Origin of the sequence: Streptomyces sp. NPDC088762, from assembly GCF_044750905.1 — a bacterium.
GTDB lineage: Bacteria > Actinomycetota > Actinomycetes > Streptomycetales > Streptomycetaceae > Streptomyces.
The window spans coordinates 1-56,145 of record NZ_JBIVKT010000012.1; the positions used below are offsets into that span (position 1 = coordinate 1).

At 71.4% G+C, this 56,145-nt stretch carries 49 protein-coding genes, 1 tRNA gene and 1 pseudogene (1 of these 51 only partly in view); 24 read left to right on the forward strand and 27 right to left on the reverse strand.

Annotated elements, in window-relative coordinates; translation table 11 throughout:
- Positions 1–535: 535 nt before the first annotated feature.
- A complete protein-coding gene (locus tag ACIP5M_RS24660; RefSeq protein ID WP_008743912.1) occupies positions 536–739 on the forward strand; it encodes a cold-shock protein in 204 nt (67 codons plus the stop codon).
- A 121-nt stretch (positions 740–860) separates the two neighbouring features.
- Positions 861–2,552, forward strand: coding sequence for a DEAD/DEAH box helicase (locus tag ACIP5M_RS24665; protein WP_401200663.1), 1,692 nt, complete (start codon positions 861–863; stop codon positions 2,550–2,552).
- Positions 2,553–2,647: 95 nt separating this feature from the next.
- On the opposite strand, the gene ACIP5M_RS24670 is transcribed toward ACIP5M_RS24665, so the two are convergent.
- Genes ACIP5M_RS24670 through ACIP5M_RS24690 form a run of 5 tightly spaced genes read right to left on the reverse strand, consistent with a single transcriptional unit; the run spans position 2,648 to position 7,065 of the window.
- Entirely contained in the window at positions 2,648–3,580 is a 933-nt protein-coding gene (locus tag ACIP5M_RS24670; protein WP_401200665.1) for a tyrosine-protein phosphatase, read from the reverse strand.
- Positions 3,581–3,610: 30 nt separating this feature from the next.
- A complete protein-coding gene (locus ACIP5M_RS24675) occupies positions 3,611–4,684 on the reverse strand; it encodes an NAD(P)H-dependent flavin oxidoreductase (protein WP_401201142.1) in 1,074 nt (357 codons plus the stop codon).
- Positions 4,685–4,697: 13 nt separating this feature from the next.
- Positions 4,698–5,426: a CoA-transferase subunit beta gene (locus ACIP5M_RS24680; protein ID WP_401200667.1), complete on the reverse strand. Its 729-nt coding sequence runs from the start codon at positions 5,424–5,426 to the stop codon at positions 4,698–4,700.
- On the reverse strand, positions 5,423–6,274 hold the full coding sequence (locus ACIP5M_RS24685; protein ID WP_401200670.1) for a CoA transferase subunit A: 852 nt from the start codon (positions 6,272–6,274) through the stop codon (positions 5,423–5,425). The genes ACIP5M_RS24680 and ACIP5M_RS24685 overlap by 4 nt, the downstream gene beginning before the upstream one ends.
- Positions 6,271–7,065, reverse strand: coding sequence for an enoyl-CoA hydratase family protein (locus tag ACIP5M_RS24690; RefSeq protein WP_401200673.1), 795 nt, complete (start codon positions 7,063–7,065; stop codon positions 6,271–6,273). Before ACIP5M_RS24690 ends, ACIP5M_RS24685 begins: the two co-directional genes overlap by 4 nt.
- Before the next feature lie 56 nt (positions 7,066–7,121).
- On the opposite strand from ACIP5M_RS24690, the gene ACIP5M_RS24695 reads away from it, so the two are divergent.
- Both ACIP5M_RS24695 and ACIP5M_RS24700 read left to right on the forward strand, forming a co-directional pair.
- The gene (locus ACIP5M_RS24695) at positions 7,122–7,910 is read left to right on the forward strand and encodes an SDR family oxidoreductase (RefSeq protein WP_401200675.1); all 789 of its coding nucleotides are present in this window, start codon (positions 7,122–7,124) and stop codon (positions 7,908–7,910) included.
- 1 nt (position 7,911) lies between these two features.
- Positions 7,912–8,823, forward strand: coding sequence for an SDR family oxidoreductase (locus tag ACIP5M_RS24700; RefSeq protein ID WP_401200677.1), 912 nt, complete (start codon positions 7,912–7,914; stop codon positions 8,821–8,823).
- A 67-nt stretch (positions 8,824–8,890) separates the two neighbouring features.
- Here the strand turns inward: ACIP5M_RS24700 and ACIP5M_RS24705 are convergent, their stop codons facing one another.
- Together ACIP5M_RS24705 and ACIP5M_RS24710 are read right to left on the reverse strand one after the other, a co-directional pair.
- Positions 8,891–10,852, reverse strand: a complete 1,962-nt coding sequence (locus ACIP5M_RS24705; protein WP_401200680.1) for a hypothetical protein — start codon at positions 10,850–10,852, stop codon at positions 8,891–8,893.
- A gap of 231 nt (positions 10,853–11,083) precedes the next feature.
- On the reverse strand, positions 11,084–11,545 hold the full coding sequence (locus ACIP5M_RS24710; RefSeq protein WP_401200682.1) for a MarR family winged helix-turn-helix transcriptional regulator: 462 nt from the start codon (positions 11,543–11,545) through the stop codon (positions 11,084–11,086).
- Positions 11,546–11,738: 193 nt separating this feature from the next.
- Between ACIP5M_RS24710 and ACIP5M_RS24715 the strand changes: the two genes are divergently transcribed.
- Positions 11,739–11,936 carry a 2Fe-2S iron-sulfur cluster-binding protein gene (locus tag ACIP5M_RS24715; RefSeq protein ID WP_401201145.1) on the forward strand — a complete coding sequence of 66 codons (198 nt, stop codon included), beginning with the start codon at positions 11,739–11,741 and terminating at the stop codon, positions 11,934–11,936.
- Positions 11,937–11,965: 29 nt separating this feature from the next.
- Positions 11,966–13,228, forward strand: coding sequence for a Gfo/Idh/MocA family protein (locus ACIP5M_RS24720; RefSeq protein WP_401200684.1), 1,263 nt, complete (start codon positions 11,966–11,968; stop codon positions 13,226–13,228).
- On the opposite strand, the gene ACIP5M_RS24725 is transcribed toward ACIP5M_RS24720, so the two are convergent.
- Both ACIP5M_RS24725 and ACIP5M_RS24730 read right to left on the reverse strand, forming a co-directional pair.
- Entirely contained in the window at positions 13,225–13,593 is a 369-nt protein-coding gene (locus tag ACIP5M_RS24725) for a DUF4180 domain-containing protein (protein ID WP_401200687.1), read from the reverse strand. The genes ACIP5M_RS24720 and ACIP5M_RS24725 overlap by 4 nt on opposite strands.
- Before the next feature lie 64 nt (positions 13,594–13,657).
- Positions 13,658–13,951 carry an IclR family transcriptional regulator C-terminal domain-containing protein gene (locus ACIP5M_RS24730; protein WP_401201147.1) on the reverse strand — a complete coding sequence of 98 codons (294 nt, stop codon included), beginning with the start codon at positions 13,949–13,951 and terminating at the stop codon, positions 13,658–13,660.
- 25 nt (positions 13,952–13,976) lie between these two features.
- On the opposite strand from ACIP5M_RS24730, the pseudogene ACIP5M_RS24735 reads away from it, so the two are divergent.
- Both ACIP5M_RS24735 and ACIP5M_RS24740 read left to right on the forward strand, forming a co-directional pair.
- Positions 13,977–14,281: pseudogene (locus tag ACIP5M_RS24735) on the forward strand (FAD-binding protein); the annotation flags it as partial.
- A 75-nt stretch (positions 14,282–14,356) separates the two neighbouring features.
- Positions 14,357–14,626, forward strand: a complete 270-nt coding sequence (locus tag ACIP5M_RS24740) for a hypothetical protein (protein WP_401200690.1) — start codon at positions 14,357–14,359, stop codon at positions 14,624–14,626.
- Positions 14,627–14,651: 25 nt separating this feature from the next.
- On the opposite strand, the gene ACIP5M_RS24745 is transcribed toward ACIP5M_RS24740, so the two are convergent.
- Positions 14,652–15,302: an HAD family acid phosphatase gene (locus ACIP5M_RS24745; RefSeq protein ID WP_401200693.1), complete on the reverse strand. Its 651-nt coding sequence runs from the start codon at positions 15,300–15,302 to the stop codon at positions 14,652–14,654.
- 133 nt (positions 15,303–15,435) lie between these two features.
- Positions 15,436–16,326 (reverse strand): hypothetical protein, encoded by an 891-nt coding sequence (locus tag ACIP5M_RS24750; RefSeq protein WP_401200696.1) that lies wholly within the window; start codon positions 16,324–16,326, stop codon positions 15,436–15,438.
- Between the two features lie 163 nt (positions 16,327–16,489).
- Here ACIP5M_RS24750 and ACIP5M_RS24755 point away from each other — a divergent pair, with 163 nt between their 5' ends.
- The 7 genes from ACIP5M_RS24755 to ACIP5M_RS24785 all read left to right on the forward strand — a co-directional run bounded on the left by ACIP5M_RS24755 (position 16,490) and on the right by ACIP5M_RS24785 (position 28,422).
- On the forward strand, positions 16,490–17,245 hold the full coding sequence (locus ACIP5M_RS24755) for a serine protease (protein ID WP_401201150.1): 756 nt from the start codon (positions 16,490–16,492) through the stop codon (positions 17,243–17,245).
- A gap of 247 nt (positions 17,246–17,492) precedes the next feature.
- Positions 17,493–18,140 carry a response regulator gene (locus tag ACIP5M_RS24760; RefSeq protein ID WP_401200699.1) on the forward strand — a complete coding sequence of 216 codons (648 nt, stop codon included), beginning with the start codon at positions 17,493–17,495 and terminating at the stop codon, positions 18,138–18,140.
- 319 nt (positions 18,141–18,459) lie between these two features.
- Entirely contained in the window at positions 18,460–19,626 is a 1,167-nt protein-coding gene (locus ACIP5M_RS24765) for a sensor histidine kinase (RefSeq protein WP_401200702.1), read from the forward strand.
- Positions 19,627–20,694: 1,068 nt separating this feature from the next.
- Positions 20,695–21,015, forward strand: coding sequence for a chorismate mutase (locus ACIP5M_RS24770; protein ID WP_215019815.1), 321 nt, complete (start codon positions 20,695–20,697; stop codon positions 21,013–21,015).
- A 201-nt stretch (positions 21,016–21,216) separates the two neighbouring features.
- Positions 21,217–23,724, forward strand: a complete 2,508-nt coding sequence (pepN, locus tag ACIP5M_RS24775; RefSeq protein WP_401200704.1) for an aminopeptidase N — start codon at positions 21,217–21,219, stop codon at positions 23,722–23,724.
- Between the two features lie 1,921 nt (positions 23,725–25,645).
- Complete coding sequence (locus ACIP5M_RS24780) at positions 25,646–27,016, forward strand: pyridoxal phosphate-dependent decarboxylase family protein (RefSeq protein WP_401200706.1); 1,371 nt, start codon at positions 25,646–25,648, stop codon at positions 27,014–27,016.
- On the forward strand, positions 27,013–28,422 hold the full coding sequence (locus tag ACIP5M_RS24785) for a lysine N(6)-hydroxylase/L-ornithine N(5)-oxygenase family protein (RefSeq protein WP_401200708.1): 1,410 nt from the start codon (positions 27,013–27,015) through the stop codon (positions 28,420–28,422). Before ACIP5M_RS24780 ends, ACIP5M_RS24785 begins: the two co-directional genes overlap by 4 nt.
- A 90-nt stretch (positions 28,423–28,512) precedes the next feature.
- On the opposite strand, the gene ACIP5M_RS24790 is transcribed toward ACIP5M_RS24785, so the two are convergent.
- Positions 28,513–30,309 carry a bifunctional metallophosphatase/5'-nucleotidase gene (locus ACIP5M_RS24790; protein ID WP_401200711.1) on the reverse strand — a complete coding sequence of 599 codons (1,797 nt, stop codon included), beginning with the start codon at positions 30,307–30,309 and terminating at the stop codon, positions 28,513–28,515.
- Positions 30,310–30,437: 128 nt separating this feature from the next.
- Between ACIP5M_RS24790 and ACIP5M_RS24795 the strand changes: the two genes are divergently transcribed.
- Together ACIP5M_RS24795 and pyk are read left to right on the forward strand one after the other, a co-directional pair.
- Positions 30,438–31,139, forward strand: coding sequence for an SIMPL domain-containing protein (locus tag ACIP5M_RS24795; RefSeq protein WP_401200713.1), 702 nt, complete (start codon positions 30,438–30,440; stop codon positions 31,137–31,139).
- 146 nt (positions 31,140–31,285) lie between these two features.
- Entirely contained in the window at positions 31,286–32,713 is a 1,428-nt protein-coding gene (gene pyk, locus ACIP5M_RS24800) for a pyruvate kinase (RefSeq protein ID WP_401200716.1), read from the forward strand.
- Between the two features lie 6 nt (positions 32,714–32,719).
- Here the strand turns inward: pyk and ACIP5M_RS24805 are convergent, their stop codons facing one another.
- Positions 32,720–33,292, reverse strand: coding sequence for an RBBP9/YdeN family alpha/beta hydrolase (locus ACIP5M_RS24805; RefSeq protein WP_401200718.1), 573 nt, complete (start codon positions 33,290–33,292; stop codon positions 32,720–32,722).
- Between the two features lie 77 nt (positions 33,293–33,369).
- Between ACIP5M_RS24805 and ACIP5M_RS24810 the strand changes: the two genes are divergently transcribed.
- Entirely contained in the window at positions 33,370–33,978 is a 609-nt protein-coding gene (locus ACIP5M_RS24810) for a TetR/AcrR family transcriptional regulator (RefSeq protein ID WP_401200721.1), read from the forward strand.
- Positions 33,979–33,986: 8 nt separating this feature from the next.
- On the opposite strand, the gene ACIP5M_RS24815 is transcribed toward ACIP5M_RS24810, so the two are convergent.
- Complete coding sequence (locus ACIP5M_RS24815) at positions 33,987–34,238, reverse strand: EF-hand domain-containing protein (protein WP_401200724.1); 252 nt, start codon at positions 34,236–34,238, stop codon at positions 33,987–33,989.
- A 138-nt stretch (positions 34,239–34,376) separates the two neighbouring features.
- Between ACIP5M_RS24815 and ACIP5M_RS24820 the strand changes: the two genes are divergently transcribed.
- Positions 34,377–35,414 carry a hypothetical protein gene (locus ACIP5M_RS24820; RefSeq protein ID WP_401200726.1) on the forward strand — a complete coding sequence of 346 codons (1,038 nt, stop codon included), beginning with the start codon at positions 34,377–34,379 and terminating at the stop codon, positions 35,412–35,414.
- 36 nt (positions 35,415–35,450) lie between these two features.
- On the opposite strand, the gene ACIP5M_RS24825 is transcribed toward ACIP5M_RS24820, so the two are convergent.
- The 3 genes from ACIP5M_RS24825 to ACIP5M_RS24835 form a co-directional block, all read right to left on the reverse strand.
- Positions 35,451–36,320, reverse strand: a complete 870-nt coding sequence (locus ACIP5M_RS24825; protein WP_401200729.1) for a MerR family transcriptional regulator — start codon at positions 36,318–36,320, stop codon at positions 35,451–35,453.
- Between the two features lie 57 nt (positions 36,321–36,377).
- Positions 36,378–37,103, reverse strand: coding sequence for a helix-turn-helix domain-containing protein (locus ACIP5M_RS24830; protein ID WP_401201153.1), 726 nt, complete (start codon positions 37,101–37,103; stop codon positions 36,378–36,380).
- A gap of 151 nt (positions 37,104–37,254) precedes the next feature.
- Positions 37,255–37,327 (reverse strand) — tRNA-Leu (locus ACIP5M_RS24835).
- 100 nt (positions 37,328–37,427) lie between these two features.
- On the opposite strand from ACIP5M_RS24835, the gene ACIP5M_RS24840 reads away from it, so the two are divergent.
- Entirely contained in the window at positions 37,428–38,087 is a 660-nt protein-coding gene (locus ACIP5M_RS24840) for an ANTAR domain-containing response regulator (RefSeq protein WP_401200731.1), read from the forward strand.
- Between the two features lie 70 nt (positions 38,088–38,157).
- On the opposite strand, the gene ACIP5M_RS24845 is transcribed toward ACIP5M_RS24840, so the two are convergent.
- The 8 genes from ACIP5M_RS24845 to ACIP5M_RS24880 form a co-directional block, all read right to left on the reverse strand.
- Positions 38,158–38,874: an ABC transporter ATP-binding protein gene (locus tag ACIP5M_RS24845; protein ID WP_401200734.1), complete on the reverse strand. Its 717-nt coding sequence runs from the start codon at positions 38,872–38,874 to the stop codon at positions 38,158–38,160.
- Entirely contained in the window at positions 38,871–39,830 is a 960-nt protein-coding gene (locus ACIP5M_RS24850; RefSeq protein WP_401200737.1) for an ABC transporter ATP-binding protein, read from the reverse strand. The genes ACIP5M_RS24845 and ACIP5M_RS24850 overlap by 4 nt, the downstream gene beginning before the upstream one ends.
- 5 nt (positions 39,831–39,835) lie before the next feature.
- The gene (locus ACIP5M_RS24855) at positions 39,836–41,569 is read right to left on the reverse strand and encodes a branched-chain amino acid ABC transporter permease (RefSeq protein ID WP_401200739.1); all 1,734 of its coding nucleotides are present in this window, start codon (positions 41,567–41,569) and stop codon (positions 39,836–39,838) included.
- Positions 41,570–41,574: 5 nt separating this feature from the next.
- The gene (locus ACIP5M_RS24860; RefSeq protein WP_401200742.1) at positions 41,575–42,507 is read right to left on the reverse strand and encodes a branched-chain amino acid ABC transporter permease; all 933 of its coding nucleotides are present in this window, start codon (positions 42,505–42,507) and stop codon (positions 41,575–41,577) included.
- Between the two features lie 141 nt (positions 42,508–42,648).
- Entirely contained in the window at positions 42,649–43,881 is a 1,233-nt protein-coding gene (locus tag ACIP5M_RS24865) for a branched-chain amino acid ABC transporter substrate-binding protein (protein WP_401200745.1), read from the reverse strand.
- Between the two features lie 542 nt (positions 43,882–44,423).
- Positions 44,424–44,825 (reverse strand): hypothetical protein, encoded by a 402-nt coding sequence (locus ACIP5M_RS24870; protein ID WP_401200747.1) that lies wholly within the window; start codon positions 44,823–44,825, stop codon positions 44,424–44,426.
- Positions 44,826–45,029: 204 nt separating this feature from the next.
- Positions 45,030–45,503: a PaaI family thioesterase gene (locus ACIP5M_RS24875; protein ID WP_401200750.1), complete on the reverse strand. Its 474-nt coding sequence runs from the start codon at positions 45,501–45,503 to the stop codon at positions 45,030–45,032.
- A gap of 53 nt (positions 45,504–45,556) precedes the next feature.
- The gene (locus ACIP5M_RS24880; protein ID WP_401200753.1) at positions 45,557–47,842 is read right to left on the reverse strand and encodes an FdhF/YdeP family oxidoreductase; all 2,286 of its coding nucleotides are present in this window, start codon (positions 47,840–47,842) and stop codon (positions 45,557–45,559) included.
- A 105-nt stretch (positions 47,843–47,947) separates the two neighbouring features.
- Between ACIP5M_RS24880 and polA the strand changes: the two genes are divergently transcribed.
- Positions 47,948–50,668: a DNA polymerase I gene (gene polA, locus ACIP5M_RS24885; RefSeq protein ID WP_401200756.1), complete on the forward strand. Its 2,721-nt coding sequence runs from the start codon at positions 47,948–47,950 to the stop codon at positions 50,666–50,668.
- A 40-nt stretch (positions 50,669–50,708) separates the two neighbouring features.
- Here the strand turns inward: polA and ACIP5M_RS24890 are convergent, their stop codons facing one another.
- Complete coding sequence (locus ACIP5M_RS24890) at positions 50,709–51,584, reverse strand: DUF4184 family protein (protein WP_401200759.1); 876 nt, start codon at positions 51,582–51,584, stop codon at positions 50,709–50,711.
- A 156-nt stretch (positions 51,585–51,740) separates the two neighbouring features.
- On the opposite strand from ACIP5M_RS24890, the gene ACIP5M_RS24895 reads away from it, so the two are divergent.
- The 3 genes from ACIP5M_RS24895 to ACIP5M_RS24905 all read left to right on the forward strand — a co-directional run bounded on the left by ACIP5M_RS24895 (position 51,741) and on the right by ACIP5M_RS24905 (position 54,173).
- Positions 51,741–52,958 carry a lytic murein transglycosylase gene (locus ACIP5M_RS24895; protein WP_401200761.1) on the forward strand — a complete coding sequence of 406 codons (1,218 nt, stop codon included), beginning with the start codon at positions 51,741–51,743 and terminating at the stop codon, positions 52,956–52,958.
- A gap of 77 nt (positions 52,959–53,035) precedes the next feature.
- Positions 53,036–53,176, forward strand: coding sequence for an SPW_0924 family protein (locus ACIP5M_RS24900; protein ID WP_401200764.1), 141 nt, complete (start codon positions 53,036–53,038; stop codon positions 53,174–53,176).
- Positions 53,177–53,189: 13 nt separating this feature from the next.
- Positions 53,190–54,173 carry a DUF3068 domain-containing protein gene (locus tag ACIP5M_RS24905; protein ID WP_401200767.1) on the forward strand — a complete coding sequence of 328 codons (984 nt, stop codon included), beginning with the start codon at positions 53,190–53,192 and terminating at the stop codon, positions 54,171–54,173.
- Here the strand turns inward: ACIP5M_RS24905 and ACIP5M_RS24910 are convergent.
- Positions 54,163–56,145 carry the 3' portion of an ATP-dependent RNA helicase gene (locus ACIP5M_RS24910; RefSeq protein WP_401200769.1) on the reverse strand. Its footprint extends 873 nt past the window's final position, so the window shows 1,983 of its 2,856 coding nt (coding positions 874–2,856); the start codon falls outside the window, past its right edge; it ends in the stop codon at positions 54,163–54,165. The genes ACIP5M_RS24905 and ACIP5M_RS24910 overlap by 11 nt on opposite strands.

The window sequence follows — 56,145 nt, forward strand, 5'->3', positions numbered from 1 at the left end:
GTTGCGCGCTCGTCCTGCGGGGACACTCCGGCGTGTCCCCACCCCAAGCCCCACTCCGGCCCCACCCGGGCCGGGGGTCGCAATCCACTCCCCCGCGCACCGGGCCGGTGCCTGTTGCCTGCTGGTGGAGCGGGGGCACGCCGGGACGTCCCCGCAGGACGAGCGCGCAACCACCGTGCACATGTCGAAGCGGGGCTTAGTGCGCGAGCCGAGGAGACGTCCCGGAGGGACCCCGCGACCCCGACCGGCAAACCGCTCCCGCCCGGAGGACACCACCCCAGCCCCGCCGGCGTTTGAGGCGAACCACACCAGGCCCGGGGGACGGGCAGAGCCACGGGCGCGCGGGTACCACGAAGGGCGGAGATCACAGCCTCGGGTCGACACCCACCGGGGGAGATGTGCTAGCTTAGTTCTCGTTGCAGTTGTGGTACCCATGAACTTTATGTGCGCCTGACGGGAATGTTCCTCAGGCGCTTTTATTGTTTTTCCCGGAATCTCCGGATGGGGCCCTTGCCGCCTATTCAGGAGATTCAAAATGGCACTTGGCACCGTGAAGTGGTTCAACTCGGAAAAGGGCTTCGGCTTCATCGAGCAGGACGGCGGCGGCCCGGACGTCTTCGCCCACTACTCGAACATCGCCACCCAGGGCTTCCGTGAGCTCACCGAGGGCCAGCGCGTGTCCTTCGACGTCACCCAGGGCCAGAAGGGCCCCCAGGCGGAGAACATCCTCCCCGCCTAAGTTTTTCGGCATGCCGGGGTCCGCACCGCACGGTGCGGACCCCGGCTTGTCTGCTGTTTCGACCCGTGTGCAACACGCCTTGTATGTGCAGTACCTGCCGGTTTCAGGAGGGCTTTCTCGCATGACCAGCTCCAGCTCCGCACGACCCAGCCGCCGCCCCACCCGGGGTCGAGGTGCGGCCCAGGGACGTCCGAAGGCTGGCGCGGGACGGCAGAAGTCCGCCCCCGTGGCCCGGCCCCAGGAATTCACCATGCCCGAGCCGATCGCCCCGGCGCTGCCGCCGGTCGCCGCGTTCGAGGACATGGACATGCCCGAGGCGCTGCTGAAAACCCTCGCCGCCCAGGGCGTGACCGAGCCGTTCCCGATCCAGGCCGCGACGCTGCCGAACTCGCTGGCCGGCCGTGACCTGCTCGGCCGCGGCCGTACCGGCTCCGGCAAGACGCTGGCCTTCGGCCTGGCGCTGCTGGCCCGGACCGCCGGCCGCCGCGCGCAGCCGAAGCAGCCGCTCGCCCTGGTCCTCGTACCGACCCGCGAGCTCGCGCAGCAGGTGACCGACGCCCTGGCCCCGTACGCCACCGCGGTCAACCTGCGCATCGCCACCGTCGTCGGCGGCATGTCGATCAACCGGCAGTCCGGCGCCCTGCGCCGCGGCGCCGAGGTGCTCGTCGCCACCCCCGGTCGTCTGAAGGACCTCATCGACCGCGGTGACGCCGACCTCTCGCAGGTCGCGATCACCGTCCTCGACGAGGCCGACCAGATGACCGACATGGGCTTCATGCCGCAGGTCACGGCGCTGCTCAAGCAGGTCGAGGCCGGCGGCCAGACCATGCTGTTCTCGGCGACGCTCGACAAGAACGTCGACAAACTCGTCAAGATGTTCCTGACCGACCCGGTCGGCCACTCCGTCGACCCGTCGGCCGGCGCGGTCACCACCATGGAGCACCACGTCCTGTACGTCATGGACGAGACCGACAAGAAGGCCGTGGCCACGCGTATAGCCGCCCGCGACGGCCGGGTGATCATGTTCGTGGACACCAAGCGCGGAGTCGACCGCATGGTCAAGAAGCTCCTGGCGGACGGCGTACGGGCCTCCGGCCTGCACGGCGGGCGCTCGCAGCCGCAGCGCAACCGGACGCTGGACTGGTTCAAGACGGGTGAGGTCACCGCGCTGATCGCCACCAACGTGGCCGCGCGCGGCATCCACATCGACGACCTGGACCTCGTCGTCAACGTGGACCCGCCCACCGACCACAAGGACTACCTGCACCGCGGCGGCCGTACCGCCCGCGCCGGCGAGTCCGGCAGCGTGGTCACCCTGGTGCTGCCCGACCAGAAGCGGGACATGACCCGCCTCATGTCGGACGCCGGGATCTCCCCGCGCACCGCGCAGATCAAGTCCTCGGACGAGGAGCTGTCCCGGCTGACCGGCGCCAAGGCGCCCTCCGGCATCCCGGTGGTGCTGGACGTACCGCAGCCGACCGCGCCCAAGCAGCGCAGCGGCTCGGGCTCCGGTTCGGGCTCCGGCTCGCGCCGCCGGTCGGGCGGACCGCGCACCGGCTCCGCCACGGGCGGCGCGCCGGCGGCCGGCGGCCGAGGCCGCCGCGCCGGTGGCGGCGGCACCGGGCAGGCCCCGGCGGCCTCCGGGTCGGGCCAGGCCCGTCGCGGGCAGGGCGGCGGCCAGGGCGGCGGGGCCGCCGGCTCCGGCGAGCGCGGCCGCCCGCGCACCGGGGGCGGCTCCACGGGTGGTGCGGCCGCGGCCTCCGCGCGCAGCCGGGTCGGCACCGGGGGCCAGGGCCGCCGGCGGGCCGTCTGACCGTAGCGGAACACCGACGTACGACGACGCCGGGCAGCCCTTCACGGGGTTGCCCGGCGTCGTCGCATCCGCTTCCGGTTTCGCTTCCCCTTCCGCTAGCGGACCAGCTTGGTCTGGAGCTTCGCCAGGGTCCGCAGGTCCAGGCCGAGGCCGTCGGTCAGGTAGCCGTAGAAGCTGCCGTAATCGGCTTCCAGCTGGGCCGTCGCGGCGTCCAGGTAGTCCTGGCGGACCTCCTGGAGCGGGATCAGCAGGTCCGGGTTCTGCATCCGCCCGGACTGCTTGAGGCCCGCCCGCACCTGGGCGTCGTACGCGGCACGGAAGGTGTTCGACGCCAGGTAGTCGCGTTCCGCGGTGTCCTCGGGGACGGCCAGGGCGCGCAGCAGGACGTAGCTCATCCAGCCGGTCCGGTCCTTGCCCGAAGTGCAGTGGTACAACAGCGGACCCTGTCCGCCGTCCGCGATCTCCCGCACGGTCGCCGCGAACTGCGCCCGGTTCTCGGGGCTGGTCACGAAGGTGCGGTAGATGTCGCGCATGTAGGCCTCGGCGCGGCCCCCGCCGAGCATCTGCTCCTGTTTGACGGGGTCACCGCTGGAGATCGCGCCGACGAGGGTCCCGTAGAGGCCGAGGTCGCTGACCGGGCGCGAGGTGGGGGCGAGCCCGGCCGGCAGCTTGTCGGCGCCGTCGTACTGGAGCTCCATCGGGATGCGGAAATCGACGACCTTCGTGAGGCCGAGACCGGACACGGTGGTGATGTCCGCGGCGGTCAGCTTGCTCAGTGCGTCGGAACGGTAGACCAGGCCCTGGCGGACCTGGCCCCCGGTCCAGGTGTAAGAGCCGCCCAGGTCACGGAAGTTGACCGCGCCCTGGAGGGGAATCTGGCGGATCGGTTCCGCCTGGAGGTACTGGTGGTGCCGGGCACTGGCCCCGGCTCCGGGCGCCGCTGCCGCGTGAGCGGCGGCGGGCAGGGTCCCGATGGCGAGGGCGGAGGCGAGGACCGCGGTCGCCAGGCGGATTCGGGCACGGCTCATGTATGCGACTCCTGTGACGGAGAAGGGGGATCACCCTGGTGGTGGCAGGGCGCGGAGCGAGTGCAGTTCTTCTAGTGCCTGTCGTGCTTCGGCCATGACGCGGGAGACGAGCTCCGCACAGGACGGGAGATCGTCGATCACCCCTGCGACCTGGCCCGATGCCATGACGCCGAGGTCCGTACGGCCCTCGACCATGGACGCCTTGAGGAGCATGGGGGTGTTCGCGGCGAGCAGGACCTGGCTCCAGGACAGGTCCTTGCCGTGTTTCATCGCCAGGCCGTCGCGCACCATCTGCGACCAGCTCAGGCCGGACAGTTTCTTGAACCCGGCCGCGTGCCGGACGGCCCGGACCAGCGCCCGGGTGCGGCCCGCCCGCTCCAGGGAGTCGACCAGCTCGGTGCGGAGCATGCGGTGCGGGAGGCCGTCGACGGCCGTGGTGACGGTGACGTCCTTGACCGTGGCCCTCAGGTACTCCGCCTTGACGGCGTCCGGGACGGTGGAGTCGGAGGTCAGCAGGAAGCGGGTGCCCATGGCGATGCCCGCGGCCCCGTAGGCCAGGGCCGCCACCAGGCCGCGGCCGTCGCTGAAGCCGCCCGCGGCCACCACCGGGATGTCCACGGCGTCCACGACCTGCGGCAGCAGTACGGTCGTCGCCACGTCCCCGGTGTGCCCGCCGCCCTCGCCACCCTGCACGATCACCGCGTCGGCGCCCCACGCGGCCACCTTCTCGGCGTGCCGCCGGGCGCCGATCGAGGGGATGACGACGACGCCCGCGTCCTTGAGCCGGGCGATCAGCTCCTTGGAGGGCGCGAGGGCGAAGGAGGCGACCCGTACGCCCTCGTCGATGATCAGCTGCGCGCGCTCGGCGGCGTCCCCGGCGTCCGCGCGGAGGTTGACCCCGAAGGGGGTTCCGTCCGGCGTGCGGGACTTGACCTCCCGGACCGCCGAGCGCAGCTGGTCCATGGTCATCGTCGCCGAGGCCAGGATGCCGAGGGCCCCCGCGTTGGCCGAGCCCGACACCAGGCGCGGGCCCGCGACCCAGCCCATGCCGGTCTGCACGATCGGGTGCCGCACCCCGACCAGCCTGGTGAAGGCCGTCTCCATCGAATCCACCGGATCAGCCCCGTACTTCGCGGTCGCGCAGCCCCTTGGGGTCGATGACCTCGCGGATCAGGCGCAGCTCCTCGGCGGTCGGCTCCCGGGTGTACGGGACGTCGTCGCCGATCGCGAGCTCGAAGCCGGTGGCCTCCCGTACCTGGTCGACGGTGACCCCGGGGTGGAGGGAGGCCAGGCGCATCGAACGGGAGGGGCCGGCGAAGTCGAAGACGCCGAGGTCGCTGACCACCCGGGGGAGGCGGTGGTAGCGGGTGGCCGAGGCCCCGGCCGCCTCGGCGCGGTCGTGGCCGACGCCGCTGACCATGTCGACCTTCTCGACGAACACCCGGGGGGAGTGCTTCGGGATCCAGTAACTGACCGGGTTGTTCAGGGTGTTGACCGGGGCGCCGCGCACGCCCAGGAGCTGGCGGGCGGGCTGCCGCCAGTCGCCGATGCAGGAGATGTTCTGGTTGCCGAAGCGGTCGATCTGGCTGGCGCCCATCATCACGTGCCGGCGTCCGCCGGTGACCATGGTGAGGTGGCGCCGGTACGGGAGCCAGCCCTCGACCGTGCCGTCGAGGCCGACGAGCATCGCTTCGCCGTCGGTCAGGAGCAGGTCGGGGGAGAAGGTCCGCTTCGCGAGCCGGGCGCCGAAGGAGGGGATCAGGCCCATCGGGCTGGCGAGCACCTCGCCGTTGTCGCGCCAGGCTTCGGCGCACGCGATCACGCAGTACTCCGCACGACTGGTCATTTCTGCTCCTCGTGCCAGGTCCGGACCGCGCGCTGGTAGTCGTGCTCGGTGGCTCCCGAGAGGAAGCGCTCCGCGAACTCGGGCCAGGGGGTGGTCGCGTAGAGCTTCTGGAAGGCCTCGTCGCGGTCGTAGTCGGGCACGCAGGAGGTGAAGTGCGCACCGTGGGGGGTCTCGACGACCCCCGTGACGGAGTGGCGGCTGACCAGGAGGGACTGCGGGGGACCGGCCTTCGTGAGCTCGGCGGTCTCGACGAGCTGCTCGCAGGAGACGTAGGCGGCGTCGGCGGCCTCGCAGAAGAGGTCGTCGAAGTACGGGTCCGGTCCCAGGTACTGGGCGTTGCCGAGGCGGTCGGCCCGGCTCAGGTGGACCAGAGCGGCGTCCATGCGCAGGGCGGGGACGGCCACGAACTCCTCGCCGTCGGCGTAGGGGGAGGTGACGGTGCGCAGCTCCGGGTTGACCCGCATCACGTCGGAGCCGAGGCCGGCGCGGACGGGGAGGAAGGGCAGCCGGTTGGCGGCGGCGTGCAGGCCCCACATGAACATGGCCTCGTCGTACTCGGTGAGGGTGAAGGCGGCGCGCTCGCGGGCGGCCCGGAAGTGGGGCTCCAGCGGGATCGAGTCGAGGGTGGCGAAGGGGGCGACGAGCCGGCTGATGCGGCCCGCGGCGGCCAGCAGGCCCACGTCGGGGCCGCCGTACGAGATGACGGTGAGATCGGTGATCTCGGAGCGGAGCAGCGCTCGCACCAGGGCCATGGGCTTGCGCCGCGAGCCCCAGCCGCCGATGCCGAGGGTCATCCCGCTGCGCAGCCGCCCGACCACCTCTTCGGGGGTCATGGTCTTGTCGGTCACGTCCGGTCCTCCCTGCTCTGCCCGCCCTGCGCGCTCTGCCCGTTCTGTTTGCTCTGCCTTCCGAAGGTGTCGCGGACCCGGTCGGCGACCCCGCTGAGGTTGGCCTCGAAGGTGAATCCCTGCTCGAAGCGGTAGCTGCGGCGCACGTCGACGGGGTCGATGCCGTTGATGGCGGCCTTGGCCAGCCGGATGAGGTAGCCGTCCTTCTTCGCGATCTCGGCGGCCAGTTCCAGGGCGGCGGCGCGCAGTTCGCCGGGCGGGACCACCTTCCAGACCGAGCCGTGCGCGTGCAGTTCGGCGGCGGTGGCGGTGCGCGAGGTGTAGTAGAGCGCCCGCATCAGGTGCTGCGGGACGAGGCGGGCCAGGTGGGTGGCGGCGCCGAGCGCGCCGCGGTCCAGCTCGGGGAGCCCGAAGGTCGCGTCGTCGCTCGCCACGATCGCGTCGGCGTTGCCGACGAGGCCGATGCCGCCGCCGAGGCAGAAGCCGTTCACGGCCGCGACGACCGGTACCTCGCACTCGTAGACGGCGGCGAAGGCCTCGTAGCAGCCCCGGTTGGCGCCGATGAGGGAGGAGTGCCCGGTGTCGCGCTGCATCTCCTTGATGTCGACCCCGGCGTTGAAACCGCGGCCCTCGGCGGCGAGGACCACGCAGCGGACCTCGGGGTCGCGGCCGGCGGCCCGCAGGGCGTCGGCGAGGTCGTACCAGCCCTGCACGGGGAGCGCGTTGACGGGCGGGAAGTCGACTGTGACGAGTGAGATGCCCTTGTCCGGGCTCGAGGTGGAGACACCCATGAGCGGATCAGCTACCTTTCCACCAAACATTTGTTAGGTGAGGAAGGTAGCAGCCTATGGAGCTCGACGGGAGGGTCGTCGTCGTCACCGGTGGGACCCGGGGCGTCGGAGCCGGCATCGCCCGGTCGTTCCTCGCGGCCGGCGCGGAGGTCGTCGTCTGTGCGCGGCGCCCACCGGAGGAACCGGTGGCGGAGGGTGGCCGCAAGGCGTCCTTCGAGCCGCTCGACCTGCGCGACCAGGCCGCCGTACTCGACTTCTTCGGCGCGGTCGCCGGCCGGTACGGGCGGCTGGACTGCCTGGTCAACAACGCGGGCGGGACCCCGTACCGGCTGCTGGGGGAGGGCGGCGCCGAGCGGCACGCGCGGGTCGTCGAGCTGAACCTGGTGGCCCCGATGACGGCCTCGCTCGCGGCCCGTCCGTGGCTGCGGGCGACGCGGGGCTCGGTCGTGATGATCGGCAGCGTCAGCGGGACCCGGCCCTCGCCGGGGACGGCGGCCTACGGGGCGGCGAAGGCCGGGCTGGAGAACCTGGCCCGGTCCATGGCGGTGGAGTGGGCGCCCGAGGTACGGGTGAACTCGCTGGTCCTGGGCATGGTGCGGACCGAGCTGGCGCACCTGCACTACGGGGACGAGGCCGGGATCGCGGCGGTGGGCGCGACCGTACCGCTGGGGCGGCTGGCGGAACCCTCGGACGTGGGGGAGGCGGCGGTGTTCCTGGCCTCCGACCGGGCGCGGTACGTGAGCGGGGCGAGCCTGCTCGTGCACGGGGGCGGGGAGCGGCCGGCGTTCCTGGACGCGGCAACCGTGAACAAGGCAGCGGTGGACACCGTGGATGAGGAGAGCTGACATGGGCATTGCGGACGGTCGAGTGGTCATCGTGACGGGCGCGGGGCGGGGGCTGGGGCGCGCCCACGCCCTGGCCTTCGCGGCGGAGGGGGCGAAGGTCGTCGTCAACGACCTGGGCGTGGGGCTGGACGGGCTGCCGGGGCCCGACTCCCCGGCGGCCCTGGTCGTGGCGGAGATCCGGGCCCTGGGTGGGGACGCGGTCGCCCACGGCGGGGACATCGCGACGGCGGAGGGGGCGGCCTCGCTGGTGTCGTGCGCCCTGGACTCGTTCGGGCGGCTGGACACGCTGGTCAACAATGCGGGATTCCTGCGGGACCGGATGCTGGTGAACCTGGAGGAGGACGACTGGGACGCGGTCATGCGGGTCCACCTCAAGGGGCACTTCCTGCCCCTGCGGGCGGCCGCCAGGTGGTGGCGCGCGGAGGCGAAGGCGGGGCGGCGGGTCGCGGCGCGGGTGGTCAACACCTCATCGGGAGCAGGGCTGTTGGGCTCCGTCGGGCAGGGCAACTACAGCGCGGCCAAGGCCGGGATCCTGGGGCTGACGCTGGTCTCCGCCGCGGAGATGGGGCGGTACGGGGTCCAGGTGAACGCGATCGCCCCGGCGGCACGGACCCGGATGACGGAGCAGGCCTTCGCGGAGACGATGGCCGCGCCGTCCGCCGGGGCGTTCGACGCGATGGCCCCCGAGAACGTGTCGCCGCTGGTGGTGTGGCTGGGAGCGGAGGGCTCCGCCGGGGTGACGGGGAGGGTGTTCGAGGTGGAGGGCGGCCGCATCACGGTGATGGAGGGCTGGCGCCCCGGCCCCACCGCCGACCGGGAAGCCCGCTGGACCCCGGCGGAGGCGGGCGAGACGGCGACGAAGCTCCTGGCCGTGGCCGAGGCTCCGCTGCCGGTGTACGGGGCCGCGGATTAGAGGGCCGTGCGTGGAGCCCGGGAGCGCCGTGGACGTGGCGCTCCCGGGGGAGAGGCTGGGTGGTGGCTCAGCTGCGGCGCCTGGGCCGTGGGGCCGAAACCCTCTGGAGGTACTCCTTCACCGAGTCGAGGAGCTCCATCGAAGCCTCGACCTTGTCCCAGCCGAGGTCGTCGGTCGTCCCGTTCCTGTCTCGCTCGTCAAGGAACGCGTCCAGGGTGACGCTTGTGTTGACCAGCGAGGCTTCGAAGCGCTGGAACAGCCCTTCCTCCCGTGCGGCGGGATTGCGCACCGGGCCCTCGGCGCCGAACCCCTTGTGGGCGGCCAGCCGCAGGTGCGCGTCGTACGTGGCGCCCCGCCACCGGGCCGACTGCTGTACGAGCTGCCTGCTTTCGCTGTCCCACCAGCGGGGATCAAGTCCCTTGCGGGTGCGCTTGACCGCGTCGGCCAGCAGGATCCTGCCTTCCGGAAGGTCCAGCAGTGATCGGATCACCAGCCCGACCCCTGAGCGGTCGATCTGCTGACCGACCTCGGCCTCTGCCGAGCCGCGCGCCGCGAGGAGATGCCCGGAAGTCACCAGGGCGATCATGCCGAGGACTCCGAGGTAGTTGCGGTCCTGGCGGCTACCCGCGTCGGCGCCCTCGCGGATGCTGTCGATGTCCTTGTCGTGGGTCGCCGGCACGGCCTGCCAGTCGTCGGTGACGAGTTCCTTCCACAGGCAGCCGGAGTTCAGTGCCCGCCGGATCGACCTGAGCTGCTTGTCGGACCTGCTCGCCGAGAACGAGCGCAGTCCGAGTTCGGCGATGGGCGTGTTGCGGTCCTTCAGGTACACCCGGCTCTTGTGGAGCTTGTCCCGGAAGACGGCTCGGACCTCCGGCTGACGGCGGGTGAGTTGTTCGACGACGAGAGCGAACCGCTGGTCGGGCAGGGAGGGGTCGTATCCGAGGCCGCTCATGGCTTGTGTCATGCCTTCCCGGTCCCTTCCGATGAGCGCGTCGCGGAAGTCCTCGGCCGAGCATTCCGGCTCCTTGAAACATCCCTCCGCGTACAGGGCGCCGACGATCTCCTCGGCGACGACGGCGTGTTTGGCTCCGTCGTCGAAGGGCTTGACGCCCACGTTCATCCGCACGAGCAGCGAACGAACTGCCGCGGGGAACCGCTGCATTCCGCGCGTGGGATCGTCGTCCTCGTATCCGACGATGACCTGAACCGGGGCCGTCAGGGCGTTCAAGGCCATGGCCGCCCGGCGCCGCTCCTCGGTCCCGCTGTCGGGGTTGCGGAGCGTACCGTAGGCCGCCTTGACGATCTTCCTCACGAGCTCACGGCGGCCCTTGAGCGGCATGCGCATCAGGTCCGAGGGCTGCAGGGGCACCTGGGTGTGGTCGTTGCTCCCGGTGACCCAGCCGTGCTCCACGTGGATACAGCTGAAGCACGCGATCAGCCGGGAATTGCCGTCCACTGCGGTGATGTCGTCGATCTCCTGGCCGCGAGGGCCGTTGAACAGGGCCGGTACCACCGTCAGCGGCAGCTCCACGATGCGTTCGCCCACGTCCTGCGGGTTGTGGTACTTGACCCGCTCGGCGGCACGGTCGACCGATTCCATGAGGCTCTCGAACGCGTCGCGGTACATGAGCGCGGCGTACGAGTCGTGCGGCACGGGCATGGCGAGGGCGGTCGACACGCCTGCGTTGGGATCAGCCGCATACCGGGTGTCGGCCAGAAGCCGATCGTTCTCCACCGCCAAGGAGATCAGAGGCGTGTAGACGCGGAGCCGAATGATGTGGAGGGCCCCGTTCTCGATCCGGAACCATTCCGGCGAGGCCCTTTCGAGTTCCGAGGGGGTGACGGCCATCAACGCCAGCCGTTCCCGCATCGCCGGCGAGAGCTGGACGTTGGGCAGGTTCGCAAGATGCTGCTGGGCGCGGGTCGTCTGGCTCAGTGGTGGCAGCCGGTGCTCGAACTGGCCTGCTTCATTGCGGAAGTTCCCGATGGCGATGATTTTGACGTCATCGGGTTGGGGCGTGGTGCTCAAGGGCGACAACTTTCTGCAGCGTGGGACCTCGGTCCCACGTCGGCCATGCCGTGTCGTCGCCGGTGGCAGTCCGCAATCCTTGTGGTCGCACGCATGGGGCGGGACGGGCAAGGAACGTGCTGCGGGTGGACCTCGGTCCTTCGCGGCAGGCATCATCCGCCGGGCGGTCACGGCAGTGATCGGATCATCGTAGATCACTTTCTGGCGCTCCGTGGCGTTTCGGAAGTCCGCTCAGGAACCCGACAGGCGGGCCGCCGCGCGGAGTTGGCGGGTGTTGGAGCCTCGGAGGAAGCGGATCACCGTTTCCAGTTCCTCCGTGGTGAACTCCTCGCACAGCTCCGCGACCTCGCGCGCCCAGTCCTCGAACACCGGTCGGAGCGCGTCCAGCCGTTCCGGCAGGGCCTCGACCAGGACGCGCCGCTTGTCCGTCGGATGCCCGGTCCTGCGGACGAAGCCCTTGCGTTCCAGCCGGTCGACCAGGCCCGTCACCGAGGCGGGGGCCAGCCCCGAGAGCTGGGACAGCTCCTTCGCGGTCAGGGGGCCGCGACGCTGCAGCAGGTCCAGGGTCTTCGTCCCCGTCGCGCTCAGTCCCTGCTTCGCGGCCGCCGCCTCGTGGAACACCACCGTCGCCGCGCTGGTTCCCCGGCCCGTCCGGTTGAGTTCCTCCTGGGCCTTCGCCCGGCGCGCGCTCATCACTTCGTCTTCCTCGGCCAGGGCGGCAGTCTGACAAGTCTTTCGTTTGAGCTAACGAAAGACTTGTGATCGCACCTGTCGGCCTGCTCACCGACGCCGACCTCTTCTTCGGCCGCCTCGTCCTCGCCGCCGGCGCGCTCATGATGTACAACTCGGCGCGCACCTGGCCCGTACGCCGGCGCTGCTCGACGCGCTGCTCGCGGCCGGGCTCGACGCCCCGTACTCCTGCCGGGAAGGGGCGTGCAGCGCCTGCTGCTGCCGGGTCGTGGAGGGCGAGGTCACGATGGCCCGCAACGAGGTCCTGGACCAGGAAGACCTGGCCGAGGGTTACGTCCTGGCCTGCCAGGCGCTCGCGCGCGGCCAGGACCGGGTACGGATCAGCTACGACTAGACGGGCGGGCCGCGGGGAAGGGCTTGGGCATGCCTGCCGCTGTCACGCTCGCCGTCGTCGGTGCCGGAAACCGGGGCACCGGTTACGCACGCTGGGCCCTCGCGAACCGGGAGCGGGCCGAGGTCGTCGCCGTGGCCGAACCGCGCACCCCGCGGCGGGAGCGGCTCGCGGCCGCCCACGGGCTCGGGGCCGGGGCCGCGGTGGCCGACTGGCGGGAGCTGGCCGCCCGCGGGCGGATCGCGGACGCGGTCCTGATCTGCACCCTGGACCGGGACCACCTGGAGCCGGTGCTGGCCTTCGCCGCGCTCGGCCACCACATCCTGCTGGAGAAGCCGATGGCGCTGACGGAGGGGGAGTGCCGGCGGATCGTGGACGCGGTCGAGGAGGCCGGGGTGATCCTCGCGGTCGGCCACGTGCTGCGCTACACGCCCTACACGCGGGCGCTGAAGGCGGTCGTCGACTCCGGCCGGCTCGGCGAGATCGCCAGCGTCCAGCACCTGGAACCGGTGGGCTTCTGGCACCAGGCCCACTCGTTCGTCCGGGGCAACTGGCGCCGTGAGGACCAGGCGACGTCCATGCTGATGGCCAAGTCCTGCCACGACCTGGACTGGCTGCAGTACGTGCTCGGCCGGCCCCCCTCGCGCGTCTCCAGCTTCGGCCGCCTCTCCCACTTCAGGCCCGGGAACAGGCCCGCCGGCGCGGCGGACCGCTGCCTGGACTGCGCCGTGGAACGCGACTGCCCGTATTCCGCCGCACGCGACTACGGCGACCGGCTGGCGCGCGGCGAGCACTCCTGGCCGCTGAACGTGGTGGTCGACGAGTTCACCCCGCAGGCCCTGGAGGGGGCGCTGCGGGAGGGACCGTACGGGCGGTGCGTGTACGCCTGCGACAACGACGTCGTCGACCACCAGGTGGTGGCCATGGAGTTCGACTCCGGGGCCACGGCCACCTTCACCATGACCGCCTTCACCGAGCGGGCCGACCGCCAGACGCGGATCTTCGGGACGCGCGCCGAGCTGCGGGGTGACGGCCGGAGCCTGCGCGTCTACGACTTCCTGACCCGCGCGGAGGAGACCATCGCCTTCGACGGCGCCGGCGCGATGGACGCCGCGGGCGGCCACGGCGGCGGCGACGCCGGCCTCATGGACGCCTTCGTCGCCGCCGTCGCCACCGGCGACCCCTCGCTGGTGAGGTCCGGGCCCCGGGAGTCCCTCACCAGCCACCTGACCGTGCTGGCCGCCGAACGCGCCCGCCGCGCCGGCACCGTGGAGACGGTCGGCCCGTCCTGCTAGCGGGCGCCTTCCAGCCGCTCGCGCAGCTCCTCCGCGTCGGACAGGAACCAGGTCTGGCGGCCGCGGTTGCATTCCCGGACGAAGTCCCGGAGCGCCTCGCTCGCCTGCACGTGGCGGGAGATGTCGCCGAGGACGACCAGGCCCACCCGGTACTGGACGAACTTCTGGATGATGTCGCCCGCCAGGCGGGTGCGCAGCCGGAAGAAGGAGTCGTCGAACCGCTCGACGGGGATGACGACCCACTCGGCGCCCGCGTAGGAGGCGTTGCCGATGAGGTCCAGGGCGTCCGCCTCGGCGGCGATCGGCGCGCCGTCGGCGGGGCACATCAGGACGGGAACATCGTGAATGGTCTCCAGGGTGCTCATGGCCCCCAACGTAACGGGCCCGGCCCCCTGGCGAGGGGTCGGGTCCGTGAGGTATCAGTACCCACTACATCCACTCGCTGAACCGCAGCCAGCCCATCATGTTGTCCATCGTCCGTGCGGACACGGCAGGTTCCGGCTCCCGCGCCGGGGCGGACGCCGAACGCCCGGCGCGCCCCGGCCCGTACAGCTCGCGCCACACGGCCCGCGCGCACGCGGCGACCACCGGTCCCAGCCGGGCCAGTTCGCGTTCGCCGCGGCAGGAGGAGACCGAGACGGCCGCGACGGCCCGGCCGGCGCCCCGCAGCGGCACCGCCACGCAGGAGATCCCGCTGAAGCTCTCCTCGCGGTCGTGGGCCACTCCGCCGCCTGCCCGCGGCGATCGCCGCTTCAACGGCTTCGCCGAGGCGGGCACCGACGAGGACTTCGGGCGCGGCGAGAGCGTCTACGACCGCTACTACGGGGACCCCTGCCGAACCCGAACCTGGCGCCGCTCGACGGGCGGGTGCTGCGCGAGGACTCCACCCCGATCCCGGGCCTCTACGCCGCCGGGAACTGCTCGGCGGCGGTGATGGGGGAGACCTACCCGGGGCCGGGCGCGACCATCGGGCCCGCGATGGCCTTCGTCTGGGCGGCGGTCAACGCCATCGCGGGCGAACCGGGCGAATCGGGCGCCGCGGCCGGCGGCTGACGGAGCCGGGTGTTCCGCCGCGGCGTTCCGGGCACAACGCACAACGCCGGATGCGACGGAGGGGATGGTGGGGGCATGAGCCGCTCGGAACGGTGGTCCGCGTTCAGCGGGTTCCTGGCCATGGGGGTGTGGGGTGCGCTGGGCTGGATCCTGTTCGACCCGGACCTCCAGGGCATCCGGGACTCCCTCGGCTGGTGGATGCTCGCCATCGCCGCCGTACCCCTGGTGATCGGCGGCGTGATCGTGACCGTGTTCGACGAGGGCGACGGCGGCGGCTCCTGGGCCGACGAGGACGAGGAGGTGGGGCCCCGCGGCTTGCGCGGGTGCGGAGGGTGCGGCGGCTGAAGCCGGGCCCGGGACGGGCGCCGGGTCAGGACAGCTTGCCGTCGTAGTCCGGCAGCTTGACGGTGCGCTCGGCGTGCCCGCCGACCAGGTCGCTCTCGTTGTTCCCGATGTTGGCGATGATCGTGTAGCCCCGGGCCTCGATCTCGGCGCGCTTGCCCGTCTTGTAGGCACTCACCTGGTCGAACAGGTCGGGCAGATCGCGGACGTAGAGGTCGGAGACGGGAAAACCGACCGACTTGAGGTTGCGCTCGGTCAGGGAGTGGATGATCCCCGGTCGGGCGGTGACGAAGAAGACGGCGACGCCGCGGTCGTTCGCGTACCGGGTCAGCTCGCGGACCTTGGCTATCGCGGGGGTCGGGAAGGTCCAGAACCAGTGGAAGTCCGTCTCCAGCGAGGTGTTGTCGATGTCGAGGACGATCGCGGGCTTCTCGCCGGCGGGGGAGGCGGCGATGCGCTGCTCGATGGCCGGGCGGGCGGCGTCGATGACGGCGGCGACATCGCGCTGCCAGGTGGCGTAGTCGATGCCGAGGATCGCCGCGTTTCCGCCGGGCGCGGACGCGGTGACGGCCGCCGGCGCGGCCGGGGCCGCCTGGGCGGCGGTGGCCGGAACCAGGGTCAGGACGGCGGCCGCCGCGGCCACCGCGGCGGCGGTGGAGGCGGTACGGGTGCTGCGCATGGGGGGTCGCTCCTCGATCACGAGTTGGCATGTACGTGATCAGAGTTGGCGAGATCCGCACCGTTGTCTACTGGTCGGTAGGAAACTTTTCATGGCCACCGGGTGAAGCCGGCCCGGCCGGCGAAGACACCCCCTAGGTGTCGCAGTCCAGGACCGTGCGGCACAGCCCGCACCGCGCCCGCAGGCGTCCGCGCACCGGCACCCGCAGTCGCTGCCCGCACACCGGGCAGGGGAAGCTCACCCGCAGCCCGCCCTCGTCGCGGTCGAAGCGGTACGCCGCCCCCGGCGCCGAAGTCGCCCCGGACCGGCGGTCCTTGGCGTAGCGCAGCCGCGCCACGGGGCCCGCGGTGGTGAGCGGAGGCCGGCGCAGGTCCCGGCCGGCCATCGCGCGGCCGCGCACGTAGGCCTCGTACGCCTGCGGGCTGGTGAACCAGGCGGAGAGGTCCTCACCGGTCAGCCGTGCGCGCCGGGCCAGCACGTACCCGAACTCCTCCGGGGTGAGGTAGCCGAACCTCTGGTGGGTCAGCGCGTCCTCGCGGTACGCGTCGAGCAGCAGCCAGCCGACGCCGAGGTAGGCGGCGGTGGTGTCGGTGAGGATCTCGTTCTGCGCGGTGGCGGGGAAGGAGAGGCCCAGACGGTGCAGCAGGACGTGGGTGACCTCGTGGGCCAGGGCCGCGGCCAGATCGCGACGGTGCAAGCGGAAGCGGTCGTTCACCTCGACGAAGTACTCGGGTCCCGCCGCCAGTTCCACCGTGGCCGCCTCCTCCATCGGCCGGAAGCTCACCACCATGCGCGCGTCGGGCAGCCGCAGCGCGCGCACGATCGCCGCGGCCACCCGCTGGGCTCCCAGGTGCAGGTCGTCCTCGGCCGTGAACGCGGCGTCGGCGGGCGCGAAGCTGCCCGCGTAGGCGCGGATCCCGTCGGCCGAGAGGTGCCGGAAGAGTGCGGTGATCGAGGCGCGCACGGTGTCCAGGTGCGGAAATCCGTGCTCGACCGGGCTGCCCGGCCCGCTGTTCTGCGTCATGTCGCCCCCGGCGCCGGAAGTTGTCCGAAAACGCGTTCTTGATGCCCGCCATACGCCCGATGTGTCATGGACCCGTCATCCACACATCCCCATCCGATGACGCGCACGGCCTCAACCCCCCACGAAAGGCAGCGTGTTGACTGTGAACACCCTCGTGCGGTTCATGAAGCGCACCCTCGCCGTCGGCGCGGTCGCCCTCGCGGCCGTCAGCCTCCAGCCCGGCTCCGCCACCGCCTCCACCGCCCCCGTCGTCGGCGGCACCCGCGCGGCCCAGGGCGAATTCCCCTTCATGGTGCGCCTCTCCATGGGCTGCGGCGGCGCCCTCTACACCCAGCAGATCGTCCTCACCGCCGCCCACTGCGTGAGCGGCTCCGGCAACAACACCTCCATCACCGTCACCGCCGGAGTGGTCGACCTCAAGAGCTCCAGCGCCATCAAGGTCAAGTCCACCAAGGTCCTGCAGGCCCCCGGCTACAACGGCACGGGCAAGGACTGGGCGCTGATCAAACTCGCCAAGCCCATCAACCTCCCGACCCTCAAGATCGCCGAAACCAAGGCCTACGACAACGGCACCTTCACCGTCGCCGGCTGGGGCGCCACCCGCGAAGGCGGCAGCCAGCAGCGCTACCTGATGAAGGCCACCGTCCCCTTCGTCTCCGACGCCGCCTGCCAGGCCGCGTACGGCAGCTCGCTCGTCCCGAGCGAGGAGATCTGCGCCGGCTTCCTCGACGAGGGCGGCGTCGACACCTGCCAGGGCGACTCCGGCGGCCCCATGTTCCGCCGCGACGACGCCGGCGCCTGGATCCAGGTCGGCATCGTCAGCTGGGGCGAAGGCTGCGCCCGGCCCGACTACCCCGGCGTCTACACCGAGGTCTCCACCTTCGCCTCCGCGATCAAGTCCGCCGCGGCGACCCTGTAGCGGCTCCTCCGCCCCGTCCCTCCGGCCGGTCGCGCACCGCCCGGAGGGACGGGGTGCCGGGCCGTGGGCGCCGTAAGCCCGGTAAGCCCCGTAAGCCCCGTAAGCCCCGTAAGCCCCGTAAGCCCCGTGAGTCCCGTGCTCCTCGTACGACTGCGACTGCGACTGCGACTGCGGTTGCGGGCCGCCCCGCGCACCCGTCCCATGGAACCAACAGACCAGGCGACAGCGGGGCAGGCAGGGGCAGCGCATGGCGATCAGAGTGGTCATCGCGGACGACCAGGAGATGGTCAGAACCGGGTTCCGGATGATCCTCGAAAGCCTGCCCGACATCGAGGTCGTCGCCGACGTCGTCGACGGCGAAGCGGCCCTGGCCGCCGTCGCCGAGCACCGGCCGGACGTGCTGCTCCTCGACATCCGCATGCCGAAGCTCGACGGCCTAGAAGTCACCCGCCGCCTCGCGGGCAACGGCACACCACGCATCGTCATCGTCACCACCTTCGACCTCGACGAGTACGTCCACGCGGCCCTCCACGGCGGAGCGTCCGGGTTCCTCCTGAAGGACGCCAGCCCGGCCATGCTGGTTGAAGCGGTCCGCGCGGCCGCCGTCGGCGACTCCCTGGTCTCCCCGGCCATCACCGTCCGCCTCCTGCGCGAAATGGCCCCCCGCTCCCCGGCCGCCCGCCGCCCCGCCGAACCCCTGACCGACCGGGAGCGCGAGGTCGTCCGCTGCCTCGCGCGCGGCAAGACCAACGCGGAGATCGCCGCCGAGCTCTTCGTCTCCCTGTCCACGGTCAAAACCCACCTGGCCAACGTCCAGACCAAACTCGACGCGCGCAACCGCGTCGAAATCGCCGCCTGGGCCTGGGAAAGCGGCCTGGCCACCCCCACAGCGTGACCCGGCACAACCAGCCTCGCCCGGAAGGCCGCGGCGCAGCCGCCCTCTGGGCACGGTCGCTGCCGCCCCGCGATGAGGCGGCGGACCGGCACATCCAGCCTCCCCGGCGTTTGAGGCGCGGGGTGCGGGGCGGAGCCCCAGGAGGCCTTGGTGCAGCGGTCCCCTCCGCGCAGCCTCTCCCGCCCCGCGATGAGGCGGCGGACCGGCGCATCCAGCCTCGCCGGCGATTGAGGCGCGGGGTGCGGGGCGGAGCCCCGGAAGGCCGCGGCGCAGCCGCCCCGACACCGGCCGCCCCGCCCCGCAGGGAAAGGCAGGGACCATGAGCCCCCTCTCCGGCTGGGCCCGCCGCAACCCCCACACTGCGAACTGGGCCCGTCTCTGCCTCTCCCTCGTCCTCCTCGGCCTGGTCACCTTCGAGGGCGTCGTCCTCGCCCACCAGCCCAGCCTCCCGCACGCCACCGTCTGGGTGTCCGGCATCCTCGTGTGCCTCAGCGCAGCGCCCTGGCCCCGGATCCCCCTCCTCGCCCGCGCCTGGTTCGCGGCCGCCGTCACCTGGGCCGCCACCCTCCTCCTCATCTTCGGCAACCACCCGATCGTCGTCTGGGGCGGCGGAGAGGCCGTCGCCCTCCTCGTCCTCCTCACCCAGGTCCTGCTGCACGCCCCCGTCCGGACCGCCGCCGTCCTCGGCCCCCTCCTCGGCCTCGGCTGCATGGCCGTACCCGTCCGGGACACCGACCCCGGCCGGTTCACCCTCCTCTTCTCCGTGCTCACCGTCGTCGTCGGCGCGTTCTCGCTCCTCCTGCGCCTCCAGTCCGTCCAGCGCCTGCGCGAACTGCGCGCCGTACGCACCGCCGAACGCCTCGAGCTCGCCCGCGAGCTCCACGACCTCGTCGCCCACCACGTCACCGGCATCGTCGTCGAGGCGCGCGCCGCCCGGTTCACCCAGGTCTCCGCCGAACGCGCCTGCGAGATCTTCGGCCGTATCGAAACCGCCGGCGACGAAGCCCTCGGGTCGATGCGCCGCCTCGTCGCGATCCTCCGCGACACCGACGGCCCGGGCGACGCCGAAGGCCCCGGTGGCGGCACGAGCCCCGTCGCCGGCCTCGCCGACATCCGCGGGCTCACCGAACGCTTCTCCGTGACCGGCCCGCCCGTCGTCCTCTACGTGGAGGCGGGCCTCGAGAACCGCCTCCCCGCCCACGTCGCCGCGACCGCCCACCGCATCGTCCTGGAGGCCCTCACCAACATCGGCAAGCACGCCGCGACCGCCACCGCCGTCCGCGTCGGCCTGCGCACCGTCCCCGCAGGCCTGGAGGTCCGCATCGCCGACGACGGGGGCCGCCCCGCCAAGCTCTCCGAGAACGCCCGCGGCGGCGGCCACGGCCTCGCCGGCATGGCCGAACGCGCCGAAGCCCTCGGCGGCACCCTCACCGCCGGCCCCGCCCCGGAAGGCGGCTGGCTGGTCACCGCAACCCTGCCCCTTTAGGGGCCGACGGGGCTGGTGCGGGCGGTCGCAAGGCGGAGGAGGGAATCGAGGAAGGAGCGTCGGTGACCGACGACCACGCGGCGAGCGTGCGTGCCGGACTCGCCGGCCAGGCGGGACTTTGACGACACGACCCAAGGGGCGGCTCGCAGATCAGGCCGGGCTCCCGACGGCTGGTGCCGTGCCTCGCCGCGCTGTCGGTCACCCACGTTCCCCAGCCACCGCGTGGATCCCACCGAGTGGCCTCCCGCTCCGCTTTGCGATCCACGCCACCAGCCTCCGGACGCTGATCCGGCCTGACCGACGAGAGGCCCCTCCGGGCCGTCCGGCCCGGCCGACCAGGCCCGGCCGGACGCCTGGGCCGCTCGCCGCCGCGGTGTGGTCGGTCACCGGCGTCCCCCGGCAGTCATGGGCGGTGCCCACCGCAGTGGCTCCGTCCTACGCCGTGCCACAACGGCGCCGGACCACACGGGCCAATCGGTGCCGCGCGGCGCGCCCCCGCGAACCTCTCCGGTCACAGGCTCAGGGTGCGCCGCCGGAACCACCCCGGGTCACCAGCCCTGTCAGCCCGAACGTTCGGCGCGTGGCGGCCGCTCACCGACAGCCCCCAGCTGCCGCTCGGAGCTGCTCCCAGGGCCGGCGGGGCCCGGCTGTCCGTGCGCCCGCTGGCTTGTCGTGGCTCACGCATGCCCGGCTACGGCGCGCTCCCGGCCCGGTGGGCCGCCCCAGGCGTGGCTGACCGCTGATCGCTGACCGGGACTCCGGTGGCCGACGGCAACGCCGCGAGCGTCCGGGCCCGCGGATCCCACCGGCCCGAGGGCAGCGCCCAGGCTGCGGGCGCTACCCGGCCCAGCCACCGCTGGTAGCCCCCAGGCCGATGGGATCGCGCCGCACCCCCGCTCGCCGGGTGGTCGTCCCCCGGCAACCGCGGCAGGTGCACGCTGACGGACCCCGCCGCCACCGGACTCCGGCAACGGCCGGCCCCACCCGACGGACCTCCCCGGCCGGTATCCGTCTCACTGGCCGACTGGCCGAACGACCACCCGCCCCCGCCACGTATTCTCGGGAACCATGAACAACAGCGACATCGACGAGACCAACGAGGCCGTCACCGCCGAGCTCGCCCGCCTGCGGGACAGCATCGACAACATCGACGCGGCCGTGGTCCACATGCTCGCCGAGCGCTTCAAGTGCACCCAGCAGGTCGGCCACCTCAAGGCCAGGCACCACCTGCCCCCGGCCGACCCCGGCCGCGAGGCCAGCCAGATCGCCCGGCTCCGCCAGCTCGCCGAGAACGCCAAGCTCGACCCCGCCTTCGCCGAGAAGCTCCTCAACTTCATCATCGCCGAGGTCATCCGCCACCACGAGACCATCGCGGCCGGCGAGGAGTAGAGGCCCCGCCTCGCCCCGGCCGCCGGACCCGGCGGCCCGCCGCCGAAGCCACAGGCCCGCCGCCGGGCCCGCCCCCGCGCCGAACCGCCGGGCACGCCGCCGATCCCGGCCCGGTCCGGCCCGGCCGGCCCCCGCGCCACCCCGCCCCCGCTCCGGCCGTACCCCCTACGGCCCCGCGCCGCCGTCGGGCAGCATGGCCCCATGTCCGCACTGACGCGCAACGAAGCGCAGCTCCGAGCACAGCTCCTCGACGTCCACCACTACACCGTCAGCCTCGACCTCACCGTCGGCGACGACACCTTCGACTCCGCCACCGTCATCCGGTTCACCGCCCGCGCGGCCGGAGACACCTTCCTGGAGCTGAAACCGGACGCCCTGCTCTCCGTCGTCCTCGACGGCCACCCCCTCGACCCGGCCGCCCTCGACGGCAACCGCTTCCCGCTCACCGGCCTCACCCCCGGCCCCCACGAGCTGCGCCTCGACACCCGCATGCGCTACTCCCGCACCGGCGAGGGCCTGCACCGCTTCACCGACCCCGCGGACGGGGAGACGTACGTCTACACCCAGATGTTCCTGGACGACGTCCAGCGCGTCTTCCCCGCCTTCGACCAGCCCGACCTCAAGGCCGTCTTCGAGTTCACCGTCACCGCCCCCGCCCACTGGACCGTCCTCGCCAACGGCGTCACCACGCGCACCGCCGACCGGCCCACGGACGGCGCCGGCGTCTGGCAGTCCGCGCCCACCCCCGTCATCTCCACCTACCTCGCCGCCTTCGCCGCAGGCCCCTGGCACAGCGTCCGCACCGAACACGCCGGACTGCCCTTCGGCATCCACTGCCGCCAGTCCCTCGCCCCCCACCTGGACACCGACGCCGACGAGATCCTGTCGATCACCACCGCCTGCTTCGACCGCTACCAGGAGAAGTTCAGCGAGCCGTACCCCTTCGACTCGTACGACCAGGCCTTCGTCCCCGAGTTCAACGCCGGCGCCATGGAGAACCCCGGCCTCGTCACCTTCCGCGACGAGTTCGTCTTCCGCTCCGCCGTCACCGACACCGAACGCCAGCGCCGCGCCATGGTCATCGCCCACGAGATGGCCCACATGTGGTTCGGCGACCTCGTCACCCTCGCCTGGTTCGACGACATCTGGCTCAACGAGTCCTTCGCCGAGTACATGGGCTACCAGACCCTCACCGAAGCCACCCGCTTCACCGGCACCTGGACCGAATTCGGCATGGAGCGCAAGCCCTGGGGATACGACGCCGACCAGCGGCCCTCCACCCACCCCGTCGCCCCCGCCCCCGACGACGTCCCCGACACCGCCTCCGCCCTCCTCAACTTCGACGGCATCTCCTACGCCAAGGGCGCCTCTGCCCTGCGCCAGCTCGTCGCCTGGCTCGGCGAGAAGGACTTCCTCGCCGGCATCAACACCCACTTCGCCCGCCACAAGTTCGCCAACGCCTCCCTCGCCGACTTCGTCGACTCCCTCGCCGCCCACACCGAACGCGACGTCCACGCCTGGGCCGACATCTGGCTGCGCACCACCGGCATCGACACCCTCACCCCGCAGATCGAGGAAGCCCCCGACGGCTGGACCCTCACCGTCGACCGCCACGGCAGCCGCCCCCACCACATCGCCGTCGGCGTCTACGACCACGACCCCGTCGACCCCCACATCCTGGAGCTGCGCGAACTCCTCGACCTCGACGTCCCGTCCCGCGACGTGATCTCCGCCGGCGGCCCGCGCCCCGCGCTCCTCGTCCTCAACGACGCCGACCTCACCTACGCCAAGGTCCGCCTCGACGACACCTCCGTCGAAACCGCCCTGCGCGGCCTCTCCGGCATCCCCGAGCCGCTCACCCGCGCCGTCGTCTGGAACTCCCTGCGCGACATGGTCCGCGATGGGGAACTCCAGCCGGACACCTACCTGATGACCGCCGCGGCCCACCTGCACCAGGAACAGGACCTCGCCGTCGTCCAGGGCGTCCTCACCTTCGCCCGCAACCACGTCGCCGTACGCTACGTCGCCCCCGGCGAACGCCCCGCGGCCCTCGCCACCATCACCTCCATCGCCCGCGACCTCCTGCGGCGCACCGAGGACGGATCGGACCCCGGCCTGCGGCTCACCGCCGTCCGCACCCTCATCGACAGCGCCACCCAGCCCGATACCATCGCTGCCTGGCTCGCCGACGACACCGTCCCCGGCGGCCCCGAACTCGACCCCGAACTGCGCTGGCGCATCCTTGCCCGCCTCGCCGTCCTGGGCGCCGTGGGGGAGAGCGAGATCGACGCCGCCCTCGCCGCCGACCCCAGCGCCACCGGCGAGGAAGGCGCCGCCCGCTGCCGCGCCGCACTGCCCACCGAAGAGGCCAAGGCCGCCGCCTGGCAGCGCCTCTTCCAGGACGACACCCTCTCCAACTACCTCTTCAGCGCCACCGCCCAGGGCTTCTGGCAGCCCGAACAGGCCGACCTCGTACGGCAGTACGTGACCCGCTTCTACCCGGACGCCGTCGCCCTCGGCGCCCGCCGCGGCCCCGCCATCGGCGAAGCCGCCGGCCGCTGGGCCTTCCCCGCCCACGCCGTGGACGAGATCAACCTCCAGGCCGGCCGAGCCTGCCTGCAGAACCCCGACATCCTCCCCCTGCTGCGCCGCAAACTCGTCGACCAGCTCGACGACCTCGCCCGAGCCCTGCGGGTACGGAGCCAGTGACGCCGGGCGGAGGCAGCCGACGAACTGCACCGAGACCTGGGCGGTGGCGCGGAGACCGCCGCCCGGGCGGGCGGTGGTGACCAGCAGCGGGTACGTCCCGTCGGGCAGCAGCGGCACCAGGAAGCTGCCCGACGGGCCCGCCAGCAGCGCCGCCGGCCCCTCCAGCCGCCAGGTCATGTACTGCGGACCGGTGAGAGGCCCGGCCACCGGGCCGGGGTCCGGGCCGACCCGCTGAAGCCTTTCTCGCACCCGCGCCGCACCTCCCCGCCCGCGGCCGGCCGCCGGATCGACACCGCCGGCGACTGCGACTACCGCGGCACACTCGCCCACGGGTGCGGGTTGCCGCCGGTGCCGAGCGGGGCGAAAGCCCCCGAGGGGCCGGGCTGGTCCGCATCCGGGAGACCGGCGAGCCACTCGCGGCGCGCGACGGCGCCGGCCGAGCCCTCTGGCGCCACCGCCCAACGGCCCGGCCGGACGCGGCACAGCGCCCACCGAAGCCGATGGCTTGACCGGCAGCGGCCACAGCCCGGCCAGGGACCGTGCCGCAACCACACACTTCGCCAAGCCAGCAACAGCGGCCCCCGGCCTGCCCTCCGAGTGGGCGGCCAGGCGCGTCCCCATCTGGGCTCCGATGCCACCGGTCACTGGGGACCGGCGCGCGCGGCCGGCCTGGCCCGGCGAAGCGCTCACCGAGCGTGGCCCCCCGACCTTGCAGCGGCGTAGCAGACCGGGCCGGGCCCGTGCCGTATCCGCCGCGTCGCCCGGTCTCACGCTTCGCCAGGGCAGCAACTGCCGTACTGGGCCCTGGCCTCCGGATGGGGTCGGCCAGGCCGCGTCCCCATCTGGGCTCTGATGCCACCAGTCACTCCGGACTGGCGTGCGCGGCTGGCCTGGCCCGGCGAACGCTCGTCGAGCGTGGCCGTCCGGCCTGGCAGCGGCGATAGCAGGCCGGGCTGAGCCCGTGCGGCCTCCGCCGCGTCGCCCGGCCGCACGCTTCGACAGGGCAGCAACGGCCGTAATCAGCCCTGGCCTCCGAATGGGGGGCGCCAGGCCGCGTCCCCATCTGGGCTCCGATGCCACCGGTCACTGGGGGCCGGCGCGCGCGGCCGTCCTGGCCCGGCGAAGCGCTCGCTGAGCGTGGCCCCCCACCTGGCAGCGGCAATAGCCCCAGGGCGCTGCCCCGGGCACCCGGTGCCCGGGCAGGTCCCCGCGCCTGCGCCGGACAAGCCGGGCTCGGCCCATGCCGCCTCCGCCGCGTCGCCCGGCCTCACGCTTCGCCAGGCTCGCAACGGCCGCCGCCCGGCCCGGCTCAAGCCCCCGCAGCGGCATGAAGGGGCCGGAAAACGACCCCGGACAAACCCCGGCGGTTACCCCATTCGGGTCGGATCGTTGTACCGGCTGGGTGCCCCGCCCTCTCCCGGCGCGCAGCGCAACCGGCGCAACCGCCGCGCAGCACAAGGGCAGTGCGCGGCCAGGCCCCGCCCGCCCAGCCTCCGGAGGTCCCCGCATGACAGCGCCGCCGCCCGGCCCGCCGCCGCCCGCCAGCACCAGCCCCGGCCCGCCACCTCTGCAGACTGGAGCCAGCCCCGGCACGCCGCCCTCGCCGGCCAGCGGCGGTCCTGGTATGCGGCCCTCGCCGGTCGACAGCACTCCTGGCACGCCGCCCTCGTCGGCCGTGGGCAGCGCCGACACGCCCCCCTCACTGGCCGACGGCAGCCTTGGCACACCGTCCTCGCCGGCCAGCGGCGGTCCTGGTACGCCGCCTTCGCCGGTCGGCGGCGGCCTCTGCACGCCACCGCCGCCGGCCGGCGGCGGTCCCGGCACGCCGCCCTCGCCAGCCAGTGGTGGCCTCGGCACGCCCTCGTCGGCCGGTGGCAGTGCCGGTACGGCGGCCGCGTCCGCCGTCGGCATTCGTGGCGGGTTGCCTCCGCTGGCCGGGGGGCGGGGCGGGGCCGCGGCTCTGCGGCCCCTCCTCGACACCGTCCTCGACGCCCTGCGCACCGGGGCCGAGGAGCGCGGCGGCCCCTTTCCGGCCGGCGGTCCCGGCGCCGGCTCGGACCGTGTCCGGGCCGCGCTGGGCGACGTACTGCCCGAACACGGCACCGGGGACCACGAAGCGCTCCGGACCCTCGTCCACACCCTCGCCGCCGGCGCGGCCGACCCCGCCGACCCCCTCTGCGCAGCCCACCTGCACTGCCCGCCCCTCGCCGTCGCGGCCGCCGCCGACCTCGCCGCCTCCGCCCTCAACCCCTCCCTCGACTCCTGGGACCAGGCCCCCGCCGCCTCCACCATCGAGGCCCTCCTCACCCGCACCCTCGCCGCCGAGTTCTACCCGACCGCACCCCACCCCGACGCCCTCATCACCACCGGCGGCACCGAAGCCAACCAGCTCGCCCTCCTCCTCGCCCGCGAACGCCACGGCCCCGGCCTCACCGTCCTGCACGGCGCCAACGCCCACCACTCCATCCCGCGCGCCGCCTGGCTCCTCGGCCTCCCCCCGGCCACCGCACTCCCCACACCCACCGGCACCCTCGACCCCGCCACCCTCGCCGAGGCCCTCGCCGCCACCCCCGGCCCCGTCCTCGTCACCGCCACCGCCGGCACCACCGACGCCGGACTCATCGACCCCCTCCACCCCATCGCCGACCTCTGCGACCGCTACGGCGCCGACCTCCACATCGACGCCGCATACGGCGGCCTCCTCGCCCTCAGCCCCCGCCACCGCGCCACACTCGACGGCATCGACCGCGCCCACTCCCTCACCGTCGACCTCCACAAACTCGGCTGGCAGCCCGTCGCCGCCGGACTCCTCGCCGTCCCCGACACCACCCTCCTCGCCCCCCTCGCCCACCAGGCCGACTACCTCAACGCCACCGACGACACCGAAGCCGGCCTCCCCGACCTCCTCGGCCGCTCCCTGCGCACCACCCGCCGCCCCGACGCCCTCAAGATCGCCACCACCCTGCGCTCACTGGGCCGCGACGGACTCGCCCGCCTCATCGACGACACCTGCGCACTCGCCCAGCACCTCGCCCGGCTCCTCGACGCCCACCCCGGATTCACACTCCACTCCGCACCCACCCTCACCACCGTGCTCTTCCGGCCCACCCACGCCGACGACACCCAGGTCGCCACCCTGCGCCGCACCCTCCTGCACGAAGGCCGTGCCGTCCTCGGCCGCACCCACGCCGACGGCCGCCTCTGGCTCAAAGCCACCCTGCTCAACCCCCACGCCACCGCGCGGGACCTGGACACCCTCGTCACCCTCCTGGAAGGCAGCACCCACCGATGACCGCCCAGCTCGATGCACCCCACGACCTCGTCGGAATCGGCATCGGCCCGTTCAACCTCTCCCTCGCAGCCCTCGCCCACGGCCTGCCGCACCAAGGAGCGGGCGAACTCGCCACCGCCTTCTACGACCAGCGCCGCGACTTCCGCTGGCACCCCGGACTCCTCCTCGACGGCGCCACCCTCCAAGTCCCCTTCCTCGCCGACCTGGTCACCCTCGCCGACCCGGCCAGCCCCTGGACCTTCCTCAGCTACCTCAAGCACAAGGAACGGCTCTTCCCCTTCTACTTCGCCGAGCGCTTCCACATCCAGCGCGCCGAATACGACGCCTACTGCCGCTGGGTCGCCGGCCGCCTGCCCGGACTCCACTTCGGCCACCAGGTCGACGCCGTCCGCTGGAACCCCGAACGCGAGCTCTTCGAAGTCGACTTCACCCAACTCGACGCCGACGGCGAAGCCGAAGCCCTCGGCCGCACCCACACCCGACACCTCGCCCTCGGCGTCGGCACCGCCCCCTACGTTCCCGAACCCCTGCGCCCCCTCGCCGAAGCCCCCACCGTCCCCGTCATCCACTCCGCCGACTACCTCGACAACCGCGCACGCATCATCGGCGCCGAACACGTCACCGTCATCGGATCGGGCCAGTCAGGCGCCGAGGTCTTCCTCGACCTCCTGCGCGCCCGCCCCGCCGGCCGCGAAGGCCTCACCTGGCTCGCCCGCACCCCCTCCTTCGCCCCCATGGAGTACTCCAAGCTCGGCCTGGAACACTTCACCCCCGACTACACCCGCTACTTCCACTCCCTCCCCGAACCCGTCCGCGACAAGCTCGTCCCCGCCCAATGGCAGCTCCACAAGGGCATCGACGCCGACACCATCGCCGCCATCCACGACGAGCTCTACCGCCGCACCCTCCACGGCGGCTGGCCCGACGCCGTCCTGACCCCCGGAGTCAGCGTCCGCACCGCCGGCCGCGTCGCCACCACCAAGGTCGAACTCCACCTCGAACACGTCGAACAGGGCAGCCGCTCCCGCCTCACCACCGACGCCGTCGTCCTCGCCACCGGCTACCGCGAACGCCCCCTCGGCCGCCTCCTCGCAGGCCTCGACCCCTACCTGCGCAAGGACTCCTCCGGCCGCCCCCGCATCGACGAGCACTACCGGATGATCACCGACCCCGCCGTCACCGGCAGCATCTTCGTCCAGAACGGTGAACGCCACACCCACGGCGTCGGAGCCCCCGACCTCGGCCTCGCCGCCTGGCGCAGCGCCGCCATCCTCAACACCCTCACGGGCAAAGAGCCCTACCCCCAGCCCACCCGCACCGCCTTCACCACCTTCGGCCTCGAACAGCGCGAACACACCCGCCCCCAACCCGCCGTCGAACTCCTCCCCCTGGTCGAACACCCCTGACCCGGCCCACCTCGCCCCCACCACCCCCCGAAACCGGACGGGGCCGGCGCCCGCCGCCGCAGACCCCGGCCCCGTCCGGGCGAACGGTGACTAGAAGACGGGCACGCCCGCCCGCGTCAGCCGCCAGTCCACCGACGCGAACTGCGCCGGGTCCACCGTCCCCTTCGCCTTCACCCACTGGATGATCGTGTTGCGTATTTCATCCGAGTTCGCCCACAGCTGCCTGGCCTGAGGCACGTGCGGGAAGTTCCCGCCGCCCGAGGCCCGGTAGTTGTTCACCGCCAGCACGAACTGCCCCGCCGGATCCACCGGCTTCCCCTGGAACGACAGACCCGTGATCCGCCAACCGACCGGCTGCGCGATGTCGATGTCGTACGTGACCCCGTACACCGCGTCGTAGTTGTAGTCCGGAATGCTCTCCGCATTGGTCAGCTTCGCCGGATCCACCACATCACCCGGCGCCGTCCGCACGTAGTACCGCGCCGAGTACTCCAGGTAGTCCTTCAGCTGCGCACCGGTCAGCAGACGCGCCTCGAGCGTGTTCTCGAACGGGTACAGGCCGGCCGCGTCCCTGATCGTCACCTGCCCGGCCGGGATCGCCGCCGTACGGGAGAAGCACGAGGCCTGCGACAGCACCGGCAGCGCCGCCCACTCCGTGCCGGCCAGGGCCGCCTTCACCGTCTCCGCCTGGACGTGGCTGATCAGGTCGATGATCGGCACGTCCTTGACCGGCCCCTCCGCCGAGGACATCGCCTGCGTCGACGTGCCGATCACCTGGTTCACGTACGCCACGACCTTGCGGTGTTCGTCCGACAGCAGCCCCGTGATCTCGGGGTCCTCGGCGGCCGTGTTGGAGTTCAGAACCTTCGCCGCGACGTGCGCCACCGACCAGCGGCCCTTCGCCCACACCAGCTCGAAGTCGAACAGCGTCAGGCGCTGCCCCCACTTGAGCGGCTCCGACAGCACCACGTCCTTGCCGGTCGCCTTGTTCTTCACCCGGTACTCGGGGATCTCCGTGTGGGCGTGCCCCACCAGGATCGCGTCGATGCCCGGCACCTGCTCGGCCACCAGCCCGGCCGCGTTCTCGATGTACGGCAGCTGATCCCCGTACGAAGAGGTCCCGCTCGACCCGGAGTGCGCCGACACGATCACCACGTCCGCACCCAGCGAACGCAGCCGCGGCACGTACTTCGCCGCCTGCTCCTCCAAGCCCGGGAAGGTCATCTTCCCCTGGACATTGGCCTTGTCCCAGATCGCGATCCCCGGGTTCGTCAGCCCCAGCACCGCCACCTTCACATCCGGCCCGTGCGGCGTCCGCAGCCGGTGCATGCTGTACGGCGCGAACGCCGGCCGCAGCGTCTTCGCATCCAGCGCATTCGCCCCCAGCAGCGGGAAGTCGCACTGCTCCTCGAACTTGCGCAGCACCGGAATACCGTAATTGAACTCGTGGTTCCCCAGCGCCGCCGCGTCGTAGCCGATCGCGTTCATCGCCTGGGCCATCGGATGCACCGGACCCCGCCGCGCCGTGATCGGGTCCACCTTGGCGTAGTAGTACGAAAGCTGCGTGCCCTGGATCGTGTCACCCGCATCGATCAGCAGCGTGTTGGCCCGCCCCTTCTCCGCGCGCACCTGATTCACCAGCGTGGAGATCTTCGCCAGACCGACGTCGTTGTGCGCCTTGTCGTCGAACTCCTTGTCCGTGAAATAGTCCCAGTTGAAGACATTCCCGTGCAGATCGGTCGTGCCCATCACCGTGAACGAGTACGTCCGCGGCGGCCTCCCCGACTCGGACTGTGCCGCGGCCGGGGAGCTCGTGGCCCCCGCCAACGCCACGGCCGCACCTGTCGCAGCCGTGGTTCCCAGAAACGTCCTACGGTCGAACGCCATGCCATCTCCCCTTTTGAGGCGTGAACAACGCGCGTAGATTCTGACCCACCGGTAACAAGCAGCAACACCCCTGCCAGGTTTCGATCCGATGACCGGACCCGAACGGACGACAGTGCGAGAGTGAAACCATGACCCAGGACGCATCGCACCAGCCCTACGGAACCCCCGAAGTACCCCGCGTCGCCGTCCGCGGCGAAGCCCGCATCGAAGTCGACCCCGAGATCGCCCGCATCGGCATCACCGTCAGCGCCCGCGGCACCGACCGGCGCACCGCACTCGACGACCTCACCCGCCGCAACAACACCGTCCTCGAACTCCTCAAGGGCTACGGCGACCCCGTCGAAAAACTCGAAACCGGCTCCTTCTCCATCACCCCCGAACTCACCCGCCACGGCCGCGGCGAACGCATCCGCGCCTACCACGGACGCGTCCACATCACCGCCGAACTCAACGACTTCACCACCCTCGGCGAACTCACCACCCGCCTCGCCGACCTCGAACTCACCCAGATCGACGGACCCTGGTGGGCCCTGCGCCCCACCTCACCCGCCCACGGCGAAGCCCGCCGCCAAGCCGTACTCGAAGCCGTCCAACGCGCCCGCGAATACGCCGAAGCACTCGGCGCCCGCCTCGCCGCCCTCGTCGAACTCGCCGACCTCGGAGCCGAGAACGCCGTCCCCTTCCAGGCCGCCCCCGGCGCGGGCATGCGCACCATGGCCTTCACCGCCGCCGAAGACGCCGGCCCCCCGCCGCTCGACCTCGAACCCCAGCGCCAGACCGTCTACGCCCAGGTGAACGCCCGCTTCACCATGACCCCTCCCCAACTCTGAAACACGACAGAACCGGCACCCCGGGGGTGCTCATCAGAGCACCCCTCCGCACATTCAACAATTGTCAACAAGCTTTTGCTCAAAGGTTGTTGAGTGGACACCCGGAACCAATTTCCTACTGCCTGGTAGGGGAATACGCTCGCCCCATGCGCCGAGCGAAAATCGTATGTACCCTGGGCCCCGCCACCGACTCATACGACCAGATCAAAGCCCTGGTCGAAGCCGGAATGGACATCGCCCGCTTCAATCTCAGCCACGGCACCTACGCCGAACACGAAGAGCGCTACCAACGCGTCCGCAAGGCCGCCGACGAAACCGGCCGCAGCGTCGGCATCCTCGCAGACCTTCAAGGCCCGAAGATCCGCCTCGGCCGCTTCCACGAAGGCCCCGTACTCCTTGAACGCGGCGACGAGTTCACCATCACCGTCGAAGACCACGAAGGCGACCGCCACACCTGCGGCACCACATACAAGGGCCTCGCCGACGACGTCACCACCGGCGAACGCATCCTCGTCGACGACGGCCGCGTCACCCTCGAAGTCACCGCCGTCGACGGCCCCCGCGTCCACACCACCGTCATCGAAGGCGGCATGGTCTCCGACCACAAAGGCCTCAACCTCCCCGGCGTAGCCGTCTCCGTCCCCGCCCTCTCCGACAAGGACATCGAAGACCTCCGCTGGGCCCTGCGCACCGGCGCCGACATCATCGCCCTCTCCTTCGTCCGCAGCGGCCGCGACATCGACGACGTCCACCGCATCATGAAGGAAGAAGGCCGCCGCCTCCCCGTCATCGCCAAGGTCGAAAAACCCCAAGCCGTAGAGAACATCGACGACATCGTCGCCGCCTTCGACGGCATCATGGTCGCCCGCGGCGACCTCGGCGTCGAAATGCCCCTGGAACAAGTCCCCATCGTCCAGAAGCGAGCCATCAAACTCGCCAAGCGCAACGCCAAGCCCGTCATCGTCGCCACCCAAATGCTCGACTCGATGATCGACAACTCCCGGCCCACCCGCGCCGAAGCCTCCGACGTCGCCAACGCCGTCATCGACGGCACCGACGCCGTGATGCTTTCGGGTGAAACCAGCGTCGGCAAATACCCCGTCGAAACCGTCCGCACCATGTCCCGCATCGTGGAAGCCGCCGAAGAAGACATCCTCGCCAAAGGCCTCCCACCCCTCACCGAGCGCAACAAGCCCCGGACTCAAGGCGGCGCCGTAGCCCGAGCCGCCGCCGAAATGGGCGACTTCCTCGACGCCAAATTCCTCGTCGCCTTCACCCAGAGCGGAGACACCGTCCGCCGGCTCTCCCGCTACCGCTCACCCATCCCCCTCCTCGCCTTCACCCCCGACCCCGCCACCCGCTCCCAGCTCAACCTCACCTGGGGCGTCGAAACCTTCCTCGGCCCCCACGTCGACTCGACCGACGCCATGGTCGCCCAAGTCGAAGAAGAACTCCTGCGCATCGGCCGCTGCATCCCCGGCGACGTCGTCGTCATCACCGCTGGCTCACCCCCCGGCGTCAGCGGATCCACCAACCTCGTCCGCATCCACCACATCGGCGACGCCGTACGCTGACCCCCGCTACAACACCTCACGTATAAGACGCACCGCGTCGGGCAGCTCCCGCAGGCTCTCACCCGTACTCGGGAAGTGCCCGCCCGACGCGGTCACCCGCGCCACCGCCCCCAACTCCGTCACAAACCGCATGACGTGCTCCGCAGTCGCCTCACCGGTCACCGGATCATCAGCCGCATGCAACACCCGGAACCCCCGCGCCGCACCCCGGATCCTCGCCCAGTCGAACTCCGGCGAAAAGAACGGCGCCAGCGCGTCATACCCCGCACCGGCATTCATCGACGCCACGAACACCACCCCCGCGAAAGCCCCCTCAACGGCGGTGTCGTGCTCCTGCAGGAGCCGCAACACATTCACCCCGCCCAGACTGTGCCCCACCAGCACCGTCTCACCGGCCCGCATCCCCTCGGTCTCCGCCCGCAGCCCCTTCAGCCACGCAGCCGCCTCCGGCGCGAACGGCTCGGGGAAGTCCGGCACCCGCACCTCATGCCCCTCGGCGCCCAGCTCCTCGGCCACCGACCGGTACCAGTGCTCCTCACCCCTCATGCCGTCCCCGTGTGCGATCACGATCCTGCTCATGACTCATCCCCCCACCCCGTCGAACAATCGAAACGCTACGCAGCGTTTCGATTTAAGGTAGGGGCTATCGTGATGCCGTGTCAACCACACCCCAAAACCCCGCACCCCGAACAGGCGGCCGCCTCCGCAACGAAGACGCCCACCACTCCGTCCTCGAAGCCACCGCAGCCCTACTCACCGAACACGGCTACGGCGCCCTCACCATCGAAGGCGTCGCCAAACGCGCCAACGTCGCCAAAAGCACCGTCTACCGCTGGTGGAAATCCAAACCCGCCCTCGTCATGGACGCCTACGCCCACGAAACCAACACCCGCGTCCCCGAACCCGACACCGGCACCCTCCCCGGCGACCTCACCGCCTTCATCACCGACCTCTACCGCATCGGCAACGACCCCCTCCGCGCCAAAGCCCTCACCGGCCTCATGGCCGAAGCCCAACTCGACCCCACCTTCGCCGACCCCTTCCGCGCCTGGGTCCACACCCGCCGCGAACTCGTCACCACCCTCCTCACCCGCGCCATCACCCGCCAGGAAATCCCCGCCGACACCGACCTAGACCACGCCACCGACCTGATCTTCGGCCCCTTCTGGTACCGCCTCCTCATCGCCCACGCCCCCCTCGACCCCACCGACGCCCCCGCCCACGTCACCACCATCCTCGACGGCCTCACCCCCCGCCGCCCCTGACGCCGTAGCTACCAGCCGAACCGCCGATCCACCACCGCCTCGAACTCCTCGAACGTCAACACCGCATCCCCATTCGCATCCGCCGCATCGAACAACGCCGACGACGCATCCACATCCCCCACACCCCAAAACGGCAGAACCCCACGAGCAGCCAACGTCGGCCCCTTCGACCGCAAAGCCGTGATCACCTCCACCCGCGTCAACTCACCATCCGCATTCAAATCCAACGCATCGAACAACTTCCGGGCCTTCTCACTCATCACACACCCCTTCATCGAACGTCTTGACCTCAACCCGACCCTAGGCCCTACCGCCACCAGCCACCCGGACAACGGCCGCGCAACAGCCGCCCCATCCCCCTCCAGACGGCCGCCCCAGTGACCGTAGACTCGCGCGCCATGGAAGAAACGTTCGAGCTCGGGACCATCACCTGCCCCTCCGGCAACCTCGTCCTCATAGACGCGGGCCACCTGGGACTGTGGAGCGGCGAACAGTCGCCGGCCGACATCGATCCGGCCTACCTGGGTATCGAAGACCCGGCCACGGCTGCCGACGTCACCGGCGCCATCGACTTCGCGGTCACCGGACCCGACGCCTCCCAAGCCGTCCGGACCTTCCACCGGCAGCCAGGCCCCATGCTCCACGACATCCCGGCCTCCAAAGCCGCCGAACTCGAGGCGACCTTCAACGAGCACTGCCGCACCGCCCGCCTCCACGCCCGGCTCGAGGCCTTGCCGATACGCGAGCCACACGCCCACAGGGCGCGCCGCACAGCCGAGGAAGGCGGCGGCAGCTTCCTCATATTCGGCGTACCCGTCATCGCAGTCGGCGGCATACCCCGCAACCGGCACCTGCCGGTTCTGGCCACACAGGTCGACCACAGCAACGGAATCGGGACACGCTGGTCCGAGATCTCGATCCGCACCAGCGACGGCCAGGTGCACTCATCCCTATCCCTCGGAGACATCGGCGTCGACTGGGCACGCATACTCTTCGGCGACACCGACGCCCTGAACACCTGGCAACACGACGAACCCGTCGACGGCATGGCCGACGTGGCCTTCTGGGGCGCCGCAGCAGACGAAGCAGCCACCACGTTCGCCGCACCCGAACTCGGCGAACCCGGCGAGGACGGCATCCACGGATGGACCGGCCTGCCCCTCCCCAAGGCCATCGACAAGGCACGCACCCTGTCGAGATGGAAGGACGAAACCGGCCGGCGCATGGCCGTCGACTTCCGACCCCACTCCCACCACTGGCAGATCATGCGCGACGTACGTGCCTCCCCCCACGGCGCCGGAACCATCGACCTCGGCCCCGCCCGACTGCTCTGCGCAATGACGACCTGGGGCGACGGCTACTTCCCCGTAACCGCCGACTACGACGCCTCAGGAAACCTCCTCGCAGTACGAGTGCAGTTCTCCGACGCGCCCTGAGCGACCCAGCAGAGACGACCCCCGACACGCCCCCCGTCACCCCGCCGCAAGCACCTCCGCGAACCGCGCATACACCGGCACCAACCCCGGCACCACCTCCCAACCATTCACCACCCACACCAACCGGAAATACCGCTCCACCCGAACATCACCCGCAGCCGCGAACTCCCCGGCCAACCACCCCCGAAACTCCGCACCCGGCACCCGCCCCAACGCCACCGCGAACCGACCCACCAACTCCTCGACAACCCCCTCCTCAACCCCCGGCCCCTCCACCACCCGCCGCACATCACCCATCAACTCCGCACCCGCACACACCTCCACCTCCGGCACACCCGGCCGCCACCCCCGCAACGCCGCCCGAAACCCCTCATCACCCACCAGCGCAGCCAACTCCACCCACGCCGCCAACTGCTCCGCCGACGGATCATCCGGCAACTCAGGAGCCGCCACACCCAACACCCCCACGGCCACCGGATCAGCACCCTCCACCAACCCCCCGACCAACCGCCGGAACTCCTCACCCGACAACCGCGCAAGCCCAGACAACAACGCCAACTCCTCCACACCCGACCCACGCCCCGCCACCACCCGCAGCACAGCCCGACGCAACCGCAACACCCTGATCTGCACATCCAGCGCATCCACATGCGCCGCAGCCACCTCAGCCACCGACGCCTCACGCTCCAGCACCCGCCGAACCGTCGCCAGATCCAAACCCAGCTCGCGCAACGTGCACACGAGCTCCAGACGAAGCACCGCATCGAGGTCGTACAGCCGATACCCGGCACGACTCCGACAAGCCGGCGCCACCACCCCCGCATCCGAATAGAACCGGATCGTCCGCACCGACAACCCGGTACGCCGAGCCAGCTCCCCGATCGAGTACAAGTCCACGCCGTCCATGGGCCCCACTCTGCGGTCTCCACCCACTGGAGACTCAACCCCGGGCGGGCGCCGCCCTCAGTACTTCGCCCCGACGTGGGCGTCCATGAGCGCGACGGACGCCTTGCGGGCGACGGAGACGTTGTACGGATCGCTGCCGCGTGCGGTGATCGTCCACTCGACGCCGACGGCGGTGAGGGTGTCGGTGCAGAGCCGCCGGATGTCGTCGGACTTGTTGGTGAAGAAGTACCGCGGGTACTCGTACCGCTTGCCGTTCCGGACGGTCCAGTTGGTGATCCGGCACCCGTCGGAGTGGATGAGCCCCCGGATGAACTCCCAGGGGTGGGCGTCGACGATCTCCTGCTGCCAGCCTTCGAGGATGATCCGCCGCTCGTGCTTCTTGCCGGGCCCGTGCTGTGGGAACAGGCACGTCCAGTGGGTGGAGTAAGACTTGACTTCGACGCACCCCAGCCGGTGCCGACGGTTCACGCTCGGGAGCCGCATCACGAGGCGCATGGCTTCTTCTGCCGCGTCTACGAGGCCACCCCAGGAGGCATCACAGAAGATGGACAGATGGTGCTGCTTGTACTTCGAGATGATGTGGCCGTCGCCAAGGTAGAGGCCGAGGAGGTAGGCGTACGCTTCCCGGTCGACGTCGCGGCCGGTGCACTTCGGACAGTCGCTGGGCGGCGCGTACGCTTCGCCACGGCTCTTTCGGTCCTGATGTCGCCACCAGCCGACAGTGCCCCGGGGTATGCCGAGATGCTCGGCCACCACTCGGTTGGTCACGCCGCGGCGTAACAGTAGGACTGCTTCTTCGCGAATTGCGGGATTGTGCTCCACGACTCAGGAGCTTCGCCGCTGTTCGTCCGGTTGGCCGTAATTCGAAGTTACGTTCACCGCGACGAGTGAAGATCGCAAAATTCGCTTGGCGACCTTGAAATCGAAGGAGAAGTGCCCCGGGTCGGATTCGAACCGACGCTGAATGGGTTTTGAATCCATGGCCTCTACCGCTGGGCTACCGGGGCCCCTTCGAAACGAAGGATACCGAAGACCCTCCGTGTCACAAACATACAGGAGCTAGGTAGGCTCGGGGGAGCTGAATCACCTTGCAACAAGGAGCTCTCCGTGACCGCCGAGCACGAGTCGACGCCCACGCCCGACGCCGACCAGTCGCACGTTCCGCCGCTGACGACCCGGGTCGTCATCGCCGAGGACGAGGCGCTCATCCGTCTCGACCTGAAAGAGATGCTCGAGGAGGAGGGGTACGCCGTCGTCGGCGAAGCCGGGGACGGGCAGACGGCCGTCGAGCTGGCCCGTGAGCACCGGCCCGACCTCGTCATCCTTGATGTGAAGATGCCCGTCCTGGACGGGATCTCCGCGGCCGAGAAGATCGCGGAGGAGTCCATCGCGCCCGTGCTGATGCTCACCGCGTTCTCGCAGCGCGATCTGGTCGAGCGGGCCCGTGACGCCGGGGCCATGGCGTACCTCGTGAAGCCGTTCAGCAAGAGCGACGTCGTGCCCGCCATCGAGATGGCGGTTTCGCGTTTCGCGGAGCTGAAGGCGCTGGAGAAGGAGGTTGCCGACCTCTCGATGCGGCTGGAGACCCGCAAGCTGGTGGACCGGGCCAAGAGCATCCTGCAGACCCAGTACGGGCTCAGTGAGCCGGCCGCGTTCCGGTGGATCCAGAAGACCTCCATGGACCGTCGGATGTCCATGCAGCAGGTGGCCGAGGCGGTCATCGAGGACGCCGAGGAGAAGAAGCAGCAGCAGGACGCCGCCAAGTAGGCGTACGGACGTGCGTGAGGCCCGTCTCCCCCCGAGGGGAGACGGGCCTCACGCGTTCTGGCGGGCGGGGTCAGTCCTCGCCGAGGTAGGCCTTGCGGACGTCCTCGTTGTGGAGGAGGTCCTGGCCGGTGCCGGAGAGCACGATCTTGCCGATCTCCATGACGTGGGCCTGGTCGGCGAGCGAGAGCGCGGCCTGGGCGTTCTGCTCGACGAGCAGGATCGTCATGCCGGTGGACTTCAGCTCGGCGATGGTCGCCATGATCTTTTGCATCATGAGCGGGGAGAGGCCCATGGAGGGCTCGTCCAGCATGAGCAGCTTGGGCTGGCACATGAGTGCGCGGCCCATGGCGAGCATCTGCTGTTCACCGCCGGAGAGGGTGCCGGCGGCCTGCTTGCGGCGCTCTCCCAGGATGGGGAAGAGGTCGTAGGCGCGCTGGATGTCCTTCTCGATGCCCTCTTTGTCGGTGCGCAGGAAGGCGCCGAGCTGGAGGTTTTCGGCGATCGTCAGCCGGGGGAAGATGTGGCGTCCCTCGGGGGAGTGGGCCAGCTTCAGGGAGACGATCTTGTGGGCGGGGACGCCGACGAGGGGTTGGCCGTCGAAGGTGATGCTGCCCGCGGTGGGCTTGAGGAGCCCGGAGAGGGTGCGGAGGGTGGTCGTCTTGCCGGCGCCGTTCGTGCCGACGAGGCAGACGATTTCGCCTTCGTTGACTTCGAAGGAGATGCCCTTGACGGCTTCGATCTTGCCGTAGGCGACCTTGAGGTCTTCGACCTTGAGCAGTGCGGTCACTTGGCCTCTCCTTCCGTGGTGCTGGTGGTGCTGTCCGAGGCGGTTTCGGCTTCGGTTTCGGCTGCCGTCTCCTCGGCTTCCGCTTCGGCTTCGGCCTCGGCTTCGGCCTCCGCGTGGGCTTCGGCGGCTTCGACCTCGGCTACTTCCTCGTCGCCCGGGGCGCCCTCGAAGGGGGTGCCGAGGTAGGCGGCGATGACGCGTTCGTCGCCCTGGACTTCGGAGGCGGTGCCTTCGATGAGCTTTTCGCCCTGGACGAGGCAGGCGACGCGGTCGCAGAGGTTGAAGATGAAGCGCATGTCGTGCTCGATGACGAGGACGGCGATGCCCATGTCGCGGATGGCGAAGATGAGTTCTTCGGCGGCGCGGGTTTCCTGCGGGTTCATGCCGGCGGTGGGCTCGTCCAGGAGGATGAGTCCGGGGTCGCTGGCGAGTGCGCGGGCGATTTCGAGCTTGCGCTGTTCGCCGTAGGGGAGGTTCTTCGCGAGGTGGCCGGCCTTGTGCTGGAGGCCGATGAACTCGAGGAGTTCCATGGCGCGCGCTTCGCTGGCGGCTTCGGCCTTCTTGAAGCCGGGGCCGCGCAGGATGGCGGACCAGAGGCCTTCCTTGGTGCGGGTGTGGCGTCCGACGAGGACGTTTTCCAGCACGGTCATGTTGTGGAAGAGCCGGATGTTCTGGAAGGTGCGGGCGACGCCTGCTGCGGTGACCTTGTGGGGTGTGGGCGGCAGGACGGTGCCCTTGTAGCTGACGGTTCCCTCGGTGGGGACGTACAGCCCGGTGAGGCAGTTGAAGAAGGTGGTCTTGCCGGCGCCGTTGGGGCCGATGAGGCCGACGATCTCGCCCGCGTTGACCTTGAGGTCGACGCCCTTGACGGCGGTGAGTCCGCCGAAGCGCATGGTGACGCCGCTGGCTTCGAGCACGGTGGTCGTCGTGGCGGTGGTGGTGTCTGTGGTGGTCATGGTGTTCACGCCCCCGCCTTTACTACGTGGGCCGGGTCCGTGGGGGCCTGGTCAGCGGTGTCGTCGTGGTACTCGAGCTGCGCCCGCTTGTTGGCGATGAGGCCTTCGGGGCGGAAGCGCATGAGCAGGATGAGGGCGATGCCGAAGGCGAGGAGCTGGTAGTCCTGGAGGAAGGCCAGCTTCGCCGGGATCAGGAAGAGGAGTGCGGCGCCGAGGATGGGGCCGCGGATGGTGCCCATGCCGCCGAGGATGACGGCGGCGAGGAGGAACGCGGAGTTCGGCGGGACGGGGCCGGCGAAGACGTAGTTCTCGGGGACGACCGTGCTGTTGACGTGGGCCTGGACGGTGCCGGCGAGGCCGGCGAGGGTGGCGCCGAGGGCGAAGGCGATGAGCTTGACCTTGAAGCCGTTGATGCCCATGGCTTCGGCGGCGGTCTCGTCCTCGCGGATGGCGACCCAGGCGCGGCCGATGCGGCTGTTGCCGGCTCGGGCGAAGACCAGGACGACCAGGGCCATGACGAGCAGCATCAGGAAGTAGTAGTTGGCGTAGGCGCCGAGGACGATTCCGCCGACGGTGTGGGACTCCCCGAAGTTCCACCCGAAGAGGTCGAGGTGGGGGATGTTGGGGATGCCGTTGGGGCCGTTGGTGATGTCGGGTCCGGAGTCGCCGTCGAGGTTGCCCATGGCGATGCGGAAGATTTCTCCGAAGCCGAGGGTGACGATGGCGAGGTAGTCGCCGCGCAGGCGCAGGGTGGGTGCGCCGATGACCACGCCGAAGATGAGGGAGGCGAGGGCGCCGACGATGACCGCTGCCCAGAAGGGGAGGTGGACGCCGAAGGCGGAGGCGGTGCTTCCGGAGACCAGGGCGGCGGCGTAGGCGCCGACGCCGAGGAAGGCGACGTAGCCGAGGTCGAGGAGGCCGGCGAGGCCGACGACGACGTTGAGGCCGAGGGCGACGGTCGCGAAGATGAGGATGTTGACCGCGATGAGCGTGTAGGTGTCGCCGCTCTGCTGGATGAAGGGGAAGGCGATCGCGGCGGCCGCGGTTCCGATGAGGGTGACCTGGCGGTTGTTCGCGGTGATGCTGCTGAAGCGGTCCAGGAGGCCGGACTTGAGCAGGGCGAAGGCCGCGAAGCCGACGATGATCAGGTAGGTGACGAAGAGCTGCGGTTCCTTGTCATCGGTGTCGATGCCGAAGGTGATGACGTAGAGGCCGAGGGCGAAGACGCCGGTGATGATGAGGATCTCGGCCCAGGAGGGCAGCTTCTTGGCGGGGGCGGCCTTGTGGCTGTCGTCGGGGAGCTTGTACGCGGCGAGGGCCGGGATGAGCGAGCCGACGAGGGCGACGTAGGCGCCGGGCTCCAGGTGGACGAATCCGCCGAGGACCCAGGCGATGGCGATGACCGTGAACCAGGTGCCGGCGAGGGTACCGAGGGAGAGGATCCACAGGGGCTTGCGGGCGCCGGTGGGGGTGAGCCAGCGCAGGCCCTTGATGCCGAGCGCGGAGAGCGCGTGGGCGGTGGTGAGGAGTGCGGCCACCAGGCTGAGGTACTGGATGGGGGCCGGGCTGCCGTAGAAGGTGAGGTCGCCGGGGAATTCGTCGGTCCACGTCCAGGCGAGGAAGGCGCTGACGACGGTGAGGAGGCTGCCGCCGATGATCGCGTAGAGGAGCGCGGCGGGGGCGGCGGTGTCCTGCTTGGCGGGGGCGGTCTGCGGGGTGGTGGTGTTGGTGGTGGTCATGGTTCTCACGCCCGATCCGCGACGCGCTCACCGAGCAGGCCTTGTGGCCGCACGAGGAGGACGACGATGAGGAGTACGAACGCCCAGACGTTGGACCAGGCTCCACCGCCGAGCTGCTGCATGCCGGGGATCTCTTCGATGTAGGCGATCGAGAGGGCTTCGGCGAGGCCGAGGACGACGCCGCCGACCATGGCGCCGTAGATGTTGCCGATGCCGCCGAGGACGGCTGCGGTGAAGGCCTTGAGGCCGAGGATGAAGCCCATCTCGAAGTTGATCTGGCCCTTGTCGAGGCCGTAGGCGACGGCGGCGACGGCGGCGAACGCGGCACCGATGGCGAAGGCCATGACGATGATGCGGTCGGTGTTGATGCCCATCAGCTTGGCGGTGTCGGGGTCCTGCGCGGTGGCCTGCATGGCGCGGCCGCTGCGGCTCTTGGAGACGAAGACGCCGAGGGCGAGCATGCAGAGCGGGGCGAGGACGAGGACGAAGGCGTCCGCGCGCTGGATCGAGAGGCTTTCGGTGATCTTGAAGGCCGCGCCCTTGAATTCGGGGAAGCTGACGGCCTTCTTGGCGTCCGGGTAGAACTGCCAGACGAGTTGCTGGAGCGCGATCGAGAGGCCGATTGCGGTGATGAGCGGGGCGAGCCGGGGGGCGCTGCGCAGGGGGCGGTAGGCGAAGCGTTCGGCTGCGGTGGCGACGAGAACAGAGGCGAGTGCGCCTCCGACGATCATGATGGGTATCGCGATCAGCAGGGAGGTGCCGGTCGGGAGGGCGGTGTAGGCGGTGAGCGCGCCGAAGCCGCCGATCATGAAGATCTCGCCGTGGGCGAAGTTGATGAGCTGGACGATGCCGTAGACCATGGTGTACCCGATGGCGATGAGGCCGTAAAGGGCACCGAGGGCAAGGCCGTTGGCCAGCTGTTGCGGCAGTTCGTGCACCGCAGGGCCTCCGATGAGCGTGTCGGATAAGACTCCGCGCGAGGGCGCTGTTTGCGCCCTCGCGCGGCTGGTTCTTTTTGTGCGGGTCAGGCCGTTCGGTCGGACGGACCGGCCTGGTGGTGTGACTGCGGGACTACGGGATTACTGGTTGAACGTGTCGCTCTTGACGTCGATCCACTTGCCGCCCTCGACCTTGTAGACCGTGAGCTGCTTGTTGGTGGTGTCGCCGTACTGGTCGAAGGCGACCTTGCCGGTGACGCCTTCGAAGGAGACCTTGCCGAGTGCCTCGACGACCTTGGCGCGGGCGTCGGTGGGCAGCTTGCCTCCGTTGGCGGCGACGGCGGCCTTGACGGCCTGGATGACGGCCCAGCCGGCGTCGTAGGAGTAGCCACCGTAGGCGGCGTACGGGTCCTTGTAGCCGGCGGCCTTGTAGTCCTCGATGAACTGCTTGGCGGTCGGGAGCTTCTCGACGGGGTAGCCGATGGAGGTGGAGAGGTCGCCCTCGTTGGCCTCACCGGAGGCGCTGATGAACGCCGGGTCCTGGATGCCGTCGCCGCCCATGAGCGGGATGTTGGCGCCGGTCTTCTTGATCTGGTCGGCGAGCAGGCCGCCCTCGGGGTACTGGCCGCCGAAGTAGACGGAGTCGGCGCCGGAGGACTTGACCTTGTCGGCGGTGGAGGAGAAGTCGGTCTCCTTCACGGTGACGTGGTCGGTGCCGACGACCTCGCCGCCGAGCTTCTTGAACTCGTCGGAGAAGATCGCGGCGAGGCCGGCGCCGTAGGTCTGCTTGTCGTCGACGACGAAGACCTTCTTCTTGCCGGCGTCCTTGAAGAGGTACTGGGCGGCGAACTTGCCCTGGACCACGTCGGTGGCGGCGGTGCGGAAGTAGGTGTCGAAGGGGCGCTTGTACTCGCCCTTGCCCCAGTTGTCGCCCTGGCTGAGCGAGGGGTTGGTGTTGGCGGGCGAGACCTGCGCCAGCTTGGCGGAGGCGAAGACGCCCTGCATCTGCTGGGCGACGCCGGAGTTGAGCGGGCCGACGACGCCTACGACGTCCTTGTTGCCGACGAGCTTGGTGGCGTTGGCCTGGCCGGAGGCGGGGACGGCCTGGTCGTCGAGGGCCTCGACCTTGAACTCGATGCCGGGGACTTCGTTGTTCTTGTTGGCCGTCTTGGCCGCGAGGTCCACGGAGTTCTTGATGCCCTGGCCGAGCGCGGAGAGCGAGCCGGTGAGGGGGGCGTCCACGCCGATGACCACGACGGTCTTCTTGCCGCCGCCGTTGTCCTTGGATTCTCCGTCGCGCGATCCGCAAGCGGTGAGGGTCAGTGCTCCCGTGGTGATCACGGTGGTGAGGACGAGCAAAGAACGGTGTCGCACGATTCTTCCTTTCCCTGGCGCGGCGCTCTCTGTCGAGGGGCCGGTAGGTCGCCGGGCCGCACTGGGAGGTCCACGGCCGTGCTGAGTCGCGCCCATCGGCGCGGTGACTGGCCGTGACTCTAGGCCCGAGGTGGCGAGCACGGGGAGCGGGGAAAGGATGATGTGACTCTCTTGTTATGCCAAAGGCAAGAATGTGCGGCGGGAGTGCGGACAGATCGGACATTTAGGGACGCCGGAGAGCGTCCGCATCGTGAGAAATGCCTGTTCCCCTAAGGGGCTTGAGGCCTCCATGCACCTGTCTTTGATCAAATTCGGCCGAATGTGGCAGTGCGTGGCCGAAACAATTCGCCCGGTGGTCTTTCCCAAGGGAAAAGGGGGATTCGATCCGGCTCCTTCATTACGCTGCGTAATGGAAGAGGGGGTTCCGGTCCCTCTGGTTGGATCTTGCTCTCCTGGCCAAAGGGCCTGCCACCTGCGGTTCGGTCCTACGGGGTCACGTGCCCGGAAGCCGGACAGCGCGCCCGGGAATCCGGTGACCCGGGTCACTTCGGGGGCCGCCAGTTCTCCGAGCTCCAGGTTGCCCCGTTCTGCTCCGCGCAACGCTGGGCCACGAACCGGTCGATGAGCTCAAGTGCCTTGTCCCGACCGGAAGTTCGCTCCTCGGCGCGGCCGGCGGCGACCGCGTCCTCGTGGATGGCGTACTGGTCGTTGGAAAGCCCCTTCTGCTCCCAGTCCAGGCCGGACCATTTGGTGCCCAGGAGGGTCTCCTTGGCCCAGTAGGACACCAGGCTGGTGCAGATCTGGGCGGGCGAGGAGGGGCTCGCGGCAGGGCTCTCGGAAGAGGCCGTATCCGGTGGGGCGGAAGGTGAGCATCCGGTCAGGGCGAGCGCCGCGAGGAGGGTGGAGGCGGCGTACCGGACCGTCGGGCGTGCGGGGGTCCCCATGAGGGGAAGGTAGGCGGTCACCATCGGTGACACAACAGCCGCGGACGCGGAAGGTGCGGACTGGCGGATTCCGGGCGGGTGCCGGTCCCGGCGGCCAGGTGCGGACCGGTCGCAGGCCCGGGCGGCCGCAACCCGCGGCGCCCCCCGGGGCTCCGGCGGACCCCTAGGGGGCTCCCGCCGCTGCGCCGGGGGGACGCGGCCGGGTCAGGCTCCGGTGGCGGCCGGGGCGGCGTCGCGCAGCAGGCAGGTCAGGCGGGCGGTGCAGACGCGGCGCTCCTGCTCGTCGCTGATGACGACCTCGTAGGTGGCGGTGGAGCGGCCCCGGTGGACGGGAGTGGCGACGCCGGTGACCAGGCCGGAGCGCACGCCCCGGTGGTGGGTGCAGTTCAGGTCCACGCCGACGGCGACCTTGGTGATGCCGCCGTGCATCATCGCGCCGACCGAGCCGAGGGTTTCGGCCAGCACGGCGGAGGCCCCGCCGTGCAGCAGCCCGTAGGGCTGGGTGTTGCCCTCGACCGGCATCGTGGCCACGACCCGCTCGGCCGAGGCTTCCAGGATCTGTATGTCCATGCGCCGGCCGAGGGCGCCCGCCGAGAACAGCGCGGGCAGGTCGATGCCCAGCGCCGCGTACTCGTCGAGTACCTCCTGCGGGAACTTCACTGCGTGCTGCTCGCCCATGGGCCGGCTCCGTTCGTCAACGCTCGTTAACCATTGTGTCCTGGGTCGTTCTATCAGGCCGGTTCGAAGCGGATGACGACGGACTTGCTCGCGGGGGTGTTGCTGGTGTCCGCGGTCGAGTCGAGCGGGACCAGCACATTGGTCTCCGGGTAGTAGGCGGCGGCGCAGCCGCGGGCGGTCGGGTAGTGCACGACGCGGAAGCCCGGCGCGCGCCGCTCCACGCCGTCCTTCCACTCGCTCACCAGGTCCGTGTAGGAGCCGTCGGCCAGCCCCAGCTCGGCGGCGTCCTCCGGGTTGACCATGACCACGCGGCGGCCGCCGGTGATCCCGCGGTAGCGGTCGTCGAGGCCGTAGATCGTGGTGTTGTACTGGTCGTGGCTGCGCAGGGTCTGCAGCAGCAGCCGTCCCGCCGGGACCCTCGGGTATTCGACGGGCGCGGCGGTGAAGTTGGCCTTGCCGGTCTTGGTGGGGAAGCGGCGCTCGTCGCGCGGGGCGTGCGGGAGGCGGAACCCGCCGGGGCGGGCCACGCGGGCGTTGAAGTCCTCGAAGCCGGGGACGACGCGGGAGATCCGGTCGCGGATGGCGGCGTAGTCCCGCTCGAACTCCTCCCACGGGGTCCTGGAGGCCTCGCCGAGGACGGCGCGGGCCATGCGGGCCACGATGGCGGGCTCGGAGAGCAGGTGCGGGGAGGCGGGGGCGAGGTTGCCGCGGGAGGAGTGAACCATGCCCATGGAGTCCTCGACGGTCACGAACTGCTTGCCGCCCGCCTGGACGTCCTTGTCGGTGCGGCCGAGGGTGGGCAGGATCAGGGCGCGCCGGCCGGTGACCGCGTGGGAGCGGTTGAGTTTGGTGGAGACGTGCACGGTCAGGGAGGCGCGGCGGATCGCGGCCTCGGTGACCTCGGTGTCGGGGGTGGCGCCGACGAAGTTGCCGCCCATGGCGAAGAGCACCTTGGCGCGGCCGTCGCGCAGGGCCTGGATGGAGCGGACCACGTCGAAGCCGTGCTCGCGCGGCGAGGTGATGCCGAATTCCTTGTCGAGGGCGTCGAGGAAGGCCGGGGCCGGTCGTTCGAAGATGCCCATGGTGCGGTCGCCCTGGACGTTGGAGTGGCCGCGGACGGGGCAGACGCCGGCGCCGGGGCGGCCGATGTTGCCGCGCAGCAGGAGGAGGTTGACGACCTCGCGGATGGTGGCGACGGCGTGCTTGTGCTGGGTCAGGCCCATGGCCCAGCAGACGATGGTGCGCCGGGAGGCCAGGATCATGGCCAGGGCGCGTTCGATCTCGGGCCGGGTGAGCCCGGTGGCGGTGAGGGTCTCGTCCCAGTCCGCTTCCTTGGCGGCGGCGGCGAATTCCTCGTAGCCGTGGGTGTGGTCGCGGATGAACTCCTCGTCGGTGGCGCCGCCCGCCTCGATGACCAGCTTGTTCAGGAGGCGGAAGAGGGCCTGGTCGCCGCCGATGCGGATCTGGAGGAAGAGGTCGTTGAGGGGGGTGCCCTTGAGCATGCCGAGGGGGGTCTGCGGGTTCTTGAACCGTTCCATGCCGGCCTCGGGCAGCGGGTTCACCGAGATGATCTTCGCGCCGGAGGCTTTGGCCTGCTCGAGGGCGGAGAGCATGCGCGGGTGGTTCGTCCCCGGGTTCTGGCCGGCGACGATGATCAGGTCGGCCTGGTGGAGGTCTTCGAGGGAGACGCTGCCCTTGCCGATGCCGATCGTCTCGTTCAGCGCGGAGCCCGAGGACTCGTGGCACATGTTGGAGCAGTCGGGCAGGTTGTTCGTGCCGAATTCGCGGGCGAAGAGCTGGAAGAGGAACGCGGCCTCGTTGCTGGTGCGGCCCGAGGTGTAGAAGAGGGCCTCGTCGGGGGAGTCGAGGGCGTGCAGCTCCTCCGCGATGATCGCGAAGGCCCGCTCCCAGCTCACGGCCTCGTACCGGTCGCCGCCCTCCGGCAGGGCGCCTCTTTCCAGAAGCATGGGCTCGGTGAGCCGGCCCTGCTGTCCGAGCCAGTAGCCGGAGCGCGCGGCCAGGTCGGACAGGGGGTGCGCGGCGAAGAACTCCGGGGTGACCCGGCGCAGGGTGGCCTCCTCCGCGACGGCCTTGGCGCCGTTCTCGCAGAATTCGGCGGTGTGCCGCTTGTCACCCTCGGGCCAGGCGCAGCCGGGGCAGTCGAAGCCGTCCTTCTGGTTGACCTTGAGCAGGGTGCGGGCGGTCCGGGCGAGGCCCATCTGCTGCTGTGCGATCTTCAGGGTGTGCCCGATCGCGGGCAGTCCGGCGGCGGCGTGCTTGGGCGGCTCGACCTGCGGGGCGTCCTGTACCGGATCACCTACGGGCGGCTTGGCGGCCATGTCGCTCCCCTTTGAGCAGTCTTCGCGTACACATCCGATCCTTGCACGCTCCACCGTCGTCGCCGACTGCCGGAATTGTCAGCGGGGGCGCCTAGGATCGGGGGCGTGGCAGATTCAGCATCGAAGAAGACCGACCAGACGACCGCAGCGGACCGCCCCCGCCTGATGCTCATGGACGGGCACTCCCTGGCGTACCGGGCGTTCTTCGCGCTGCCCGCGGAGAACTTCACGACCGCGACCGGCCAGCCGACCAACGCCATCTACGGCTTCGCGTCGATGCTGGCGAACACGCTGCGCGACGAGGCGCCCACGCATTTCGCGGTGGCGTTCGACGTGTCCCGCAAGACGTGGCGCTCGACGGAGTTCCCCGAGTACAAGGCGAACCGCTCCAAGACCCCCGATGAGTTCAAGGGCCAGGTGGAGCTGATCGGCGAGCTGCTCGACGCGATGCACGTGCCGCGGTTCGCGATCGACGGCTTCGAGGCCGACGACGTGATCGCGACGCTGGCGACGCAGGCGGAGGCGCTCGGTTTTGAGGTGCTGATCGTCACCGGCGACCGTGACTCGTTCCAGCTCGTGTCCGAGCACACCACCGTGCTGTACCCGACCAAGGGCGTCTCCGAGCTGACCCGCTTCACCCCGGAGAAGGTCGAGGAGAAGTACGGGCTCACCCCCCAGCAGTATCCGGACTTCGCGGCGCTGCGCGGCGACCCGTCCGACAACCTCCCCGGCATCCCGGGCGTCGGCGAGAAGACCGCCGCCAAGTGGATCACCCAGTTCGGGTCGTTCGCGCAGCTGGTCGAGCGGGCCGAGGAGGTCAAGGGCAAGGTCGGGCAGAACCTGCGCGACCACCTGGAGGCCGTCAAGCTCAACCGGGTGCTGACCGAGATGGTCAAGGACGTCGAGCTGCCCAAGTCCCCCGCCGACCTGACCCGCCTCCCGTACGACCGGTCCGCCGTGACCGGGGTGCTGGACGTGCTGGAGATCCGCAACGCCTCGCTGCGCGAGCGGCTGCTGGCCGTGGACCCGGGCGCGGCGGAGGAGGCGCCCCCCGCCCCGGCGGCGGGCGTGGAGCTGGACGGCTCCGTGCTGGGCGCGGGCGAGGTCGCGCCGTGGCTGGAGGCCCACGGGGGCGCGCCCCTCGGCATCTCCACCGTGGACAGCTGGGCGCTGGGCCAGGGCAATGTCAGCGAGATCGCGCTGGCCGCGGCCGGCGGGGCCGCCGCCTGGTTCGATCCGTCCGAGCTGGACGAGGCCGATGAGCGTGCGTTCGCGGCCTGGGCGGCCGACCCGGCGAAGCCGAAGGTCGTGCACAACGCCAAGGGTCTGATGCGGGTCTTCCCCGAGCACGGCTGGAGCCTGGCCGGCGTCACCATGGACACGGCGCTCGCCGCGTACCTGGTCAAGCCGGGCCGCCGTTCCTTCGCGCTGGACGTGCTGTCCAACGAGTACCTGCACCGGGAGCTGGCGCCCGCCGCGGCCGACGGCCAGCTCGCCTTCGGCGCCGACGAGACGGCCGAGGCGGAGGCGCTGATGGCGCAGGCCCGCGCGGTCCTGGACCTCGGCGAGGCCCTCACCGACAAGCTCGCGGAGGTGGGCGCCGCGGAGCTGCTCCACGACATGGAGCTGCCGACCTCCGAGCTGCTCGCCCGGATGGAGCGGGCCGGGATCGCCGCCGACCGCGACCACCTGGAGGCCATGGAGCAGCAGTTCGCCGGAGCGGTGCAGCAGGCGGTGAAGGAGGCGCACGCGGCGGTCGGCCACGAGTTCAACCTCGGCTCGCCCAAGCAGCTCCAGGAGGTCTTCTTCGGCGAGCTGGACCTGCCGAAGACGAAGAAGACCAAGACCGGCTACACCACGGACGCCGACGCGCTGGCCTGGCTGGCCACGCAGACCGACCACGAACTGCCGGTGATCATGCTCCGTCACCGGGAGCAGGCCAAACTGCGGGTCACCGTCGAGGGTCTGGTCAAGACCATCGGCGCGGACGGCCGGGTGCACACCAGCTTCAGCCAGACCGTGGCCGCGACCGGGCGCCTGTCCTCCACCGACCCCAACCTGCAGAACGTGCCGGTGCGCACCGACGAGGGCCGCGCGATCCGCCGCGGCTTCGTCGTCGGCGAGGGTTTCGAGTCCCTCATGACGGCCGACTACAGCCAGATCGAGCTGCGCGTCATGGCCCACCTCTCCGAGGACGAGGGCCTGATCGAGGCGTTCGCCTCCGGCGAGGACCTGCACACCACGGTCGCCTCCCAGGTGTTCGGCGTGGAGCGCGACCAGGTGGACGCCGAGATGCGCCGCAAGATCAAGGCCATGTCGTACGGCCTCGCGTACGGGCTGTCCGCGTTCGGTCTCGCCCAGCAGCTGAGCATCGAGCCCGCCGAGGCGCGCGGCCTGATGGAGACGTACTTCGAGCGGTTCGGCGGGGTGCGGGACTACCTGCGCCGCGTCGTCGACGAGGCGCGGGCCACCGGGTACACGGCGACGGTCTTCGGCCGTCGCCGGTACCTGCCCGACCTCAACAGCGACAACCGCCAGCGCCGCGAGTCCGCCGAGCGGATGGCGCTGAACGCGCCGATCCAGGGCACCGCCGCCGACATCGTCAAGGTCGCGATGCTGCGCGTGGACAAGGCGATCACCGAGGCCGGGCTGAAGTCTCGGATGCTGCTCCAGGTCCACGACGAAATCGTGCTGGAGATCGCCCCGGGCGAGCGGGAGAAGGCGGAGGAGCTGGTGCGCCGCGAGATGGGCGCCGCCGTGGAGCTGCGCGCCCCGCTGGACGTGTCCGTGGGCGTCGGCCCCGACTGGGAGTCCGCCGCGCACTGATCCGCGCAGGGACGTACGCCGCGCCCGTTCCCGCCGCCGCTCAGGTGCTGGGGACGGGCGTTCGCGTGTCCTCGTCCGCACGGTTCCGGCCCCCGTCCGCGTCGCCGCTGCGGTCGTGGCGGTGGCGCAGGCGGACGAGTGCCCCGTACAGCAGCAGGCCCACGGCCAGCCCGCCGCCCGCGCCGAAACAGACGGTCGGGATGATGTCGAGCGGCGAACGGATCCGGTCGAAGAACGTGAAGAAGCGGAGCACGCGCAGCGTGACCCCGGCGGCCACGCACACCGCGATCAGGGCGTACCCGCCCCGGATCTCCCCGCGGCCGAGCACCGGCACGGACCGGGGGGCCGGGGAGTCGGGCAGCCGCCGCAGGGCGCTGACCGTGAACCACAGCAGCGCGCACGCGGCGAGCGCCGAACTGCCGTACTGGAGGTACGAGTACAGCGGCAGTCCGTAGGCGAGCGGCTCTCCGAGCCGGGGCAGGGCGCTCGTCCCCCACCGGTCCATGTGCGTGAAGCTGTCCCATACGACGTGGGTGAGGGACCCGAGGACCGCCGACAGGTAGAACCACAGGACCAGCGACGGCAGCCGGCGCGCCCGCCAGTGCTCGCCGCGTACGAACGTGTGGACCCGGGCCCGCCGGCGGGCCGGCAGCAGCGCGATCAGCGGTTCGCGCAGCAGCAGCCAGCACGCCGCCAGGGCGGCGGTGAGCACGGCGTCCACCGTGAACACCCCGGGCAGCGAGTGCGTGAAGTCCCCGTACCCCATGAGGCCGCCGACGACGGCGTCCGCGAAGTAGAAGGTGTCCGGCGCGAACGAGCCGAACACCAGGGCGGAGGCGACCAGCGGCCCCCGGGCACGCCCGTTCCGGCGGACGGCCGGAAGCACGGCGGCCGCATGGCTGAGGGTGAACGGCATGGTGCGTCTCGCCAATCTGAACGGGCCCGGTGGACCCCGCCAGTATGCGCGACCTGCACAGCACGTGGGGATGTGGTGAATTCCGGAGCACGATCCGTGCCCTGTGAAGGGAGTTGACGTATCGTCACGCGCACTCGAAGGGGAGGGGTCCGGCTCATGTCGGCTCGAATATTCGGACGCAGGCTGCGCCGGGGCGGGGCGGCCGCCCTCGTCTCCGCGCTGGTGGTCGCCGCGGTGACCGCCTCACAGGGGCCGGCCGCCGGTCGCACCGACCGGATCGCCTCGGCCGCAGAGGGCGGTGCGCCGCCGGCGACCGGGAGCGGCGGGGACTCCTTCTACTCCACGGAACTGCCGCCCCTGGTGAGCCCGGCACCGCCGGCCGTACCGCAGGCGACCGAGGACGCGCCGAACGCCCCCGCCGCGGTGGCCGGGTCCGGGACGGTCGCGGAACCGGTGGCCGCGGGGACGGGAGCGCAGGGGATCCCGGCGACCGTGCTCGCGGCGTACGTGCGCGCCGAGAAGACCGTGGGGGAGAGCGACCCGGGATGCGGGCTGCGCTGGCAACTCCTCGCCGCGATCGGCAAGGTCGAGTCCGGGCAGGCGTCCGGCGGCCGGGTGGACGCCGCCGGGACCACGCTGCGGCCCATCCTGGGGCCCGTGCTCGACGGCAACGGCTTCGCCGACATCCCGGACACCGACGGCGGGGCGTACGACGGTGACGCCCGGCACGACCGGGCGGTCGGGCCGATGCAGTTCATTCCCTCCACGTGGGCGGCGTGGGGCCAGGACGCGGACGGCGACGGCCGGCGCAACCCCAACAACGTGTACGACGCGGCCCTCGCGGCCGGCCGGTACCTGTGCGCGGGGAGCCGGAACCTGCGGCAGGAGGCGGACCTGGACCGCGCCGTCCTCTCCTACAACCACTCCGCCGAGTACGTGCGGACGGTGCGGTCCTGGTTCACGTACTACCTCCGGGGGGCGCACGGGGTCCCGGACGCCGGCGGTACGGGGGCGGGCGCGCCGGCGGTGACACCGCCGACCCCGACGCCGACCCCGACACCCACCCCGACCCCGAAGCCGAGCCCCACGCCCAGCCCGACGCCGACTCCCACCCCCACGCCCACTCCGACGCCCAAGCCGAGCCCCACGCCGACGCCGAGCCCCACGCCGACGCCGACCCCCACCCCGACCCCGAAGCCGAGCACCCCGACCCCGACCCCAACGCCGACGCCGACCCCCACCCCGAGCCCCAAGCCCACACCCAGCCCGACTCCCACCACGGCACCCGAGCCGTCCGCCTCCCCGTCCTCGGCCCCGTCCCGGACCCCCTCGCCCACGCCGTCGAAGGCGCCCGGCCCGGGGGAAACCCCGTAGTCGAACGGTTCTCATCTCGCGTCCGCATTGCTACGGTGCCTCCGCCCTGACGCCCTATCAGATTCCGGAGGCCCGGCATGCGCGCATTCATCGCCGCCGCCAGCGGGCTCGTCCTCGCGGTGCTCCTCGTCCTCGCCATCACGGCGCTCGGGGCGCCCGAAGGCACGACCTCACCCAAGCCCCTGCTCACCACCGCGCCCGCCGCGCCCGGACAGTAGAGGAGGGCCCGGAATGCGACGCAGAGCGAGTCTTGTCCTGCTGGCACTGGCCGTCTTCTTCGCGGCCCTGGCGCCGCTGCTGCGCTGGTACGCGTACCCGCGCCTCGCCAAGATCCCGCCGAACCAGTACCAGGAGGTGGTCCTGGAGGCGAAGGACGCCACCCTCCTCGACTACTTCAACGGCATGCAGCCCAAGAAGGTCGACAAGGTCACGATCGTCCAGACCCTCAAGGGCAACGTGGAGGCGTCGAAGGAGATCGAGGCGAGCGGGGGCAAGGACGTCGTCGTGTGGGACACGCTGACGCACATCATCGACCCGGACGGGAAGATGGTCTCCCAGATCCCCGAGCGCTACATCTTCGACGCACACACCCAGGACCCGGTGCACGCCACGGGCGAGATGGTCGACGGGGACGCCGTCAAGCGCGAGGGCATCGAGTTCAAGTGGCCGTTCTTCACCGAGCCGCGCGACTACCTGTACTTCGACGCGCAGACCCGTACCTCCTCGCCGATCCACTACGTGGGGCCGCGCAGGTTCAAGGGCATGGACGTCTACTACTTCGAGCAGACCGTCCCCTGGACCAAGGTGCCCATGCCGAAGAAGATGCCGATCGAGGGCATCGACCCGGCGACGATCGAGGCGACCACCGGCACCACGCTCTGGTACACGACGAAGGCGATGTTCTGGGTCGACCCGGTGACCGGCGCCCCGGTCAACGCCGAGCAGGAGATCCGGCAGGAGATGCGCGGCGGGATCGCGGCGGGCGGACCCGACGGCAAACTCACCGCCTTCGCCGGGCACGTAAAGATGCGCGAGGACTACAGCGACTACACCGTCGACCTCGTCAAGTCGAACCGTACGAAGGTCCTCGCGCTGCACACCTACGCGCCGATCGGCCTGGCGGCCGGCGGGCTGGCGCTCCTGGGGCTGGCGCTGTGGCTGGAGGCGCGCGGCCGCCGCGGACCGGAGGCGGAACCGGACGGGCTCAGCGCCTGAGCCGGGCGTTGGTGTGGCGCGTGGGTGGGGCGCCGGCCGGGTCCTCCGGCCAGGGGTGCTTGGGGTAGCGGCCGCGCAGCTCGGCGCGGACGGCCCGGTAGCCGTCCTGCCAGAAGGAGGCGAGGTCGGCGGTGACGGCGGCGGGCCGCCCGGCGGGCGACAGCAGGTGCACCAGCACGGGCACGCCCGCCACCTTCGGCGTCTCGGCCAGTCCGAACAGTTCCTGGAGCTTGACGGCGAGCACCGGCTGGCCGTGCTCGGCGGAGTAGTCCACCCGGATCCGGGAACCGCTCGGCACCTCCAGCCGTTCCGGAGCCAGCTCGTCCAGGCGGGAGGCCTCGCCGGTGGCCCAGGGCAGCAGCCGGTTCAGGGCCTGCCCGGCGTCGATCCGCGCGAGGTCCGCGCGGCGCCGGGCCCGGGAGAGCTCGGGTTCCAGCCAGTCGTCGGCGCGGTCCAGCAGGGCGCCGTCGTCGGCGACGTCGGGCCAGGCGCCGCCGAGCGTCCGGTGCAGGAAGCCGAGGCGGGCGCGCAGGGCCTGGGCGTCGGGGGACCAGCGCAGCAGGCCGAGGCCCTCGGCGCGGAGTCCCTGGAGCAGCGCGGCCCGCACCAGGGCCGGGTCGGGGTCGCGCAGCGGCCGCACGGCCAGCTCGATCGCCCCGAGCCGGTCCGCTGCGCGGGCGACGAGGTCCCCGTCCTCCCAGCGGACCTCCTCGGCGGCCGTGCGGAGGTGTCCGGCAGCGGCCAGGGCGGTGTCCTCGTCGATGACGGCGGCCAGCCGGACGCGGGCGGAAGCGGAGTGGGGGGCGCGGTCGGCGACGGCCACGGCCAGCCAGGGCGCGCGGCGCAGCGCTGATCCGTCGCCGAGCTCGGCGCCCGTCCCGGAGGCCATGAGGAAGGCCCCCTCGCCCTTGGCCCTGGCGACGCGCTCCGGAAACGCCAGGGCCGCGACGAGCCCAGCGGCCGCGTCGTCGGAGAGTTCCCCCACCCCGCCCCTTCCCGAAGCCGTGGACTCCGCCCCCGTACCCCCGCCAGGCTCCGCCCGGACCCGCGCCTCAAACGCCGGCGGGGCTGGATGTGGCTGGGGTTGGATGGCTCGCAGGGCAATTCCAGCCTCGCCGGCGTTTGAGGCGCGGGGGTTCGGGGGCGGAGCCCCCGTCGGTTCCGGGGCGGAGCCCCGGGGGCGGCGGCCGGGGTCGCAAGCCCCGGTTTCGGGAAGGGGCGGGGTGGGGGAGAGCCCCGCAGGGTCCTGGGCCGGGCACAGGGCGGAGGCTCCGGGTGCGGACGTGAGGTCGGACGCGGGGCCCCCGGGTGCGGAGGGCTGCGCAGGGGCGGCGGCCGCGCGCTCCAGCCGGCGGGACTCCGCGCGCCAGCGGGACGCGTAGGCATCGCCGCCCCGCCGGGCCTGACGCCAGGCGCCGGCCAGGTCGTCGCCGTACTCCCGCGGCGGCTCCTCGCTCAGCAGCGCCACCACCTCCGCCGCCCGCCGCGAGCCGAGGGCGGCGGAGCCGTCCAGGAGGGCCCGGGCCAGCCGGGGGTGCAGCCCCAGCCGGGCCATGCGCAGCCCCCGCGGGGTCGGGCGGCCCGCGCCGTCCACCGCGCCCACCGCGAGCAGCACGTCCCGCGCCGCGGCCATCGCCCCGGCCGGCGGCGGGTCGAGCAGGGCCAGGCCCGAGGCGTCCGGGTCGCCCCAGCAGGCGGCCTGGAGGGCGAACTGCGCCAGGTCGGCGATGCGGATCTCGGGGGAGGGGAACGCGGGCAGGCGGCCGTCCTCGGCCTCCGGCCAGCAGCGGTAGACCGTGCCCGGCGCCTCACGCCCGGCCCGCCCCGCCCGCTGGCGCCCGGCCGCGCGGGAGGCCCGTACGGTGGCCAGCGCGCCCAGCCCCCGCGCGTGGTCCACGCGAGGCTCGCGGGCCAGCCCCGAGTCCACCACCACCCGTACCCCCGGCACGGTCAGGCTCGACTCGGCCACGGC

What these genes read in the sequence shown, in the direction of transcription:
- ACIP5M_RS24875 (WP_401200750.1), bottom strand. Translation starts at nt 45,503, where the DNA reads ATGGGCGAGCAGCACGCAGTGAAGTTCCCGCAGGAGGTACTCGACGAG.
- ACIP5M_RS24755 (WP_401201150.1), top strand. Translation starts at nt 16,490, where the DNA reads ATGAAGCGCACCCTCGCCGTCGGCGCGGTCGCCCTCGCGGCCGTCAGC.
- ACIP5M_RS24675 (WP_401201142.1), bottom strand. Translation starts at nt 4,684, where the DNA reads ATGGAGACGGCCTTCACCAGGCTGGTCGGGGTGCGGCACCCGATCGTG.
- ACIP5M_RS24700 (WP_401200677.1), top strand. Translation starts at nt 7,912, where the DNA reads ATGGGCATTGCGGACGGTCGAGTGGTCATCGTGACGGGCGCGGGGCGG.
- ACIP5M_RS24795 (WP_401200713.1), top strand. Translation starts at nt 30,438, where the DNA reads ATGACCCAGGACGCATCGCACCAGCCCTACGGAACCCCCGAAGTACCC.
- ACIP5M_RS24890 (WP_401200759.1), bottom strand. Translation starts at nt 51,584, where the DNA reads ATGCCGTTCACCCTCAGCCATGCGGCCGCCGTGCTTCCGGCCGTCCGC.
- ACIP5M_RS24750 (WP_401200696.1), bottom strand. Translation starts at nt 16,326, where the DNA reads ATGACGCAGAACAGCGGGCCGGGCAGCCCGGTCGAGCACGGATTTCCG.
- ACIP5M_RS24690 (WP_401200673.1), bottom strand. Translation starts at nt 7,065, where the DNA reads ATGGGTGTCTCCACCTCGAGCCCGGACAAGGGCATCTCACTCGTCACA.
- ACIP5M_RS24900 (WP_401200764.1), top strand. Translation starts at nt 53,036, where the DNA reads ATGCGCGCATTCATCGCCGCCGCCAGCGGGCTCGTCCTCGCGGTGCTC.
- ACIP5M_RS24765 (WP_401200702.1), top strand. Translation starts at nt 18,460, where the DNA reads ATGAGCCCCCTCTCCGGCTGGGCCCGCCGCAACCCCCACACTGCGAAC.
- ACIP5M_RS24905 (WP_401200767.1), top strand. Translation starts at nt 53,190, where the DNA reads ATGCGACGCAGAGCGAGTCTTGTCCTGCTGGCACTGGCCGTCTTCTTC.
- ACIP5M_RS24880 (WP_401200753.1), bottom strand. Translation starts at nt 47,842, where the DNA reads ATGGCCGCCAAGCCGCCCGTAGGTGATCCGGTACAGGACGCCCCGCAG.
- ACIP5M_RS24895 (WP_401200761.1), top strand. Translation starts at nt 51,741, where the DNA reads ATGTCGGCTCGAATATTCGGACGCAGGCTGCGCCGGGGCGGGGCGGCC.
- ACIP5M_RS24850 (WP_401200737.1), bottom strand. Translation starts at nt 39,830, where the DNA reads ATGACCACCACAGACACCACCACCGCCACGACGACCACCGTGCTCGAA.
- ACIP5M_RS24725 (WP_401200687.1), bottom strand. Translation starts at nt 13,593, where the DNA reads ATGAGCACCCTGGAGACCATTCACGATGTTCCCGTCCTGATGTGCCCC.
- ACIP5M_RS24870 (WP_401200747.1), bottom strand. Translation starts at nt 44,825, where the DNA reads ATGGGGACCCCCGCACGCCCGACGGTCCGGTACGCCGCCTCCACCCTC.
- ACIP5M_RS24680 (WP_401200667.1), bottom strand. Translation starts at nt 5,426, where the DNA reads ATGACCAGTCGTGCGGAGTACTGCGTGATCGCGTGCGCCGAAGCCTGG.
- pyk (WP_401200716.1), top strand. Translation starts at nt 31,286, where the DNA reads ATGCGCCGAGCGAAAATCGTATGTACCCTGGGCCCCGCCACCGACTCA.
- ACIP5M_RS24760 (WP_401200699.1), top strand. Translation starts at nt 17,493, where the DNA reads ATGGCGATCAGAGTGGTCATCGCGGACGACCAGGAGATGGTCAGAACC.
- ACIP5M_RS24815 (WP_401200724.1), bottom strand. Translation starts at nt 34,238, where the DNA reads ATGAGTGAGAAGGCCCGGAAGTTGTTCGATGCGTTGGATTTGAATGCG.
- ACIP5M_RS24825 (WP_401200729.1), bottom strand. Translation starts at nt 36,320, where the DNA reads ATGGACGGCGTGGACTTGTACTCGATCGGGGAGCTGGCTCGGCGTACC.
- pepN (WP_401200704.1), top strand. Translation starts at nt 21,217, where the DNA reads ATGTCCGCACTGACGCGCAACGAAGCGCAGCTCCGAGCACAGCTCCTC.
- ACIP5M_RS24665 (WP_401200663.1), top strand. Translation starts at nt 861, where the DNA reads ATGACCAGCTCCAGCTCCGCACGACCCAGCCGCCGCCCCACCCGGGGT.
- ACIP5M_RS24695 (WP_401200675.1), top strand. Translation starts at nt 7,122, where the DNA reads ATGGAGCTCGACGGGAGGGTCGTCGTCGTCACCGGTGGGACCCGGGGC.
- ACIP5M_RS24820 (WP_401200726.1), top strand. Translation starts at nt 34,377, where the DNA reads ATGGAAGAAACGTTCGAGCTCGGGACCATCACCTGCCCCTCCGGCAAC.
- ACIP5M_RS24710 (WP_401200682.1), bottom strand. Translation starts at nt 11,545, where the DNA reads ATGAGCGCGCGCCGGGCGAAGGCCCAGGAGGAACTCAACCGGACGGGC.
- ACIP5M_RS24720 (WP_401200684.1), top strand. Translation starts at nt 11,966, where the DNA reads ATGCCTGCCGCTGTCACGCTCGCCGTCGTCGGTGCCGGAAACCGGGGC.
- ACIP5M_RS24740 (WP_401200690.1), top strand. Translation starts at nt 14,357, where the DNA reads ATGAGCCGCTCGGAACGGTGGTCCGCGTTCAGCGGGTTCCTGGCCATG.
- ACIP5M_RS24855 (WP_401200739.1), bottom strand. Translation starts at nt 41,569, where the DNA reads ATGACCACCACCAACACCACCACCCCGCAGACCGCCCCCGCCAAGCAG.
- ACIP5M_RS24790 (WP_401200711.1), bottom strand. Translation starts at nt 30,309, where the DNA reads ATGGCGTTCGACCGTAGGACGTTTCTGGGAACCACGGCTGCGACAGGT.
- ACIP5M_RS24805 (WP_401200718.1), bottom strand. Translation starts at nt 33,292, where the DNA reads ATGAGCAGGATCGTGATCGCACACGGGGACGGCATGAGGGGTGAGGAG.
- ACIP5M_RS24770 (WP_215019815.1), top strand. Translation starts at nt 20,695, where the DNA reads ATGAACAACAGCGACATCGACGAGACCAACGAGGCCGTCACCGCCGAG.
- ACIP5M_RS24785 (WP_401200708.1), top strand. Translation starts at nt 27,013, where the DNA reads ATGACCGCCCAGCTCGATGCACCCCACGACCTCGTCGGAATCGGCATC.
- ACIP5M_RS24670 (WP_401200665.1), bottom strand. Translation starts at nt 3,580, where the DNA reads ATGAGCCGTGCCCGAATCCGCCTGGCGACCGCGGTCCTCGCCTCCGCC.
- ACIP5M_RS24660 (WP_008743912.1), top strand. Translation starts at nt 536, where the DNA reads ATGGCACTTGGCACCGTGAAGTGGTTCAACTCGGAAAAGGGCTTCGGC.
- ACIP5M_RS24745 (WP_401200693.1), bottom strand. Translation starts at nt 15,302, where the DNA reads ATGCGCAGCACCCGTACCGCCTCCACCGCCGCCGCGGTGGCCGCGGCG.